We start from the raw sequence: 52,851 nt of genomic DNA on the forward strand, positions 1-52,851 counted from the left end.
GTGATGATCGGCTGGTCCTCGGTCTCTTTATAGGACTCTGTGATCAGCTTGGCTCTGTAAGACTCGATCTCTGGCATTTTCGCATAGAGATGATCTACCAGACGGGTAATTCTGGAAGATTTGGGAATCTCACTTGTATTGTATTTTTCCATGGTTCTCCTTTCTCATGGAAGTTAAATGTCCTCTGTTCCATGACATAGTTTTCTATGCTCATTATACTTCATCCGTTATGCTGTGTCAACATGATTCAACATGATTTTTGTTGCTTTTCTTGGAGTTTTAAGTTGATTTTTGTGGTTTTTCGTTGTTTTTTATGTGGATTCCACACAGTCAAACTGATTTTTCAAACACGCTCTCTATATAGAAAAACTGCCATGCCAGATTTCTCCGGCACAGCAGCTTCTTCACTTCTTATCACTTATGTATAAAATACGCCAGTCATATCTTAATGGCAGTGTCCACCGCAGCTTCCGCAATTCCCATTGCAGCCTTTCCCGCTTTTTTTATCTTTCACAATGCTTCGCACTGCAAGACCTGCTATTACCACTACGATTGCACCAACAACTACTGTTCCCATATGATACTCCTTTCAGATTACCTATAAGCTCCTTATGTTGTTAGTATATTCTAACATTCATTAGATGTCAATATCTTTTTTACTGTTTTTCCCAGTCATGTACACCAAATAAACCATAGCCTTTTATACATCCAGTTTCATCTGTCCGTCTTTGATATATCCCATATTCCGCATTCCACGGTAGATCACATAGGATAAAAGTCCCGGAAGCAGGAAATGGAATACTACGATTTTCAGAATTACCAGCACTGGGGATTCTGTCGCCACCATGGTCTGGTACGTCATGATCTGTCCAACCAGACCGGAAGTTCCCATTCCGGAACCTGTAGCATTGTTTGTCATATGAAAGGGTCCGATAATGGCAATCGGTCCTAAAATTGCAGAAGCCAGTGTAGGCGGCAGCCAGATCAGCGGGCGCTTCATAATATTAGGGATCTGCAGCATAGAGGTTCCGATTCCCTGAGCCAAAAGGCCGCCTACTCCGTTATCCTTAAAACTTGTTACCGCGAAACCGATCATCTGGCAGCAGCATCCGATGGTTGCCGCACCTGCTGCCACCCCATTCAGTCCCAGAATAATTCCAAGAGCTGCTGAACTGATAGGCAAAGTCAGTACCATTCCCATAATAACAGAAACTACGATTCCCATGAGAATCGGCTGCTGTTCCGTTCCCCAGTTTACCAGATTGCCAAGCCAAGTCATAAAGCCTGATACGCCAGGACCGACCAGGATTCCCACTGCACCACCGGAAAGAATGGTAACTGCAGGTGTAATGAGAAGATCCAGCTTTGTTTTTCCTGCAACCAGTCTTCCTACTGTAATTCCCACATATGCTGCCACAAATGCCCCAAGAGGTTCGCCAGGACCTGCCAGAACAAGTGCCCCGGTATCAGACAGCAAAGTTCCTGCGATCAGATTGGACGCATAGGCTCCGATCATTCCCGCAGCTGCTGCAGATAAAAGTACATATGTGGATTCCCGGAATTTATATGCCACTCCGATTCCAATTCCCGCACCGGTAAGTCTCTGGGCGATCACTGCAAAGGTACTTAAATAGGCACCATATGTACCGCCCATCAGATCACCGATCTGTTTCAGAATGGTTCCGATGATCAGCGTGGAAAATAAACCCAGAGCCATACCACTTAAACCGTCAATAAAAATATTGTTTAAAACCTTTTTTATCGCTTTCATACTCTCTCCTTGTCTCTCCCAGCTTAGAGGCTGTAATAAAAGATTCCTGCAATCAGCCAGTCACACTTTGTAGTATATTTGCAGAAAGTCTTTTCAAAACATGTTCTAGCGCATGCCCTATTTTATCCTAAATATGCTTTCAGAAGCTTCAGTGTATTCTTCGCTCCATCTCTGTGGGAACGCTCATAACCATGGGAAGCATAAACACCAGGTCCGATCAGACCGTGTTTCATATCATAACCAGCCTTCAATGCAGCATCTACATCAGAACCATAGTGTGGATATACATCCACTGCAAATGCGATCTCATTCTCCTGTGCTGCCTTGATCAGACTGGAAACCACCTGATAATCATATGGTCCCATGCTGTCCTTCGCACAAATAGATACCATGGTCTCGTCACATTCCAGACCTTTTCCAACACATCCCATATCTACAGAAATCATCTCCGTAACGCCTTCCGGAATAGCCGCACATCCACCATGTCCAACCTCCTCATAAGATGTGATCAGTACATAGATCGTACGTTCCGGCTGAACATTTTTCTCTTTCAGATATTTCGCATATCCAAGAAGAATGGCTGTGCTGAATTTATCATCCAGGAATCGGCTCTTGATATATCCGCTTTCTGTCACTACTGTTCTCGGATCAAAGCAGACGAAATCTCCAGTCATGATACCCAGTGCCTTTACATCATCCTTATTTTTTACCGGCTCATCCAGAATTGCTTCCATGGTTTCATACGTACGTTTGGTGTCACTGTATTCCCCATTCACATGGACGGATGCATTCTCCAGCTGGAAAGTTGCGTCGTACACTTTACCTGTTTTGGTGTAGACCTTGCAGTTCTCTGCTTCCGCATTGTTTGGATTCATGCCTCCGATGTTTGTCAGCTTCAGGCGTCCATTCTCCATAATCTGGCAGACCATACCGCCAAGGGTATCCATATGTGCAGCCAGAACTACTGCGTTCTTGTCATCCTTGCCTCCAAGCTTTACAAGCACAGCCCCTTTCTGCGTGATCTGTGGCTCATAGCCCAGCTTTTCAAATTCTTTTTTTACGAAATCTGCTGCCATGTGGGTAAAGCCGCTTGGACTTGGCACTGCAAGCAGATCCTGTGCTGTTTTCATAATGTAATCTGTATATTTTCCCATGATTTTATCTCCTGTCTTTTCAGCTGTCCAAAGCCAGGCATTTAAGAAGTTGGCTCTGGACAGTTTCCTCTATTTTTTTCTTTCTATATTCTGTTTAGTAAAAAATAGGCCCACAGCTTTAACAGTCCTATATTACATAAGCTTCCCGTATACCTCCTGTGGAACCCTTGCCTTCACCAGAATTCCATTATCCGTATACTCTTCTGAAAGCAGCTGCCCATACTCCCGGATCAGCTGAATTCTCCCGGCTTCCTGATAAGTAAAAAGCTTTTCCACATAAATCTGTTCTTCTGAAAGAATTTTCCCCAGAAGTGTCTTTAAATCCTCCAGGCCTTCCCCGGTTTTTGCAGATACTCTCAGGGTGTGATCTGCCATGCTGTCTCTCATGCGGATAGCTGCTCCTGCATCCACTTTATTAAATAGCGTGATTGTTTTCTTACCCTGGACTTCCAGTTCCTGCAAAGTATCATAAACCACTTCCATCTGCTGTACTGCCTGAGGGTTGGAACAATCCACTACATGAATGATATAATCCGCATACTTCGCTTCTTCCAGGGTACTCTTAAATGCTTCAACCAGATTATGGGGAAGTTTGCGGATAAATCCTACTGTATCCGTCAATAAGATCTGCTGTCCGTCATCCAGAGTCAACGCCCTTGTGGTGGGATCCAGTGTAGCAAAAAGCTTATCTTCTGAAAGCACGCCCGCTCCTGTCAACGTATTCAACAACGTGGATTTACCTGCATTGGTATATCCGACGATAGCTGCTGTTTTCATCTTGCCGCGGGTGCGGCCAGTGCGAAGCAGTTCCCTGTGTTTCTCCACCTGGGAAAGCTCTTCCTTCAGTGCCGTGATTCTCTTTCGGATCAGTCGTCGGTCACTCTCCAGTTTTTTCTCTCCAGGACCTCTGGTTCCGATTCCACCACCAAGTCTTGACAAAGATGCACCAAGGCCTACAAGTCTGGAAGCTCTGTATCGAAGCTGTGCCAGCTCCACCTGGATCTTACCTTCGCTTGTGGTTGCATGCTTCGCAAAAATATCAAGGATCAGAAGTGTTCTGTCCATTACCTTGCATTCCAGCTCATGCTCCAGATTGTTCATCTGTGCCGGAGAAAGCTCGTCATCACAGATGATTCCTGTAGCATCAGTAGCCATCATAAGCCCTCGGACTTCCTCTATTTTTCCTTTTCCAATATAGGTGCCCGGATGAACCGTCTCACGGTTCTGAATGATTTTCCCAACCGTCTGTGCCCCTGCAGTATCTGCCAGTTCTTCCAGCTCATCCAATGACTCTTTTACATTGTCATTTTCATCCAACTGGACTCCGACCAGGATTACACGCTCCTGTATTTCTTCAATATATTCCATAAACCCTCCTTCTGGATTTTCTAAAAAACGAATCAAAAATTCTCTGTTAGAGTATAACACAAACCTTTCTGTTTTGGGAGTAGTATCCCCAACCATTTCAAATAAAATATTACATCCAACCGATGACACAAAAATTCAATAACATACATAATGATAATTTTATTATACAAAAATCAATCTGCATCCGTTATAATATAATTATCAAAAAAGGTTTTTAAGCCTTATTGCTTTAAGGAGGATTTCCCATGAAGAAGAAAAATCTAAAAACAATTGCCACAAGCCTGTTATTATCCTGCGCACTTCTTGTAAGTCCGCTACCTGCACAGGCTGCTGCAACACAACCAGCCGCAAAGCCTGCCGCCTCCGTGACAGCTTCCGGCACCACCGCCACTGCCAAACCAGCCGCCTCAACTGGCAAATGGAAGACAGTAAAAGGATACCACTACTATTACAATGCCAAGGGCAAGAAGGTCACAGGCAAGGTCAAGATTGGCTCCCGCTATTACTTCTTCGACAAAAAAGGCATCCAGCGTTACGGCTGGAAGAAGATCGGCAGCAACTATTATTACTTTCGCATGAACAATTCAGCTAAGGGCGCATATATGATCACCTCCACGAAAGTGAATGGAATCGTCCTTGATTCCCAGGGACGCGCCAGAAAATCCGGTTCTAATGGCCGTAAGCTGAAAATCATGGTGGAAGCTAACCGGATCGTAGAGAAGATCACCAAGCCAAGTATGACCAAAACCCAGCGTCTCCGTACCTGTTTTAACTATGTGAAGAAACATTACAGCTACTATTGCTGGCGTGATTTCAAAAATACTGCTAACTGGGAAAAAGATTTCGCTGAAGATATGTTTTTCCGCGGAGGCCGCGGTGACTGTGTTTCCTATGCAGCAGCCTTTGCTTATCTGGCAAATGCAGTTGGCATGAAAAAGGTATATGTCATCTGCTCCGGTGGTCATGGCTGGGCAGAAATCGGCGGAAAAGTTTATGATCCGGACTGGGCTCTTGTAAGCAAAGTGGATTCCTACTTTGCAATGTCCTATAACTTAAGCGGCGTAAACGGTCGTCCAATGTATAAGGGCAATCGCCTCTATGCGAAAAAAATCTGATCAAACGGATAATCTCTGATTGAATTCAAAAAGGATCTGAAATTCACCATCATCTGATATGAATTTCAGATCCTTTAATCATTCTACAAAATATCCGTTTTTACTCAGCTGAACCAGTTCTGGATTTCAAAAAATCAAGTTCTTTCGCAGCTTCCTCATCCTCTGGATACATGCCCACATACTCCTGCGCCTTTGCCTGCGCTGTGGAAAAATCCAGTTTTTTCTCATAAACTACGATTTCATTAAACAGAAGACTCTGCATCTCATCATCTGCAGCTACAGCAATTCCACTGTTTATGTTCTCCAGTGCTGAATCATAATTCCCATCTGCTATATCGCATACTGCAAGACCATTATATCCGGATGCAGCAGTCTGTGTCTGATTCTTACTGGTATCCTCAAGCTTCTGATTTATAAACTGCTGATACACAGAACGGGCATTGGCATAATCCTGCTGTGCGCTGTAAACCATTCCCAGAATAAGAAGCGCTTCTGTACTTCCCTGATTGGAAGCATCTGTCAGCTCTTTCTGGGCATTGGTATAATCTTCCATATAATAATATATACGGCCTCTGTCACAAAGATCCGCTGTTCCTTTGGCTTCTGTGGACAAAACTGCCTCCAGGTATCTGGTACCGTCAGCCTCCATATCTTTCTCCAGATATGCTTCATATATCTGAATTGCCCTGTCATAGCTGGAATCCTCGCCATACGACTGTTCAAAATCAGATGACGCTTCCTCATAACCATCCATGGCCAATGCCACTTTACCGGTAAGGAACCAGGAATCTGCATCCATTTCATAATTTTGCGCCAGTATCTGGCAGTCCGCCATTGCATCCTCCAGATGTCCCGACTGCAGTCTGGCAGTTGCACGGTACAGATACAGATCACGGGACATGGTCTTGCTTACCTTTTCTGCACCAAGCGCATTGGTGAAAGCTGTAATCGCCTCTTCGTAGTTTCCAAGCCGAAGCTGGCAGATGCCAATTCCCCGGTAAGAGACGGCCAGACTGATACCATTATTTACAGAAGTTGTAAACTCCTCCAAGGCATAATCATAACTTCCCTGTTCCAGATCCTTTTTCGCTTCATTAAAAATCTGCTGTTCTTCACTATTACAGCCTGCAAGGAGACAACTCCCCATGCAGGCAGCAAATATTAATGCTATTTTTCTGATTTTCATTCTCAACCAACAATCAGCCCTTCGGCTTCCATTACTTTCACAACACTGTCTACATACTGATGGCAAAGCTCATCCGTCTCTGCCTCTACCATTACACGGATCAGCGGCTCAGTTCCACTCTCACGTACCAGAATGCGTCCGGAATCCCCAAGTGCATTAGCTGCTGCTTCCACAGCTTCGATCACCTTCGGATTCTCACGTGCCGTTTTCTTATCAGCTACACGTACATTGCGGAGAACCTGTGGATATACTTTCATCTCTTTGGCAAGATCACATAAGGTTGCTTTCTTGTCAACACATGCTTCCATCACCATAAGAGAAGTAAGGATTCCATCACCGGTAGCTGCATAACGGCTGAAAATAATATGACCGGACTGCTCTCCTCCAATGCTGTAGTTATTTGCCAGCATGTTTTCGGCAACATATTTATCACCAACTGCAGTCTGCTCATAGCGCATTCCCTCACGCTCCAGAGCTTTATAAAGTCCCATATTAGACATAACCGTGGTAACAACGGTATTTCCGTTTAACTTGCCCTGTTCCTTCAGATATTTACCGCATACATACATGATCTTATCACCGTCAATAACATTTCCACGGTGGTCAACTGCGATACAGCGGTCAGCATCTCCATCATAAGCAAATCCAATATCCAGACCATTATCTACCACATATTTCTGAAGAACTTCAATATGTGTGGAGCCACAGTTTGTATTGATGTTCGTTCCATCCGGCTGGTTATTGATCACATAAGTCTTTGCCTGAAGTGCCTCGAAAACACTCTTTGCGATTGCTGAAGAGCTTCCGTTTGCACAATCAAGGCCAACCTTTACGTTCTTAAAGTCACGGCTTGGAATAGAAATCAGATATCCAATGTAACGGTTACGGCCGGAAGCAAAATCAATGGTACGTCCAATGTCTTCTTTGCGTGCAAGCGGCAGTTCTTCAATCTCTCCATCAATATAAGCCTCAATGCGCTCCTCGATTTCAGCCTCGATTTTCTGTCCATTTCCATTCAGAAGCTTGATTCCGTTGTCATAGAATGGGTTATGGCTTGCAGAAATCATAATACCACAGTCAAAATCCTCTGTGCGGACTGCAAAAGAAACACTTGGAGTAGTCGTTACATGCAGAAGATACACATCTGCGCCAGAAGCTGTAAGACCTGCTACCAAAGCATACTCAAACATGTAACTGCTTCGTCTGGTATCTTTTCCGATTACGATCTTAGCTTTATGGTCACGTCCGTAGTACCAGCCTACATACCGTCCTACTTTAAATGCATTATCAACTGTCAGCTGGACATTCGCTTCACCACGAAATCCGTCTGTTCCAAAATATTTTCCCATATCTAATTATCCTCCTTGCTTAGAGCTCCCGAAAACATACATAAGCCCAACATCACTGCGTACTCAGTGCCTGGCGGCCGCTTCTCCATACACAGGAATCATTCATTCGCATAATTTACGCTACTATTTTTTTATATACACTATCTGACCAGCTTATTTGTAAAGTCCGTTTGGATATACGCCAGCCTCTGTAAGCTCTTTAAAGGCTTTGATCACAACCTCTTTATCCTCCTGATAAGTTACTCCAAACCAGGTATCCTTTGTTTCAAGGACATCTACCTGGGCAGCACCCTTCTGGATCAGCTCATCGATCATAACTGGAAGCAGATATTCGGCTTTAATGTCACCAGGCTTCACATTCTGAAGAAACTCTACAAATCCATTGTATAACGTATCCATAAATGCAGGAGTCAGTCCCCACATATTCATGGAAACAAGCTCATTCAGATCCAGTTTTTCTACAGGCTGGCCATCCTCACGGCTCTCTGCGCCATCCGTTGTCTTGAAAATATTATGTGTCTCTGTTACTCCTGTAAGCTTGCCATCTGTAATGTGGCAAAGACCTCTGGTAACGCTTCCATTATCGCTTAAGGTATTTCCAAGTCTAAAGCCTGCCATACAGATATGAAGGACGTCATCCTGTGGCTGCTCCTGAACCAGATAGTCATGTACTTTTACATACGCTTCCTTGCCGTAGTAATCATCCGCATTGATAACTGCAAATGGCTCTGTAAGGAACTCTCTTGCACAGATCACTGCATGTCCGGTTCCCCATGGTTTCGTTCTGTCAGCAGGCTTTACAAAACCTTCCGGAAGCTTATCGATTTCCTGGTATGCATATGCAACTTCTGCGATTTTCTCAACTCTTGCACCGATAGTGCTCTTAAATTCTTCTTCCAGATCCTTACGGATAATAAAGACAATTTTATTAAACCCTGCTTCCAGTGCATCCCGGATAGAATAATCCATAATGATCTCACCATTTGGTCCAACTGGTGCAAGCTGTTTAATTCCATTTCCAAAGCGGCTTCCAACGCCAGCTGCCATGATTACAAGAGCTGTTTTTTTCATAGGTAATTACCCCCCATTTTTACATGATTGTTTTTTAATACTACACTCTGAAAGCTCTAGTCCATTCTCTTCCAGTTTAAATCTATTCCAGTCATGTAGTTTCTCACACTATTTATTTACGAAGTCTTACACTTACTGATCCTGCAGATTGCTAAGCTTCGCAGCCTGATCTGCTGCGATCAGACTGTCAATGATCTCATCCAGATCACCATTTAAAATATTATCCAGTCTGTGAAGAGTAAGCTTAATACGGTGATCCGTTACACGTCCCTGCGGGAAGTTATAGGTTCTGATCTTCTCCGAACGGTCACCTGTACCGATCTGGCTTCTTCTTGCTTCTGCCTCTGCATCATGCTGCTTCGCCAGCTCCATCTCATACAGACGGGAACGAAGTACCTTTAACGCTTTATCCTTATTCTTCAGCTGGGATTTCTCATCCTGACAGGAAATAACGATTCCTGTGGGAATATGTGTCAGTCGTACTGCTGAATCTGTCGTATTGACACACTGTCCACCATTTCCGGAAGCACGGAATACATCGAATTTACAGTCATTCATATCCAGATGGAAATCAATTTCCTCAGCCTCTGGCATGATTGCAACTGTACATGTGGAAGTATGGATTCTTCCACCTGACTCAGTCTCCGGTACACGCTGTACGCGGTGTACACCACTTTCATATTTCAGTCTGGAATAAGCACCGGCACCATTGATCATAAAAGTAACCTCTTTAAATCCACCGATTCCATTCTCATTCAGACTCATCATCTCTGTTTTCCACCGTCTGGATTCTGCATATTTCACATACATTCTATAGATTTCAGCTGCGAAAAGAGCAGCCTCATCGCCGCCAGCACCGGCACGGATCTCCACAATAACATTTTTATTATCATTAGGATCCTTCGGCAAAAGAAGAATCTTCAGATCATGCTCCTGCTCTTCCACACGCTTCTTTGCGTCAGAAAGCTCTTCCTTGAGCATTTCTCTCATCTCTTCATCTTTTTCTTCTTCCAGCATAGAAAGACTGTCCTGAATTGTCTCTTTATTTTTCTTATATTCCTTATAAGTATCCACAATTGGCTGCAGGTCGCTCTGTTCCTTCATAAGCTTCTGAAAGCGCTCCGGGTTGGATGTCACATCCGGCTCACCCAGCTCATTCAGAACTTCCTCGAAACGTATGAGCAAATCGTCCAACTTGTCAAACATGGTTTTCCTCCTGTCATTTCTTCGTTACTGCCAGCAATCCTGACATAAATTTCGTTTTCCCAGAGGCATCAGCCCCTATCATCAGATCTGTTACCAATAATACCGGCAGATTCCTACGTTTATCTTCTGCCCAGTACTACTCTGTCAAGTCCAGTCAGGTCTTTTATCACCTTCACATCCTGAAACCCATTCTCCACCATCAGCTCTGATACGTCCTGTCCCTGATCGTATCCGATTTCAAACAACATCCAGCCATCCTTTTTCAGAAAGACTTTTCCTTCTGATACAATCTTCCTGTAAAAATACAGGCCATCCTCATGGCCATCCAGCGCAAGCCTCGGGTCGTGATCGCGCACTTCTTCCATAAGCTCTTCTATATCTGCGCTCCTGATATATGGTGGATTTGAGATAAGAATATCATACCATGCCTGGTCTTTACCAGTCTTTTCTTCAAAAAAAGGTGACGAAAACAAATCACTTTCCACCAACCTGGCTCTTTTATCCACTTCCAGATTTCTGGCATTCTTCTCTGCCACCAGAAGTGCCTGTGGGGAAATATCGGCTCCCACACCACAGGCATCCTGCATAAGTGCCAGAAGGCTTAAAAGAATACAGCCAGATCCGGTACACATATCAAGTATCTCTGGAGCTTTTTTTCCCTTCAGAAGCTCCAGTGCCTTTTCCACAAGTGTTTCTGTGTCCTGTCTTGGTACCAGCACATTCTCATTTACATAAAACTCAAAACCCATGAAATAGGCCTGATGGGTAATATGCTGTAACGGAATGTGTTCTGCTCTTTTTTGAATCAGATTTCTGTACTCTTCTGCCTTTTCTTCCTCTATCACGTCATCGGAATGAGCAAAGTAAAAGGCCCTGCTCACACCAGTCACATACTCCAGAAGAAGCCAGGCATCCAGCCCGGCTTCCTGGATCTTTTGCTGTTCCAGAACCTTGGTTCCTTCTTTTAATAATGTTTCCAGAGAGGTCATTTCGTCTCTCCTGCTATGGAATTTACCACATGATCTGTTGCTTTGGTTTCCTCATTTTTGGTTTCCTCATTTTTGGTTTCCTCTGCTTTGTTTTCCCCAGCTTCATTTTCATAGGGAATATCCAGATCAAATTCTTCCTTTAAGTAAGCCCGCCAGTCAAAAACTGCCTCTACTGCTTTAATGGCAACCTCTGCCATATCTGCAGTAGGCTCCTTGGTTGTAAATTTCTGCATTGCCATTCCTGGTTTACTCATCATCAGAGCGAATTTGCTGTCCGTTCTGCCTGCCCACTGGATGATCTCAAAGGAAATTCCTGATACAACAGGTACCATAAGCAAACGTCCAAAAAGGCGCAGCCAATAAGATGGTACCAATACGAATATAAAATGCAGGAAAATACTTACCAGCATAACCAGGAACAAAAAGCTGGTTCCGCAGCGTCTGTGAAATCTGGAGCTCTCCAGCACATTCTCAACCGTAAGCGGCTTGCCGTTCTCTACACAATTGATACATTTATGCTCAGCGCCATGATACATGAAGGTTCTCTGGATATCCTTCATTCTGGAAATAAGGAGCATATATCCCATAAACAGCCCCAGCTTCACAAAAGCCTCCACAATGGTAACTACCACTTCAGATGCCCCAACCTTACGGCAAAGACTTGCCAATACATAAGGAAGCAGCATAAATGCAGCTATGGAGATTACGATTGAAACAGCCACCGTTACATATAGCAGGGCTTTAAATGCCTTATCTTCTTTTTTCTTCTTGGCTTCCAGTTCTTCTGCAGAAAGGGCAGCATTTTTCTTAGCCTCTTCCTCATCCTCTTCGTCCCCTGCGATCTCAGCAGAATACATCAGGCATTTGGTTCCAGTTACCAGAGAATCAATGAAGCTTACCATTCCACGGATAATCGGTTTCTTCCATATTTTCGCATTGCCAAAAATGCATTTATAATCTTCAACTTTCAGTTCAATTTCTTTATCAGGACGGCGTACCGCAATGGAATACTTATCCTTATGACGCATCATAATGCCTTCCATTACAGCTTGTCCACCGATATTAGATGGTTTCATCTTATCCTCCGTCTCTTATTACAAAGAAAGGTTGAGATTTCCCAACCTCAACCTTCTCATTCTGTAATATTCAAATTATTTATTCAGGCCGTATTTCTCGTTGAACTTATTGATACGTCCGCGAGCCTGAGTAGCTTTCTGCTGTCCTGTATAGAACGGATGACATTTGGAGCAGATTTCTACGTGGATGTCCTGCTTGGTAGAACCTGTTACAAAAGTATTACCGCAGTTGCAGGTTACAGTTGCCTGATAGTAATTCGGATGGATTCCTTCTCTCATGATTTTCACCTCTCTATATTTATTCTATTTTATTTGCGTTGAATCTGACGAATTCACACTTTACACAGCCTACTGATTATAGCATGGCGTTATGAGAAATGCAAGTTATTTATAAAAATTTCTGTTTTTTTACAGTTTGCACAAATTCTGCGTTATTAGCAGTACGGGCAAACATATTCAGGATCTGCTCTACAGCCTCGTCGGATTTCATTCCATTAAGAGCTTTTCGCATAATATACACAGCTTCCTGCTCATCCCTGCTCAAAAGCAGATCCTCCCGTCTGGTACCGGATTTCTGGATATCAATGGCCGGGAACACTCTCTTCTCCTGAAGCTTACGGTCAAGAACAAGCTCCATATTACCAGTTCCTTTGAACTCCTCGTAAATTACATCATCCATCTTACTTCCGGTATCGACCAGTGCTGTCGCCAGAATGGTAAGGCTGCCTCCTTCGCGCATATTACGGGCAGCACCAAAGAAACGCTTCGGCATGTGCAGGGCTCCCGGATCAAGACCGCCGGACAGAGTTCTTCCGCTTGGCGGAACCACCAGGTTATAAGCCCTGGCAAGTCTGGTAATGGAATCCAGAAGGATCACTACATCCTGTTTATGTTCTACAAGGCGTCGTGCACGCTCTACAACCATCTCGGAAACACGCTTATGATGCTCTGGAAGCTCATCAAATGTAGAATAGATAACTTCCACATTTGGTCCCTGTATTGCTTCTTTAATATCCGTAACTTCCTCTGGACGTTCATCGATCAGAAGAATGATCAGATGCATATCACTGTTATTTTTGAGAATGGATTTCGCCACATCCTTCAGCAATGTCGTCTTACCAGCTTTGGGCGGGGAAACGATCATTCCACGCTGTCCCTTACCGATCGGGCTGATCAGATCCACGATACGCATAGCTGTGGTACCGCCAGGCCTTTCCATGATGAGACGCTCATTTGGAAAAATAGGGGTCATATTCTCAAAATTGTATCGTTTCTGTCCTTCGCTGGGATGAAACCCATTGATAGATGTCACATATAAAAGGGCACTGAATTTCTCTCCCTGGGTCTTAATACGGATATTTCCCTGGATAATGTCTCCGGTCTTCAGGTTAAACCTGCGGATCTGTGATGGGGAAACGTAAATATCATTCTCCCCTGGAAGGTAATTCTCACTTCGGATAAATCCAAAACCATCCGGCATGACCTCCAGGATACCGTTCGCCTTTTCTCCACTATCGAGCTGGACCGTCTCCGCAGAAACATGATAAGCATTGCTCACATTCTCTGCATGCTCATCATTTACAACACGTGGCTGCTCAGGCTCCGCATCCCTGATCTCAGCCGGTGGAACCACTTCTACAGTCTTTACTGAGGGCTCACGTTTCGCAAAATTATCTGTTCTGGTTTCATTATTATAGCTGTTCTGACGCACTGTATTCTCATTCCGGTTATAGCTATTACTGCGAAATTCCGGATTACGTCTTATGATCGTACGGGATTTCACAGGGGTTTCTCGCTTTTCAGATGCTGGAGCTGCCTCTGTTTTCTCGCTTTTTTCCTGTACAGATACGCTTTCTTCTGCCTTCTGGACAGGCTGTGCACTCTCAGACGCTTCTTTTCTATCTTCTTCTAACATACGCTCAATTAATTCAGGCTTTCTCATAGTAGAAATGCCCCTCAGTCCCCTGGCTTTCGCAATTGCTTTCAGCTCTGCCAAAGGCAACGATTCATATTTTTCTCTCATCAATCATCTACCTCTTTGACTTCAATTATTTATAAAACATTTCAATTTTGATTTCACGGGATACAAATGTCTGATTAGACAGAAGCAATATATACTGAATTTGTAAAATAACCTTCAAAAAAATCTAGCAAAATTTATTTTAACACATTTCGGATGCTATGTCTATATCAATTCCAAATATGTCGATCCCAGCCTGCACGTCCCATTTTTCCTGTTTGTCCGATTACAGAATAAAAGGTGACCTTTGTCTTGTATTATACACATTCCAGTTTTTTTATTGCAAGAATTATTTGTCGACACATATCCAGCACCTTCGACATGCGTTTAACCGAAAACACCCGGAGACAACTCTCCGGGTGGTGATCACTTTTTGAAATTAATCTGTTCTTTATTTCCAATATGGACCATAAATCTTCTGGATTTTCGCAATCTGCGCATCCGTGATCTGATTCAGTGCATTCTGAACTGCTGCATAAGTCTGAGGTCTTGCACTCTTCAGGGAAGCGTTGTTCAGGATATAATCCTTAACAGATTCAGCAAAATATTCTGAAGAATTCTGTGTTACATATGCTTTATTAAATGCTGTAACATTATTCTTCTCAGCTGCATAAATACTCTGGAAACTGGAAGTTCTGTCAGCGTTTCCTGCGATAAATGCAAGGAAATGTCCCAGTTCATGGTATACAGAATCATCAATCTGTCTCATGGTAATGGATCTTGATCTCGCTTCGAAGTATCCGGAATAGTTTACAGAAGGATCAACTACCAGCTTGAAGCCCAGTTTCTGGAATGCGGAAAGCACACGGCTGTCCATCTTTCCGGCAACAGAAGTTACATTGGCTTCGTATTTGCCCTGGTTCTTATTTGCAGTTGATGCTGTAGTCGTCTTAGCTGTTGTAGAGGTTGCAGTACTCTTCACACCAGAAGATGTGGTATTGGCTACTGCCTCATTGTTAATGGTTACCTGCTGGGTCGTAGTTGTCTGTACAGTTGTTGTAACCTTGGATGTAACCAGTTTCTTTTTGGATTTCTTGGTATATTTCTCAGTCGCATTTGTTACAACTGTGGTTTTGGTTGCTACGGTTGTATTTCCGGTGGTTTTCTTGGAATTGGAAACCTTGGTTTTTGTTTTCAGCTTCTTGGTATAGCTCTTCTTGGAAGCCTTTTTCAGCTTGACTGTCTTCTTAGTTGTCTTGGTCTTACTTGTAGTCTTAACAATGGTCTTCGGCTGGGATGCCAATGGAGTTTCTTCCTCGGCAATAGATGTCTCCATAACCGGATCTGTATAGCTTGGGAACTCTGGTGCTTCCCCTGCTCCTGAAAAAAATGAAACACCACCGATCACAGCTGCAAGTGCTATCGCTGCACAACTGGAAACAAGTTTCTTATTAGCGAACCACTCTGTTAATTTCTTTCCTTTCATATATATGCACACCTTTCTTGAACGATAATGGATTCTGACCTGCCGCTCTTTGGAAACCACATCCATTCATGGCAATAAAAAAACCGTTTATCAGATTAAATAAACGGTTGCCACAAACAGATGACCTCTGTCTCCTGTCATCATCACATCACATAATCAATATCAATGCGGCAACCGGCTGTCATAGTCTGTAGACCTTAGACCCGTGGCTTTGCGTCCCTGCCTTTCGACAGGTTTGCCTTTAATTACATTCTCATAATAAGCCTTTTTCCAACTATTGTCAACGAAAAAGGGCATGAAAAAATAACTAAATTTTCCACAAAAAGCTTCGAAACAGAGCGAAATTTCATAAATGAATTCTCTCTTTCTTTTTTGACATAATCTGCTATACTTATTTCATAAGACCAGGGTTAAAAGATCAAAAACCCTTTTACTTTTGACAGCATTATAAAAAGGAGCGGCACTATGTCAAACCGTACTTCTGCCCTTCCTCTTTGCTTATTTTTATTATACTTTACTTTATTTGCAATAACAGGCTGTGGCGGTAACAGCACCGTTGCTTCTGATGAGCCTCCTGTTTTTTCCCCATTACAGGTACTGGTTCCCGAAGCGCCTGGCACCAGCACTGTGGGACAGTCACCGCTGGTTCTTGATACCTCCAATATCAGTCAGGGGTATCTGACTGCGAAAAGCGACGCTAATGGCACTACCAAGAATATCCAGCTTTGTGCAGATGACGGCGTTGTCTATTCTTATTTTGTTTCATCCGGTGAAAGTGCCGTTATCCCTTTTACCAGTGGAAGTGGTACTTATCAGGTGACCTGTTATGAGCAGGTAAATGGCAGTCAGTATGCTGCACTTTATGCACAGGCGTTGGAAGTGACCCTGGAGAATGAATTTCTCCCGTTTCTCTACCCGAACCAGTATGTAAACTTTACCCCGGATTCAGAAGCCAGTAAGCTGGCTCTTTCCCTTCTGATAGACGATGCTGCTGAGCAGGAAAGCATTGACACCGTTTTCCAGTATGTAACACAGCACATCACCTATGATGAGGAAAAAGCTGCCACAGTTGAAACAGGCTACCTCCCTGATGTGGATGAGACCCTTTCGACAGGCAAGGGAATCTGCTTCGATTACGCTGCTTTGATGACAGCCATGTTAAGAAGCCGGGATATTCCCTGCAAGCTTCAGATTGGTTATGCAGGTGACATCAAGCATGCCTGGATTGATGTCTATATCCGCGGTAAAGGCTGGGTAGAGCACGCCATCACCTACGATGGGGAAAAATGGAACCGCATGGATCCCACTTTTACAGCCAATAGCGAAGATGAAGAGCTTATTAACTCCTACATAGGAGACAGTGATAACTATACCTTGCAATTCACCCGATAACATTTTGAGCGTGTCTTAGAAAGGATTTTTTATGATCACCAGATTAAACAACCGGGAACTATTCCAATTCTGTGAACAGTTTTCCATTATATTACGTTCCGGAATGTCCGCCATAGAAGGACTGACCGTATTAAATGATGACAGCCAGACAGAAAGAGGTAAAGAGATCTTATCTTTCCTTTATAAGGATATGGAGGAATCCGGTTCCCTTGCACATGCCATGGAAAAATCCGGTGCTTTCCCTGCTTCTGCCACAGCCTATGTCCGTACCGGTGAAGAAACCGGCTGTCTCGACGAAGTTATGAAGGGACTGGCAGATTTCTATCAGAAGGAAATCCAGATTTCAGACCAGATTCAGAGTGCAGTTACTTATCCTCTTGTCATGTTCGGGATGATGACTGCGGTCATTGTAATCCTCCTGGTAAAGGTCCTGCCGGTCTTCCGTCAGGTTTTTCGCCAGCTTGGACTGGAAATGAGCGGTGTTTCCGGTGCCCTTCTTGGAATGGGTGAAACACTAAGCCGCTATTCCATCGTATTTCTGATTCTTCTGGCTCTGATAATCGGTTTTATCTTTTTCCTTACTTTCCATCCAAAAGGACAACAGCTTGTCCGCAGAGCCATTTACCGCTTCCCGGGAATGAAAGAAATACCGGCAAATCTGGATTACAGCCGTCTCTGCCAGTGTATCTCCCTTGGAATCCGCAGTGGACTCTCCCCCGAGTTATGCGTGGAACTGGCTGGTGCAGTTGTCACTCAGTCCGAAATCAAGGATAAGCTGACCGCCGCACAGAAACAGCTTTCCGAGGGCTATGGTTTCACAGAAGCCATCACAGACTCCGGACTTTTTCAATCTATGGAGCTTCGCCTGATTTCACTTGGTTTTCAGGCAGGAGCATCCGATGAAGTAATGGGCAAACTTTCGGAACGCTATGAAGAGAAATCCGTTGGTTCTATTTCCCATATTGTTTCCATTCTGGAACCAACTATCGTCATCGTTCTGTCACTACTCGTAGGCCTGATTCTTCTTTCTGTTATGATGCCTCTCCTGGGATTACTTTCGGAAATGATTGCCTGATATCATTTTCGGCATTCCCGGATTCAGAGAGCAATTGGAGAATTTGAAATGAATTTTGAAACCAACATATTTGAAACCAGAAAAATGCATATAAAACGGATTTTGTTCCGTATTGCCCCCATCTTGTTTGCAGTAGTCCTCTGCATTCTCTTTTATATGGGAATCACACATACCCAGAAGGATTCCCTGGAAAAAGAACAGGTGACTTTAACCAGCGCCCTTGAGGGTGGCGCGGTGCGGACCTATGCCCTTACCGGCAGGTATCCGGAAAGTCTGGACGAGCTGCTTTCTGATTACCATATTACTTATGACACGGAGAAATTTGTGGTAGAATACATTCCGAACGGTTCAAATCTTCTGCCATCTATCAGTGTTCTTCCGCTGAATGCCAGGAAAGGAGATTCCAGATGAGCACCTTTTTTTCCAGAAAACACAGTGTGGATTCCCTGGCAACATTGCTGTTGTTTGCAATGTATGTGCTCTTCCTTCTGTTTTTGTTGCTTTTTGGAGCTGGAAATTACCAGGCTTCGGTAAAAAGCCTGGACACAAATAACAACCTTTACACAGCAGCCTCCTATATCACCACAAAATTCCGTCAGCATGACCAGGAAGGCTGCACCTCACTGACCCAGATACAGGACACCACAACGCTCTGCTTTCAGGAAAACATGAATGGGAAACCTTATTTTACCTACATTTATTTTGATGGCGGCCATCTGAAAGAACTGTTTACAGCCGCCAATTCCCAGGCTGATCTTTCTATGGGAACTGAATTGGCCCAGCTTCAGGACTTTCAGATTGAATCCATAGAAGATCAGTTTTACCGGATCACATTAACCGATATTGATGGACATAGTTCCAGTTTTCTGCTCCATCCAGGTGTGCCAGTCTAAAGGGTATTTAAAAAAATCCAAATAGAACACATGACCCAAAAGTATTTTGCCACAAACTCTGAAAGGAAGTTTCCCATGCAAAAAATTACTACCCATTCCAAATCCGGTCTTTTCCTCATGGAAATGATATTCGTCCTTCTTTTTCTGGGATTAACCTGTGGTGTCTGTGTACGGCTGTTCGCTGCTTCCTATATGGCACGGACCACAGCACGTGAAGATGCACACATCCAGGAGCTTATTACCAGTGCAGGGGAGATTCTGGAAGGAAGTGACGGCACTGTACAGAATTTTCTGAAACTTATGCCGGATGGAATTGCAGACCAAGACACCATTAGTTACTATTTTGATAAGCAATGGAAAAATGTTTCTGAAAAAGAGGCAGTCTATAAGATGACCATAACGCTCTCCGTTCTGGCTCCGGTCAAAGAAGCCGTTATCCGCTTTTCCAGAGCTGCTGTTTACACTGAGGATTCCAGCCTTTATGAACAGACCATCCGTTTTCCCTTTTTCAAGGCAGAGGAGGTGTCAGGCTCATGAGTGAAAAAAACAATCTTTTTTCTGCGACCGGAATTCCATCCCTGTTTCTGATTTTTGGAGTACTGATGCTGGTGATTCTTTCCCTCCTGGGATATGGAACTTCCAGACAGGATCTTCGCAGCAGTACCCTTTCGCTTAATCAGACTACTGCCTATTACAATGCCTGTACAGAAGCAACTGATTTCTATGCAGATATGGTTCAGACGCTAGAAGGATTCACTAATCAGGTTCTGGATAAGCAGGAATACTACAAACTTGTTTCTGATTATTTCAGTCAAAATCAAAACGCACAATGGGATCCTGATAAGTATATAGTTTCCTATGTGAAAGCTTTTTCTGACACCCAGAGTCTTGAAGTGCAGTTTCTAATTTTATGGAAGGACCCACAAGCAGTGCTTTCTGGTTCCTCTGATAACGCCATTGCCCGGATTCTCACCTGGAACACCATCGTAACCGCAGACTGGAACCCGGACACAAGGCAGTCCGTTTTTAAAGGAGAATAATTTTATGGAAGAAAAAGTTCAGGCTTTTCTGGAACTTGCCACCCAGAAAAAAGCCTCTGACATTTTTGTGATCGCAGGCCGCCCCCTTTCCGTAAAGATTGATGGGAAGCTCTGTACCCTGGAAGGATTTGAAGAACGTCTCATGCCTCCTGAAACAGATGAATTTATCCGTATCATCTATAAACTGGCACATAACCGAAACATCCAGCCTATGCTGGAATCCGGAGACGATGACTTTTCCATGGCTATCCCCGGGCTTTCCAGATTCCGTGTAAATACATACCGGCAGAGAGGTTCCCTCGCTGCTGTTATCCGTATCATTGCTTTTAATCTCCCAGATCCCCAGGATCTGCATATTCCGCCTGCAGTCATGGAGGCCGCCCAGCTTACCAAAGGTATGGTTCTGATCACTGGTCCTGCAGGAAGCGGTAAATCCACAACTATGGCTTGTATCATTGACCAGATCAACCACACCCGCGAAGGTCATATTATTACTCTTGAGGATCCCCTGGAATATCTTCACCGGCATGATAAATGTATTGTCAGCCAGCGTGAGATCTGTACGGATACCGCGAATTATCTTGTTTCCCTGCGCGCAACCCTGCGCCAGAGTCCGGATGTCATCCTTCTTGGAGAAATGCGTGACCATGAAACCATCCAGACTGCTATGACAGCTGCAGAGACCGGGCATCTGATTCTTTCCAGTCTGCATACTACAGGAGCAGCCAATACCATCAGCCGTATTATGGACGTCTTTGATCCCAGCCAGCAGCACCAGATTGCCATTCAGCTTTCCATGGTGCTGCAGACGGTTATCTCCCAGCAGCTGGTACCGGATGTTAACGGTCACAATATTCCTGTTTTTGAGATCATGAAGCTTACACCAGCCATCCGGAATATGATTCGTGACAATAAGGTCTACCAGATCGACGGTGTGATTGCCTCCTCTTCCCAGGCAGATATGCGTTCCATGGACACCAGCCTTCTGGAGCTTTACCGCAGCCATCAGATTACCAGGGAAACAGCCCTGAAATATTCTTCCAATCCGGAAATGTTAAAAAGGAAGCTCATGTAAAGAGCTTCCTTTCAGATTGTAGACAAAGCCCTGCTTTTGCAGGGTTTTGCTATTGTTGGAACCGCTTTTCTGATATAATAAATATCAGAAGGGCGGTGTTTTTTATGATGACGAAAAATGCAGATAAAAAAAGAGAACAAATGATGATGTTTTCCATGGATGACATGGTACCTCAAAACCATATGCTGCGATTGATTGATAAAGCAATCAATTGGAACTTTATTTATGATCTGGTTGAAGAAAAATACTGTCCGGATAACGGCCGTCCCAGTATGGATCCCGTCATGCTGATAAAGATACCATTCATTCAGTATCTCTATGGAATAAAAAGCATGCGTCAGACCATGAAAGAGATCGAGGTAAACGTTGCATACCGCTGGTTTCTTGGACTGGACATGCTAGATCCGATACCTCATTTTTCTACATTTGGAAAGAATTATACCCGCCGTTTCAAAGACACAGACCTTTTTGAGCAGATCTTTTCAAAGATATTGGAAGACTGTATGAAATATAATCTTGTAAATACAGGACAGATCTTCGTGGATGCAACACATGTAAAAGCCTGTGCAAACAGTAAAAAAATGCGTAAGCGGGTTGCACACGAACAGGCTCTCTGGTATGAAGAGGAATTAAATAAAGAGATTGAAAAAGACCGTCTGGCACATGGAAAAAAGCCATTAAAGAAAAAAGATGATAACCAGCCACCTGCATCCGGTGGAACCGGAAATGATAAGGATTCTATATCTGAAGAACTTCCTGAAGATGTGAAAACCCAAAAATGCAGCATCAGCGATCCGGAAAGTGGATGGTTTCGAAAGGGTGAACATAAACACGTTTTTGCATATGCAGTAGAAACTGCTTGTGATAAACATGGCTGGATCCTTGGATATACAGTACATCCTGGTAATGAGCATGACAGTCGTACTTTTAAAGCATTATACGATAAGATATCTAAACTGAATCCGCAGATGGTAGTTGCAGATGCAGGATATAAAACTCCGGCAATCGCCCATCGGCTGTTGGAAGATGGAATTCAACCACTTTTTCCGTATACCCGTCCCAAGACCAAAGAAGGCTTTTTCGGAAAACACGAATTCGCATATGATGAATACTATGATTGTTATATATGTCCGGGAGCACATATATTGACATACAGTACAACAAACAGAAGTGGATATAAAGAGTATAAAAGCTGCGGTGAACATTGTGCTGAATGCCAATGTCTTTCAAAATGCACAGAAAGTAAGGATCATGTAAAACTGATCACACGTCATGTATGGGAAGAATATATGGAAGTGGTAGAAGACATTCGGCACACGATCGGAAACAGACAGATCTACCAGTTAAGAAAAGAAACCATAGAGCGGATCTTCGGTACAGCGAAAGAACAGCATGGATTTCGATATACGCAATATGTAGGAAAGGCACGGATGGAGATGAAAGCCGGGCTTACCTTTGCATGCATGAATCTGAAAAAACTGGCAAAGATCCTGGAAAAACGAGGTTGGAACACAGCCAGATTTTTGTTGATTTTGAAAAAAATAAAAAGAAAAGAAGTTTTAAAAGAAAAATGGTGCTGGGCATAACACCCAACACCAAGTTTGTCTACAGTCTGAAAGGAAGCTCATGTAAAGAGCTTCCTTTCAGATTGTAGACAAAGCCCTGCTTTTGCAGGGTTTTGCTATTGTTGGAACCGCTTTTCTGATATAATAAATATCAGAAGGGCGGTGTTTTTTATGATGACGAAAAATGCAGATAAAAAAAGAGAACAAATGATGATGTTTTCCATGGATGACATGGTACCTCAAAACCATATGCTGCGATTGATTGATAAAGCAATCAATTGGAACTTTATTTATGATCTGGTTGAAGAAAAATACTGTCCGGATAACGGCCGTCCCAGTATGGATCCCGTCATGCTGATAAAGATACCATTCATTCAGTATCTCTATGGAATAAAAAGCATGCGTCAGACCATGAAAGAGATCGAGGTAAACGTTGCATACCGCTGGTTTCTTGGACTGGACATGCTAGATCCGATACCTCATTTTTCTACATTTGGAAAGAATTATACCCGCCGTTTCAAAGACACAGACCTTTTTGAGCAGATCTTTTCAAAGATATTGGAAGACTGTATGAAATATAATCTTGTAAATACAGGACAGATCTTCGTGGATGCAACACATGTAAAAGCCTGTGCAAACAGTAAAAAAATGCGTAAGCGGGTTGCACACGAACAGGCTCTCTGGTATGAAGAGGAATTAAATAAAGAGATTGAAAAAGACCGTCTGGCACATGGAAAAAAGCCATTAAAGAAAAAAGATGATAACCAGCCACCTGCATCCGGTGGAACCGGAAATGATAAGGATTCTATATCTGAAGAACTTCCTGAAGATGTGAAAACCCAAAAATGCAGCATCAGCGATCCGGAAAGTGGATGGTTTCGAAAGGGTGAACATAAACACGTTTTTGCATATGCAGTAGAAACTGCTTGTGATAAACATGGCTGGATCCTTGGATATACAGTACATCCTGGTAATGAGCATGACAGTCGTACTTTTAAAGCATTATACGATAAGATATCTAAACTGAATCCGCAGATGGTAGTTGCAGATGCAGGATATAAAACTCCGGCAATCGCCCATCGGCTGTTGGAAGATGGAATTCAACCACTTTTTCCGTATACCCGTCCCAAGACCAAAGAAGGCTTTTTCGGAAAACACGAATTCGCATATGATGAATACTATGATTGTTATATATGTCCGGGAGCACATATATTGACATACAGTACAACAAACAGAAGTGGATATAAAGAGTATAAAAGCTGCGGTGAACATTGTGCTGAATGCCAATGTCTTTCAAAATGCACAGAAAGTAAGGATCATGTAAAACTGATCACACGTCATGTATGGGAAGAATATATGGAAGTGGTAGAAGACATTCGGCACACGATCGGAAACAGACAGATCTACCAGTTAAGAAAAGAAACCATAGAGCGGATCTTCGGTACAGCGAAAGAACAGCATGGATTTCGATATACGCAATATGTAGGAAAGGCACGGATGGAGATGAAAGCCGGGCTTACCTTTGCATGCATGAATCTGAAAAAACTGGCAAAGATCCTGGAAAAACGAGGTTGGAACACAGCCAGATTTTTGTTGATTTTGAAAAAAATAAAAAGAAAAGAAGTTTTAAAAGAAAAATGGTGCTGGGCATAACACCCAACACCAAGTTTGTCTACAGTCTGAAAGGAAGCTCATGTAAAGAGCTTCCTTTTTATTGCATATTGCAGGTATGATTTTTCAAACAGGCCCAGGAACGAGCCTGTATCTTTTTTTCTTGTATCTTTTTTGTTTCTTGTGTCTATCTCTTCGTCACAGCTTTCGATGCCTGGTATTTACTTTTCACTATTCCTGACGGCTCTTTTACAAAAGCACTTACATAATAAGTATATTTCTTTCCTTTTTTCACTTTTGTATCTGTCCAGGAAGAAGTACTTCCTTTCTTAACTGTCGCTGCCAGTGAAAACTTACCGTTTCCAGTTTTTCTGTAGATATAATAGCCATCGCATTTTTTCTGTGCTTTCCACTTCAGCTTCAAGCCTTTTTTCACATTGGAAACAGAATTTATCTTCTGCAAAGAGGGGGATGACTTATATTTTCCACTGGACTTATAACTGCTCGCCACCGTTTTATTATTCACTGTGCAATAAGCTCTGACAGTGTATTCATAAACCGTGGCTGCTTTTATTTTTTTATCCTTATAGGATGTGGTTGATGCTTTTTTTACAGTAGCAAGCTTCGTCCATTTTCCAGAAGATTTTTTCCGATAAACCGCATATCCGGCAGCCCCTGAAACTTTACTCCAGGACACCGTATTATACATTCCCGAAGAAACCTTTACGGAAACAGATGGTGTGGAAAGTGTCGTCTTAACAGCTTTCTCCCCTGTAAAATCAGAATATTTCGCAGTACCATTTACCATACTGTAAGCATGTATCTTATAAGTATAAGTAATTCCAGGTTTTACCGTTGTATCCGTCCAGGAACCCACATTCCAGGCCACAGTCGTCATCTTCTTGTAATCACTGCCAGTTTCTTTTCTATATATCTGATACCCCGAAACACCGGAAACCTTATTCCATGTCAGATTGATTCTATTATAAGCCCCTGCCTGCCCCTGAAGAGAGGATGGCTTTGACACAGAAACAGCACTGCCAAGTGTCCTTGTGTGTGCCTTGATCCTTGCACATGCATTTGGACTTGTTTTTGAAAAATCATTCCATCCGCTTTGCTCATGATAACAAAAACTCTGGTTCTCTTTCAGATCTGCCTGAAATTCCACCCAGTCATACGCACTATTTGTTTCACAAAGATAATCTACCGCACCAGAACCAATATTCGTAATGACTACGGAATACAGCGTTCCATTCATCAGATTCACTTCTGGTACCGAAACTGTGGAAATGCCGGCATGCTCCTGATAAAATTTAACTGGTGTACTGTATGCCGGTGTTCCACTTACCGGATTGCTTTTATCCGTCAGGTTCGTATAAACCTGAATACTGTAAGAACCTCCATCCGTATATGTGGCAAGGACAACTTCTCCTAACGCTTCTCCTTTTCCATTTCCCGCCTTTGCCTGAAAAACATTGGAAACAGCTGAAATACCGCCACTTCCAGACGGATACAGCTTCAGTTTACTCAATGCACTGGAACCGTCATAGAAGTAATTGTTTTTGTATTTGGGATTCGTGGTCGCTTCTGCTGCTACAATATTATAATTGCACTTATTCTGGTAAGAAATGTAAAAATATCCACCATCTCCCCAGTCATCTCCCCAGCTGTTTCTCGCAATCCATGCGCCATCCGAGGTCACCTTGCAGTCATCATTGAAGTTTTCCCTGGAAAAATTGTCATCCCATCCAACCAGGGTTACGGCATGGTTCACCCCGGCACTTCCAGGATAACTGTATGCATACATATGCGGATTATAGTAATTGTCATACATTCCAAAAGACATGGAAACAGAACCATATTCAGAAATCAGGTTTTTAATATTATTTACAGAATAAGAAGAAAACGCTGCATTTTCCAGATAGGCAGTCGTTTTATATGCCATGCCGGAATCCGGCACTTTGTCTGAATCCAGGGTATGATCCGAATTCGTCTCATAGGGCACCTGGGATTCCAGTGCCATGCCGCTCCAGGTACTCAGGAAAATAGCAGCTAAAGTCTGGTTGCCTCCTTCTCTGTAGGAATGCTGGACAATATTCCTGTCATTTGGTGTATTTCCCAGCGGATCATTCCTGCGGTTTGCAAAGAAATATGCCAGATGCTCCTCTGACAGATCAAAGAGCCCTGTTCCTGCTCTTCTAAACGAGATTTCCAGATTGGCTGCCAACGTATAAGCCCAGCACATATTCGACGGCTTCTGGTTACGGACTGGAAGGGAAAGACTGCTTCTTGGATCGTATCTGGCAGGATAAGAAGCTGCCCGTGCGGCTCCTACACTTCCTGTCTCTTCATTTCCACTTCCAGAAGGGGGATCTACATAGCTTAACGGTGAAAGCTCCCTGATTGGTTCCAGCTGGGCTTCTATTTCCGCTTCCGTAAGCGTATCCTCCTGCCCGTCTGCTACAGGTGACGGATCATCTGGATCCATGCTTCCAAAGCCTGATTCCGCTTCTTTTATTCCGCCATCAACAAAGCCATCTACTGTATCTTCTGACTGAAATCCCCCTTCGGTTGTCATTCCATCCGAGTTATCTAAAACTCCTGTTTCTTCCTGCCCGTCTGCCGCAAATCCCTGAGTCTGGCTTTCACTTGGCATCTGCTCCGCATTTTCCTGGTCAGCTGTCACATCATTTATTCCAGAATCCACTGTGGAACTGTCATTTTCCCCGTACTCCCAGGCTGTATCTGCATTCATGGAGTCTTCTGCAATAACAGGTACTCCTGTTACAACCAGTGTTCCTGCCAGCAGGACGCTCAAAACTCCTTTTTTGAATAACTTTTTATATTGCATTTTTACTCCTGTAAGCTTTCTATCATTTTTCACTTTTTTCCAGGTATTTCTGCAAAAACCGGATCAGCTTTTCCATTTCCTCCTGCGTTCCTACTGTGATGCGCAAATGGTTGTCAATCCTGGGCTTCGGGAAATATCTTACATATATATGCTCCTGACGAAGAGACGCAAAAAGTTCGCTTGCCGGACATCTTTTATGTGAAGCAAAAATAAAGTTTGTTTTGGAATCCGGGAAGGTAAATCCAAGAGCAGACAGCTCCTTCTTCGTCCATTCCCTTGTCTCCATGATCTTCGCACAGGTTTCCTGAAAATATGCCTTATCCTGGATTGCTGCCACGCCAATTGCAAGAGTGGTTCGGTCCATTGTATAAGAGTTAAAGGAATATTTCACATCATTCAGGAATTTGATCAGCTGTGGGTTTCCACATGCAAAACCGATTCGCATTCCCGCCATGGAACGTGATTTGGAAAATGTCTGTACCACCAGAAGATTGTCATATTTATCAATAAGCTCCAACGCAGATTTCGCCCCGAAGTCCACATATGCTTCGTCCACGATCACGATCACATCCTGGTTATGCTGCAGAATCTCTTCTATATCAGCGAGGGGAAGCTCCACGCCTGTGGGCGCATTTGGATTTGGGAAAATGATTCCACCGTTTTCTTTAAAGTAGTCTTCTTTGCGGATGCAGAAGTTCTCATCAAGAGCCTTGCACTCGTATGGAATCCGGAAAAGATCTGCCCATACGTCATAGAAGGAATAAGTAATATCCGGGAAAAATACAGGTTTACCAGAATTAAAGAAGGTAAGAAAGCTCATGGCCAGAACGTCATCTGAACCAACACCTACAAATACCTGCTCATCTTTCAACCCATAATTCTGTGCAATAGCATGTACCAGATCACCTGCTGTAGGATCCGGATAAAGACGGAGTGTGTCTGTATCAATTTCCTGAAGTGCTTTCGTTACACCTGGTGCTGGCGGATATGGGTTTTCATTGGTATTCAGCTTGATCATGTCTGGCTGGTTTGGCTGCTCACCAGGGGTGTAGGGTACTACTTTGCGAATGTTTGCTTCCCATTTATTCATTTCGGTCCATCCTCGCTTCTTCGTGTTTTCTTCCTGATAGTTTCTATTATAGATTTCTTCTATATAATTCTGTATCATGTATGTTTCCACATAATGTTTTCATTGTACTTTTTTCCGTGTGGTTTGTCAAATTGCTATTTTGTGTGTTAAAAGTCCTTCAGGAGGAACGCATTCGGACAATGGAGATTGCTCACTCGCTGGCGCAACGCTACAATGAACTAATCGCTAACTACGACTAATGCGTTCGGGAGAGCCCTCACGCATAAGTCTTCGTAAGCGCTGGATTTCATCTACGCTAAGAACGCGCCTGAAATGGCTCGCTAGAGCAATCTCCATTGCCCGAACGCTGTGTACTGGCTAAAACTGGTATATAGGAACTTTTATCTGGAGGGGGGCTTCGTGTGTTGGTTTCCCTATAATTTGTTGGCAACGATAGTTTTTGAAATTTCCCCTTGCCTGTATCCAGCGGTTTGGCAATATATATTCACGTAGCCGTGCATTTCAGGAGCGGTTTTAATGTAGCTGAAATCCGATGCTTACGTAGACTTGGCGCGAGGGCTCTCCCGAGCGTCTTAGTCGAAGTTAGCAGCTAGTTCAGCGGAACGTTGCTCCGCACGGCGGTGAATATACATTGTCAGACCGCGTACGGGTAACGACATCCAGCACATTAAATAGCAAAAAAGCTCTCCAGGACACTGAATCCCAAAGAGCTCTTTCCTATAATTTATTTTGCACAAACACGTATTTTTAACCAGCCAGATGCAGAACTCCGATCAGGAAGATCCAGCCAAGTCCGTAATAGGTCACTACTGCAACAAGGTCATTGACAGTGGTGATCAGGGGACCAGACGCAACTGCAGGGTCAACTCCCACCTTCTTGAAGAACAGTGGGATACAGGTTCCAACTGCACTGGAAATCAGCATTGCCAGAAGCAGGGCTACTCCGATACAACCGGATACTGCATATGCGAATACCAGTGTTTTTCCCTTGAACAGATAAATATATAATCCGATAAGTACAAAGGATAAAATACCAAGCAATGCACCATTGCACAGACCAATCCGCATTTCCTTAAATACCAGCTCCAGCTTCTGTTTCCCGGTAAGGGATTCATCCATAAGCACACGGATGGTAACAGCCAGGGACTGTGTACCAACATTACCAGCCATGTCCAATATAAGGGACTGGAATGCCATGATGATAGGAAGCTGTGTTACTACATTTTCAAACACACCTACTACAGAAGATACCACCATGCCAAGACCAAGAAGAACGATCAGCCATGGCATACGTTTCTTCATACTCTCCTTTAACGGTTCCTTCAGATCCTCCTCTGCAGTAAGACCAGCCAGCATGGCGTAATCTTCTCCCATCTCATCATCAACCAGGTCGATGATATTGGAAGATGTGATAACACCTAAAAGGCGGTTGTCATTATCCAGAACGGGAATGGAATCTTCTGAATACGCCTTCAGTTCTTCGATACAATCGTCAATATCCTCTTCCGCATATACATATGGATAAGAGGTTGCTACCAGATCATCCAGGGATTTATCCTGTCTTGCAATGATCAGGTCTTTCAGATCAATGGCTCCGTAAAACTTCTGAGATTCCGTCACCACAAAAATTGTGGAAATATTATCATTCTTGGCAGCCTGCTCCACAAGACTGTTCATAGCCTGCTTCACAGTAAGATTTTCACGGATGATAATGCAGTTGGTTGTCATACGGCTACCGATCTCGTCCTCATCAAAGGAAGCGATCATCTCGATGTCGTGACGGACATCATCATCCATTAACTCTACCAGAATCTTTTTCTTGGCTTTATCTATTTTCTGGAGAACCTCCACAAGGGCGTCCGTCTCCATGCGTGAAAGAATGGCGGCACCTTTTTTCACATCCATCTCTTTCACATATTCCGCTGCATTGTCTGAGTCGGTATACTCAAAAATATCAGACAGCATATTCAAGTCCAGAATACGGTACAGCTTGTAACGTTCCTGAACGGTCAGCCTCGGCATTGCATCTGCAAGGTCGTTGGCATGAAAGTCCTCCAGCTTGTTGCTCATGGCTGCCGGAGAAGTATTACTTCTGATTACATCCAGAATGTCCTGGGTGTAATCCTGCACTCTTTTCTCCATCCTATTTTCTCCAATCTGACAATAAGACAGTGCACCCGGTTCCTGGTCGCAGGTAACATTCTGTGGGTTTCTATCTTATGTATTTTTATGGGCTTTTATAAGTCCATTTTAACGGACACCAGTGTGTGTTAAAAACTCTGGAATCCGTTTTCAGGGAATATTCGATCCCACACAGGGCATGTGAAGTAATCCAGGCAATATCATTTTCACCTGAACCTTATACAAATATTCATACAGAAAGGGCGCACAAAAAGCCCGGGATCTGCTGCAAAGCTTTTAGTCAATAATGCAAAAGTCCCTTTATCCGTACAATCATAATTTTGTGGATTACATAGGATTGAAAAAAGAAATGAGGTCAGAACACCAGCTCGCACTGTATCTGTTTATACAAAAAGGAGAACAGAACAGGTCGCGGTTCCATTTGCTATTTCGTTCTTCCATCCTATGCAACTACTTCGCCCATGAGAATCGCAACTATCCATTCTGTTCACCTGCCTTTGTTTTAGAATTTTATATAGAAATTATTTTATTCCAAAGGTCATTCTAACTGCTTTTCCATAAAAAATCAATTCCTAATTTGCTATTTATATAATTTTTCACTTGCTTTTTTCATTTTTCTTTTCTTTTTTTTACAATATATGCAAAAGCACTATTCTCAACCTTCCTAATTATCTTCTTATCATATGCGTTCTTTATAATTTATCTTCCCTTCTATAATAATTGCCTAAGCGGTCTTATCAGGATTCTAAGCACACCATAAAATATTTTTTTCTTCCAATCCAGCACTTTTTCTTTATATTGCGTACCTTCTGTCTCCTGGCCATTTGATAACACTTCTTTACTTTTCTCATAGTAAATATCCTCTGTGTCCTGGATCTGCTGGTTCAGCTCTCTGCTATCGATGACCAGCATCAATTCCGTGTCCAGATAAGTGCTTCTTATATCCAGATTATAAGACCCGACTACAGATAACCGATCGTCGATCAGTACCGCTTTTGTGTGTACTGCATGCTCATTCATCAACTCGTACACGTCTGCACCAGTGCTTAGAATTTTCTTTTTCTGATTGAGATAATCGGTGCAGCCCCATGGATTGGACCCTTTTTCAACTGCATTTAAAACAATTCTTAGCTTTGCATGGGATGAGATTTCATCAAGCACCTCATACATATAGCGATTGCAGATCACATAAGGTGTCTGGATTGTTATCTGTCTGGCATCCTTGGACAGATAGTGGATTGCCTGGAGAACCTGCGGTGTTTTTGGGGCAGCCTGCGTTCCATTATGAATCAGCGTAATCTTATTGACAGCCATCGTATCTTTTTCCCAGGAATTATAAGTATCCATGTCTGGATATTTCTTTTGCAGAGAATTATAGCGTTCTTTCAGAGACTGATATTCTTTTTCGTATTTTCCAGAAAGCTTCTCGTCCCGCTCACTCTCACTGGCTTTGTCCGTACCAGTCAATATCTGCATATCTGAATTCTCTTCAGAATCTTCCGGTTTTTCTTTATTTTTTCCAGCTACGCACTCTTCATCCCAGATCTGCTGAAAATACGTTTCCAATTCCTGTAAAGATTTACCTTGCCCTTTAGAAGTATCATACACCAAAATGTCCCGGTCTACGTTAATCCCTGTGGTTTTATCTCCGAGAAAAATATCGTTACTGTTTCGCCCTCCAAGCAGATACATTTCCCCGTCAATGATCAGGTATTTGTCATGCATACGGTAATTCAGCCGAAGCAGATTCCCAGGTGTTACCGGATTATAAACTCCTACCTGTACATTTTCCAGAGCTGCCAGTGCCTGAAACTCCCGGCTCCCATTCAGGAAAAGCTGCTGATAAATCCCATCGATCAACAACTGGATCTTCACACCTTTTTGGGCTGCGTGGTTCAGTGCAGCAAGCAGATCGGTTCCACTGTCATCCGCCCTCAGATCAAAAGTGGAAAGCACAATGCTCTTTTTTGCAGTTCCGATCATCCGCAGCCGCCATAAAAGTGCCTCTTCATTGTCGTCAATACAGCGGATTCGTTCTTCTCCCGGTATCTCCTGGGTAAATGTTATCTGCTTTAATTTTTCTTCATAGCCTTTATCTGGTTTTCTGCAAAAAAGAGGAGCCAGAATATTAACCAAAACCACGATAAGCAACAGACTAATTAATATTTTTCTGGTATATTTTAGACATTTTTTTATTTTCATATAAGAATCCTCATGTTTTCAAATTACGAAACAAACCTTTCATCTTTCGTCATAATATCGTATTGTAGCATGGTTCTTTTTGCGTAACAAGCACAGTCATATGAATATTCCTGTTCATAGAAATTTTCGTAAAATATGTCCTTTGAAATTCCTGCATTTATCTGTCATAATCCAGATATCAAACCCAAACGGAGGATTTTACTATGAACGAATATGAAATCTTTATTGAAACCATCAATCCTTGTGGTGGAAGTGCACATGCCCAGAAAGAAATTATTGAAGCAGAGGCCAAAAGTCCAAGGGCATATGTGGAAGAACATGGGAAATTCCCGATCATGGACATAGCAACAAACGCTGCCGGGGACGTGATCATTACCACTGGTGATTCCAATGGGTATATCATCCGTTATACCTTTACCAAATAGTGCAAACCACGATTTATCAAAATACTTTTCCAGATATACTCCCTATTTTTATAAGAATAACCCCAAAGACAATATTTTAAATCATATTCCTATATTTTTTTGCTTGACAAAATGATTCCTCCCTCTTATAATTATCAGCGGTAATTATCTTTGATAATTACTTTAAATAAATCATTTTAATAGTTATATGGAGCATACAAATTGCAGAAATGATTTTAAGTTTTCGAAAGGATAATGAGTATGAACATCGAACTGATCAAACGGATGCTTGATGCCTGTTACCAGGGCAAGCGGATCCGGGATATGCTTCCTCCCTTACCAGAGGGTGTTGCCTCATCTTATATCCAGTACCTGGATGTGATTGAAGCACTGGATGCGAAAGGTATTCAGGTAAAGGTATCAGACGTAAGTGATGCTCTGGCACTGCCAAGACCCGGTGTAACCCGTACCATCAAAGATATGGAAGCAAAGGGATATGTAGAAAAACAATCCTCTTCTTCTGATGGTCGTGTCACCTATCTCACAGTTACAGAAGCAGGCAAGGCGTTGTCTGAAAAGTACAATAAACAGTACTTTAAAGAGTTGTCGTCTCATATGGACAGTATTTCTGATGAGGAGGCAATCTGTATGATTCAGACCATAGAAAAATTCTATAAGATTATGAGTGAAAGGAGAATCAACCTTGACAAGTGAAAAAAATGATTTTACCCAGGGCAGTATTCTGAAAAAGCTTGCCCTGTTTATGCTTCCGATTCTGGGAGCTCTGGTGCTGCAGGCAGCTTACGGCGCAGTTGACCTTCTGGTAGTTGGACGATTCGGTTCCACCTCCGGACTTTCCGCCGTTTCCACAGGAAGCCAGGTACTCAATCTGGTAACCTTCGTGGTAACCCAGTTTGCAATGGGTATTACCGTTCTCATTGCCCGTTATCTCGGGGAAAAGAAACCGGAACAGATTGGTTCTGTCATCGGAGGCGCAGTTGTAGTATTTGCAGTAATTTCTGCGGCACTTTTTGTGATTATGGTGGTGTTTGCCAACCCGATTTCTACACTGATGCAGGCGCCTGCAGAAGCACTTGACCTGACTACCAGCTATGTACGCATTTGCGGAAGCGGTATTTTCTTTATCGTGGCTTATAACCTTCTGGCTGCTATTTTCCGTGGATTAGGAGACAGCAAATCTCCATTGTTGTTCGTTCTGGTTGCCTGCATCGTCAATATTTTTGGTGACCTGCTGCTGGTTGCAGGATTTCATATGGACGCTGCCGGTGCTGCTCTTGCCACTGTTTTTGCACAGGCAGTCAGCGTGGTATGTGCCATTGTGATATTGGTAAAAAAGAATCTTCCATTTTCCATCAGTAAATCAGATTTCCGCTTCAATCCGCAGTGTAAAAAATTCCTTGGAATCGGACTTCCGCTGGCACTCCAGGAATTCCTTACCCAAGTTTCCTTCCTGGCACTTTGTGCTTTCGTCAACCGACTTGGACTGGAAGCTTCTTCCGGCTACGGTGTTGCCTGCAAGATTGTAAACTTCGCTATGCTTGTTCCAGGTGCCCTGATGCAGTCCATGGCCTCCTTTGTTTCCCAGAATGTGGGAGCAGGAAAAATAAAGCGTGCGAAACAATCCATGTTTACCGGAATCGGTGTCGGACTTGTTTTCGGATGTATTGTATTTGCACTTGTAATGCTAAAAGGTGATGTATTAGCCGGTCTGTTTTCCACAGATACAGCGGTCATCCAGAAAGGTTTCGATTATCTGAAGGGCTTTGCTCCTGAGACCATCGTAACAGCTATTATGTTCAGCATGGTTGGTTATTTCAATGGAAACAATAAGACCCTCTGGGTTATGTTCCAGGGCCTGTTCCAGACACTGCTTGTCCGTCTGCCAATGTCCTATTACATGAGTATCCAGCCAAATGCCAGCCTGACCAAAATTGGTCTGGCAGCACCGACCTCTACACTGGTAGGAATTATTTTAAATGTGATGTTTTTTATTTATCTGAATAAGAAAGAAAAAGCGCAAAAACAGGTAAACGCTTAAAGCAACAGTGGGACTGGCGCACTAATAAAATTTAGTGCGCCAGTCCCTTTTTAGGATTATTTTTTATACTATACAATTATTTTTTTACTTGTAATTCTTCTTACTTTTTTCTTCGAATCTCCGATTGAAATTCTTCAATATCTTTCGCAATCTCCCCACTAAGCAGCAGCATACAGATCAGATTCGGAATTGCCATCAGTGCATTGGCAATGTCTGAGAAGTTCCATACCAGACTAAGTGTCTGGGTGCAGCCTACATACACCACTATGGAAAATACAACACGGTAAATCATATTATATTTATGAGTTCCAAGCAAATACTCAAATGCCTTTTCCCCATGATATTCCCAGCCAAGAATAGTAGAAAATGCAAATAATGTGATTCCAATTGTCACCAGCCATCCGCCAGAACTGCCAAGAACAGTTTCAAAAGCTGCAATTGTCACATCTGAACCTGTAAGTATATTTCCTGCTGCGTCTGTAGTTCCCAGTACTCCAGAAGAAGCAATGGCAAGTCCGGTAATCGTACAAACCACAATAGTATCCCAGAATGTTCCGGTCATATTTATGTAACCTTGCCGAACCGGATTATCTGTCGTCGCTGCAGCCGCCGTAATAGCAGCGGAACCCATACCTGCCTCATTTGAAAAAACACCTCGTGCCACACCATAACGCATAGCACTCATCATAGAAGCAACAATCGTACCGCAAAGACCGCCGCCAACTGCCTTTGTGGAAAATGCCATCCGAAAGATCATGGCAAGACCTGCAGGCAAATTGGAAATATTTCCAAAGATTACAACAATTCCGCAGATTACATAGAAAATAGCCATAACCGGAACAACAACGGAAGATACTTTGGATATCGATTTAATTCCACCGACAACAATCAATAATGTTAATATTGTTATAATTATGCCTGATGCCTGCATGGGAACATGAAAGGTAGAATGGAGTGCACTTGCAATTGAATTTCCCTGCGTCATGTTTCCAATTCCAAAGGAAGCAATCACAGCGAAAAAAGCAAACAGCCAGGCCAGGATCACACCAAATGTCTTATTTTTCAGCCCCTTTTTCATGGTATACATAGGACCGCCGCTCATTTCCCCTTTGGCATTTACTTCACGGTATTTTATTGCCAGCATACATTCACTAAATTTTGAAGTGAGTCCAAAAGCTGCGGAAATCCACATCCACACCAGGGCGCCCGGACCTCCGGAAACCATAGCCGTTGCTACGCCTACGATATTTCCGGTTCCAATAGTCGCTGCCAGGGCTGTAGTCAGTGCGGAAAACGGAGAAACATCTCCCTCTCCACGGCTTTTGGTACGCGCTTCTTTACTGAGAGTACTTTTCAGTGCATATCCCAGATTTCTCCAGGTTAAGAATCTGGTCCGAACAGTGAGAAATACTCCGGTTCCCACAAGCAAAAGCAACATAACTGGTCCCCACACAAAATCATCCACTTTTGTTACAATCTCGTTCAATCTCTCCATAAAGCATCCTCCCTTCAAGAATCATAAGAAATGTAAATGCAAAAAGAGCGATGTGATTGAACAACATCGCTCTTTTTGGTGTGCGTATTAAATTGTATGTAGTATAACCTTATATATGCCTGATTGTCAAGGGGAAATATCTGTAGTTAGCCCCTACTATACCCAAAACAGTTTCTGTTCACTTCGTTCACAGCAACACGCTTCGCGGAATGTTACCAGTGAACAGTACCCCCAAACAAGACTGTTCAAAGTTATTCAACAAAATGAATTCTTGTTTCATCAAAGCGATTCTGCTGTTCTCGTGTTTCTGCCGGATACCCCATTGCAAACAGAGAAAATACTTCCAGATTTTCCGGAAGATTCAGTATTTCATGAACCAGGTTCATTCTGTCCTGCATCGGCGCAATCCCGATCCACACACCGCCAAGTCCCAGTGCATCCGTTTCCAGCCAGATATTTTCCTGGGCAATAGCCATATCAATCTGAGCCATATCCTGTACAACCAGACCTTTCGTGCGATACACCGGTACAATGACAACCGGGGCTCCTGCCGCACATCCGGAATATGGAGTTGCCTTTGACAATTCCTGTATTTTCTCTTTGTCTGTCACTACATAAAATTCCCATGGTTGCTGATTACATGCACTCGGTGCCTGCATTCCCGCTTTCAGTATCTGTATGATTTTTTCTTTCTCTACTGCCTTATCCTCATATTTTCTGATACTCACCCTGTGAAAAACATTCTCCATATTATTTTGCTCCTTCTGTATACATTTTTTGAACTTGTAACTGTATCATACGATATATTTTTTATAAAAACAATCCAGAAATTTATACAGTTAATAGACGCTTTATGTTTCCACGCAATTTTGCGTTGATACTTTCCTTCCAATAACATATAATTCGGAGACAGCAGGAAAAGCAACCAGCTATTATATTATCAAAACATACGATTGGAGGGCATTGATATATGGAAGAAAACAAAACTCTAAACAGACCATAATAAAACTGCATTGTATAAAGATTTCCTTCGTAAAACGAAACTTCTTTATACAATGCAGCCTTTCCTTTAACTTTGAATCGTATGTAATTTTTCAAACAGGCCCCAACATTATTATTTAACCGGAACCAGGAATTCTTTCAACAATGCATAATCCTCTGCATCATAGCATACGATCTCATAGGATTCTATGTCCGGGTTGCTGAATACTCTGGTAAGCCCGATATACTGTGTCAGCTTGGAGGCAAGATTTAACACATCTTTCTCATCTGTGATCAGTTCCACTCTTCCATGGCATTTCTCAAGTGCTCTGAAAAAGCCGTCAATGTTCTGTATTGATTTTACACGCATGATTTTCACTCCTTTGAATTTTTTCTTCGGCATCAGAGCATATATAACAAACGTTTTGCTGCTCCTTTTTATGCCTCTTGACGATATTATTTTAACACCATTCAAATTATTTTTGCAATTCCATTTTCGCCATGATCGTTTCTATTTTAGAAACTATAACTTCCAAATCTTTTTCATTAAGAAAACCTGCGCTGTTTCTAACCATTTCACTTACACATTTACTTCGCCTGAACCAGAGCCTTTTTCTCCCACTTCCTGCTATGAAGACGGAAATACATCCAGATACACCTTATGCACTCGTCGCATGCCATTCCGGTCCATGCGCCATAAATTCCCCATCCAAGGCGAAGACCTAATACATAGCTTCCCAGAAAAGCACAGGCTGGCATGGATATGATACCCATAATAACTGTAATTGTGGCATCTCCGGAGGATTTCAGTGCAGTTCCAATGATATAATTTCCAGCGCGTCCTAATTCCTTCAGAACATTAATAAGCATAACCGGCACTACGCAGGCCAGTATAAGTTGATTATCCGTCAGTATCCCCAACACCGGTCTGGTAATAAACACACACACAAAGGCCACTGTTCCTGAGATCAATGTACCGTATTTCACCGCTTTCATCGTTTCACGGTAACTGTCTTCAAACCGGTGCTCCCCTACGCGCCAGCCAACTATATGTGTTTGCTGTTCCAACTCCTGCCACAGCCTGGTCACTGACCAAAGAAAGCATAACCGTATCAGCTACCCCTACCAGCATCAGCAATGCATACTCTATAAAAATAGGCCAGAACAACTGCTTTAAAGTTTTTTCTGTTGTTTTCATCATGTATTACTCCTTCCGTGCGTTATATATTATGGAAGAAGTATACTGCCACAATTTATATTTTGGAAGAAGTAACACGACTGTTTTTATAACAATCCTGCCATATTTTGATAATCGTATTATTCTATTAACTTTTTTTTCTGTTAATTTACGTTTTCTTCCATCCACTTTTCTGAAAAGAACGAAATTCCAACGGTGTCATGTTGGTCAGACGCTTAAATATCTTACTGAAATAACTAATGCTTTCAAAACCGGTTGCACATGAAATTTCAGTAACGGGCATTCCTGTAGTGCTAAGCAGATTTTTCGCTCTCTGGATCCGATAGGACTGCACAACCAGATTCGGACTTTGTCCCAGATATTGTTTAAACAGACGGTAGCATTCCCGCTCACTGATATTGGCAGCTCCCGCCAGTTCCCTGACAGAAATTCTACTCTGATAATGTTCCATGATATAAAGCAGCATCTGTTTTACACGAATATCATTTGCCTCCATCTGCGCCATGCCCTGACCGGGCTCTGCTTCCTGCACACGTTGCTATATGTATATCCATATCTTAGAAAGAATACTCCGCAGCGTTAACGCAAAAAAAGGCGGTTCACCCCGGCATAAAGCAATTGTCTGCCTTATCAGGTTCAAAACTGCCTTTTCTTCTTCCGAATCATGATAAATCGGGACTGCTTCCACTGCTTTCTGGTGAAAGACCGGAGCCACATAATGCAGATCAAAGTAGCTTCCGTCAGTCCCTGTCAGAAACGTCCTGTCAAACAGATTCGCATAGGAGACAGTATTTTTTTCAATAGGCTTCAAAGCATGAAGTACCCCTGGATTCAGATAAATGGCATTGCCAGCCTGCAGCCTGTACTCTTTGCGGTTTGTGCGATAAATACAGGCTCCGCTTGCAATATAGATCAGTTCCAGTTCATTATGCCAATGCCAGGGAATCAGTTCCCGCATATAGTTATCATACTCTACAATATACAGGCTATGCTTCTGAAGGGGATCGTCATAAAAGATGGTCTTCTGCATTTCACGATCAATGCAAATATCTGTTATCAGCATGATTTCTCTTCTTAATAACTTTTTTAGTAATTCTCAGCATGTACTTCAAAATAGCTCTGCGGATGTGCACATACCGGACAAACCTCAGGAGCCTTTGTTCCAACTACGATATGACCGCAGTTACGGCATTCCCATACCTTCACTTCGCTTTTCTCAAATACCTGGGCAGTCTCGATATTTTTAAGTAATGCACGATATCTTTCTTCGTGATGCTTCTCGATTTCTCCTACTGCTCTGAATTTCGCAGCCAGTTCCGGGAAGCCTTCTTCCTCTGCGGTCTTGGCAAAGCCTTCATACATATCTGTCCACTCGTAATTCTCGCCCTCTGCAGCTGCTGCAAGATTCTCTTTCGTATTACCGATTCCTGCTAATTCCTTAAACCACATTTTTGCATGCTCTTTTTCATTATCTGCGGTTTTCAGGAATAAAGCTGACATCTGCTCGTAGCCTTCCTTCTTCGCTACAGATGCGAAATAAGTGTATTTATTTCTCGCCTGTGACTCTCCTGCGAATGCCTCCTGTAAGTTCTTCTCAGTCTGTGTTCCTGCGTACTTGTTTGCTGCCATTATGATTTCCTCCATTTCCATTTTTTCGAAGCAGTTCTTCTTAATTAGGATTATGGATTATATACTAATACTTGTCAAGCACTCTGAAAAATTTCGCGTCAACGATTAACCCAGGATAAATACTGAAATGGCCTCCGCTGTCTGCTGTACCTGTTCCTCATTGGTAATAGACGGGATTCCGTCTCCCTTTTGCATTCCGTAGCTGCCAAAATATCCATGGCATCCACCTTCCAGAACCTTTTCTGTAAAATTCTTCGGAAGATGCTCTTTGTTTTTTTCATAAGATTCTCTCTTCAATACGCCATCCTCAGAGCCGTAGATGCTGAGCACTTTCAGCGGTGTCTTGCTTAGATCACTTGTAGAATAAGCGGCCAGAAGAATCAGTCCTTTGTATTCTTCTGCATGCTTGCTTACATAGTTCGCAGCCATTGCACCTCCTAAGGAATGTCCACCCATATACCAGTTTTTAATCTGTGGATATTTTTCTTGAATTCCATCTGCTGCATTTGGTTTCAATACAGCCAGATTACCAGGCATTCTTACCAGTACGCAAAGCACTCCTTTTTTCGCACATACAAGCATCAATGGTGCATAAGCTTCGCATTGCACTTTGCCTCCCGGGTAAAAAATCATACCGGATACCGCATTCTTTGGAACAAAAGAAATAAGCGTTTTGTTTTGTTCGATTTCTACATCATCGTCCTGATATGTCATCGCTGCCTCTGCTGCATTATCGGCTCTGTAATAATCAGCCAGGTAACTGCCACATCCAATTCCAAGGACTAAAATTACGGTAAGACATATTGCGATAATTATTTTTCGTTTTTTCTTCATGTTATACCCCACATATTTCTCCGTATAGATTGTTTAAATTACAACTCATGATACGATATATTTGAGGTAAAATCAATTGCTGTTCAATCGCAATGTCCTTATATGCATATGTGCCACCATATTTTCCACACTTTACATATAATCCAATGGCATTTGTTTTATTTACCCCTTCCGAAACTTTTCTCCTAAGTTTCCAAAAATTTCAATGTATTTCTGTTTCTTAACCAGTTTTTCACAATATCTGCACAATGAGAATCTCCTGACTTTGCCTTAGCAATATCTGTAATACAAATATAATCATCTAACTCTTGTTTTGAAATAGAAATCTGCACATTTTGTATTTCAATCACTTTACTTTGGTATGCTTTCTGAAACACACAAGCTCCCCCATCCCGTTAATTCATTAGTATAATTTTCCACCCCCGGCAGTGCCTTTGCACCACGCCGCAAATATGCCTTCACTTTCTCTCCGTATGCTGCTGTCAAGTAAGGACTAATAAATTTTTATTTTTTATTTACTCCATAAAGGCTAAACCGCTGCGAATTCCATCCTGCTAAGGACGAAATTGCAGCGGTCTTATGTACCTGTTAAATGTAATCTTTTTCTATTGACAAAAGTATCTGTTTCCCATAGAATAATTTACAGAAGAAATGGGTTCTCACCGTACAGTATTTTACTCAAGCGGGCTGCTCGTTTCTTTTTTATTGCCAATTACCATTTTCATCGCCACTGGCAATGATATTCGTACCTTGTGGCAATGAAAACGGAAACTCCCTGTTTATTCTTCTTATTTAATCATTTATTTCAATGATAACTCTGTTTATCCACAACAACCCATTTCCCCTTCTGGGAAGACCCTATCCTTTCAATCTGACCTGTCTTCTTCAACTTTCTGATATAGTATTTTACGGTGTTCAGATTTAAATTCAAACGTTTTGCAATCTGACTTTGAGACAAAGTTGTATCCAATGCAATCAGATCAAGAATTACCGATTCTATACTTTCTCCAATAAGTTCACCATTCTTCACCGCAGCTTGGGTGGCTTGGGTAGTTTGGGTGGCTTGGGTAGTAAGCTTATTGTCTAAATATTCATCATCAAGGGGAACAATAATTCTAAACACATCCCCTTCTATAAATTCAGGCTCTTTCCCAGAATAATATTTACTGTATTTGTAAAGATTTCTCACACCTGATCCCAGTTGATCCGCATACCCTATATTTCTGAAAAACGATGCAATAATCGGATTCTTTGGATTAGGTTCCAGATTATCCGGTGTTATAATAGCATACTGAGAAGCCCTATTTGCGTTCTCAACATACATTCTTTCCCTTTCAATTACAAATTTTGCCTGATAAGAACTTGTATATTCTCTATGGATCAACGTATTGGCAATCATTTCACGGCTAATAATATTACGTAGACTCTTTCTCTGATCTCCTTCCAGAAAAAATTTATCCAACAGATGTTTTCGGCCAAACTCCATCAACTGCTCATAGCTTTCGATTAGATTTGTTTTGATAATCTCCCGATCGTCATAACGATCCGAATTGATTTTCCTAAGCAATGCATCCGTCACATAGGCTGGTGCAACATCCAAGATAACATCATCTTTACCAAGAAGCATCACTGCTGCAAGATTATATCCTTTTGCTCCGGTAATACGATCTGTCCCATAAAGATGAGCACTCCTTAACAGTTCCTCATCTGACATAGTATTCCACGGATGTCCCTGACCATTACTGTTATTTGCTGCCATAATTCGAAGCTTTGGTAATAAATCCAATCGCAAATCTTCCATTTTCACATATGGGTAGATTTTTCTTTCTGTAAAAATATCCTGCTTCCGTATATACATCTGCGCAATTTGTGCTGTAGCTGTAACCTTCACATCCGCATCATCTACCCGGTCATATATTACTTTTTTATAACTATGAACCTCTGCACTTGGTGGGACATGCACATGGATAATAATCTTATCTTCATAATTTACTATCTTTGGAGACAGATATATTGTAGGCGAAAACAGAGACGGGTTACTAATGCAACTGATAAAATTCTTAACCATATCCGCAGCTGCTTTTTCTGAGACACCTGATACAGTACCATCATCTAATACACCCATAAAAAGATCTCCACCAAAACGGTTCAGAAATGAACAGACAGTTTCATAAACATCATTCTCAATTCCATTTCCACAGCGTTTGAATTCTACTGCAATCGTTTCACCAATCTCAAATATAGATTTCATAGTCACCGAGTCCATATATCCCACCTCCATCATCCAGCTGCACTTCCCAGTTTTCTGAAGCTTTGCCATTTTCTTTTTGTTCATATAATATATCTATTTATTTTTCATTATATGGCATTTCATATGTTATTTCAATTATATTTAACCGACACATCCATTTCATTACACAAACATGTATTCATCCAAAATCAGGCAAAACATCAATTCGGCAGACTGTCCCTCACACACAACACCCCCGAGGATGTCAATTCATTGCTACAAAAAATATGCGGCTTTTTTGCCACGAAAATGGCTTAAAACCGCATATTTCTGTATAGAGGACGTTATATAATTGTCACAAAGTAGGTGGAAAGGATGTTACGTCATTGTCACACTCTGTATCATTATTATTTTTAGGTTTTAATGTAACTAAAATATCCAAATCCATCGCTGTTGCTAATTTTACCAACATCTCTAATGTTGGATTATATTCCCCACTTTCGAATCTTGATATATTTGTTCTCGAAATTCCTGCTCTCTCTGCCACCTCTGCTTGAGTTAATCCTTTTAACTTTCTTAAATATGTATATTCTCTAACCAATGATTTTCTGACGTTATTTTGTATATATTCTATATTGATTCCACTTTTATAAAACTGGCTATCTTCTTTTTTCTTAACACACAATTTTAGTCAAACCTTCTACATATTCGTAATTATCATCAACCTCAAAAGATATATAATCATTGGGGTCCAAATAAATCTTGCAATCAGGATAAAAATTATTAAATATCAGTTTTATAAATGAATTAAAGCACATTGGTTTTTCAATAAATATTCTACATTCCATATTCCGTGTAGTTATTGGGCTTCAATTTGAGCTGCAATCTTACCCTCATGCATGACCTCATATGAGATTTCTGTTCGTCAGACCAGAGATTTGCCCGTGAGTTAGTATGTTCCTCACATCCAGCTTCCTTCAGATTCCATCTCACGATGGACACCCTTGCCTTCGGCTATATCCTTCCCACTACCGGGCGGATTCGGGACTTTAACCCGTTAGAAACGTGCGCCGCTATGGCACACATAAAAATAGCGGCAACACTGCCGCTATTTTTGATTGAACACATCTGATAAATCTACTGTTCTTTTTCCATCTTTGGACTTGCCGAAAAACAGTCATCCGGTATTTTCGTCAGACTTTCCGGCATATCTACCTGCTCCAGATTATCACAGAAGGAAGCAAATGTTGACGGTAATTCCGTTATCCCTTCACCCAATGTGATCTTTTTGATTTTTGATCCGGAAAAAGTTCCGAATCCTTCGAAAATACATTCCTTTCCAAAGACAGCTTCCTCAAATCCAGTGTCCATGAAGCAACAGCCTTTTACTGTTGAACCATCTCCTATATGTATGTATCCCCCGGCTCCTGCTCCACTGAAAGCGGAATCCCAAAGATAATTTTCACTGGCAGGCAGTTCCACATCTCTCAAGGCTACACAATCTCTGAATGCAGATCCTTCAATTTCTACTGCCTGATTACCGAAAACCACAGTTTCCAGACTGGTACAGCCTGAGAAAGCATAGCCTCCAATCCAGGTCAGAGAATCCGGAAGTATTATTTTTTTCAGACTGGTGCAGCCCTCAAATGCTGAAACATCAATATAACGCATTCCCTCCGGAACTTCAACAGAAGTAATTTTTGTATTATCCTTAAATGCCAGTGTAGCAACACCATTCATTACCGTGTCTTCAATGCTGGAAGGCAGAACAAGCTCCGTTCCTTCTCCTGTATAACCACTCAGCTCCTCATAGCCATTTTTCTCATAGCCACCATTATCCTGCTGTTCCTTCTCAAGCTGTTCCAGGTCAATCTCCAGACTTTCCAGCAATGTTTTCATCTCTTCCCTGTCCAGGAATTTCCAAAGTTCTTCTTCCGGACAATCTGGAATACTCACCAGTATGCTTAAAATATACTGATCTGTCAGATCCCTGTAAAGGGTAATGTCTCCTTCCTTCCTGCGGCATGCCACATAGTAATGGCTTTCCCCCACATCTGTTTCTTTTATTTCTCCGTCTGCCTTTCTTTCTGCATTTTTCTTTGCATCCGGGAAGTGGATGATCTGAATATTCAGGTTGCCCTCATAAGCACACTGGATCTTTCCATTCACAAAGAACTCTGCATATTCTCTGCCCTGCCACCGGGTTGGCAGTTTCACAGAAATTCCTTTGGCAGTCACCTCTTCATACTCAATTCCTTCCTGGAATTTTATTCCTTTCATCACCGTCTGTATCAGCTTATCTTCCATCACAGTATAGATATCATCAAAACGCTCTGTTGTTTTTACTTCAATCTTCAGACCATCCCAGTTTCCCACATAATGATCCTCATATTTCAGAATTGCAGCATATTCTCCGCTTCCCAGATATACTGCAGTCTGATCCGGTCCGTTTTTAGCTTCATCCAGATTAGAGCTGAATACAATTGCATTCATACCACTGATAATGGTTTCTTCTGTTTTTACCTGTTTTGCTCCTCCTTCACGGGCATTCTGTGCATATTCAAGCTCCGTAATGCGATTAGAAAGCTGTCCCGCTGTTATAGGAGCAAGTGTCATTGTCCATTTCCCGTCTGGATCTGTAAATTCCAGATACCCTTCTTTTTCTGTCGGTTCTTCTGCTTCATAGGGAAGAGTAACCGTAAATTTCCCCTGCCCATAATCATATTCTTTATACTCCGGCAGTGGTGTGGGTGTTGCCGTAGGTGCAGGAGTTGCTGTGGGCGCTGCTTTTTCAGATTTTTTCGCACCACATGCACACAAAAGACAAACACACAAAAATACAATCGGAAGCATCACTCTTTTTAAACTTTTCATAGATTTCTCCTTTCTGACTCCTTCCTTTCGTTACATAACCTTTTTCCTTCTCTAATTCATAGAGCTTTTATCATGAGTTAAGACGCTGTCCGCAATATTCACAATTGCTCAGACGTCCTTTTATTACCTGATTCTTTGCACCGCAGCTGGTACAGGTAACTGTAATATAAATCTTTTCATTTACACGTCTGTTTGGTGCAGTAATCATAATATAATTTCCTTCTCTGTCTATCTGGATATTCCGGATATATCCCCCGGCAATAAATTTTTCCAGTTTTTTTACTGCGCCTTTTCCCAGCTCCTGTTCAAGTTTTTCAAATGAAACCGTATTCTGGGCATAAGATTCAAACCAGCAGGCAATTTCCCTGACTTTTTTCTTCCGTAATGCTTTCTGGACTTCCCTGAAAGTCGGATATAAAAATAACAGGCAAAGCAGAATCTCTGTTACTGCCATTCCCCAGCGTCCTTCACCAATATACTTCCCCGATGCACCAATGGCTCCCAGGGATAAAAGTATGCAGAAGCCACAAAGAACCCACTTCAGTTTTCCCAACACCCCTGCTTTTTTATTTTTTTCTGTCAAAAAATCATTCATGTCTGTTTCCTCTTTCTCAGATTAATCAAAATTCTATGATATATTGGTGAAGCTTCTGTCAGCCTGCACCTAGCAGAAGCCATGCGTCACCTGACGGATCATAATAATAAACCACATTATCTCCTACTGCATAATAATGTTCTTTTGTAAAATAATCCTCATGATCTGTTCCCAGAACAAATACCGGACAATTTCTTCCTTCAATGTACTCCTCGGTACCTGTATACCACAGAGACATACCAAGACCAAGGTAATAGCTGACTTCATCTGTTACTGAGAGCTGTTCTCTGGCAATCCTGATATCCAGTTCTGAATCATACCCCGGGTCATACTCATCCCAATTATAATATATGGAGAAATCATAGCAGTGGGTTTCTGCTGCAAGATGTCCATCCTTTAACGACACCATAGGATGATATTGCACACTCATATCCTGCTTCTGTACAGAAACCATCACATTGGAATGAATCTCACTCACATTGCAGCGCAGGATAATGATTTCATTCTCCTGTCCCCTATAGTATGGAGAGTTCAGATCATCCAGATATTCCCCTTCTTCCGTAGGCTGAGCCGGATAAACGCTGACCCTGCAATCATCCCCCGGGACAATGGCATAAATTTCATATCCCCCTGCATCAACCACTGTTCCATCCTGTAAAAAAGGATACGCAGCTGCCACTTCTCCCTGTCTGGTATATTCAAGTATCTCTGCTGCCTCTGCACCTTCATAGGTATATCCCAGAAATGCCATTCCGGCCTGACATTCATTTTCCCTGATAATGTCCTGCAGAATTGCCAGATTCTCATCTGCCCCAGGTGCTCTGGCAAATACTTCTCTCATACCTCCACCATGGATACCAAAAGACAACAGTACCGCACAAACACATACAGCAACAGAATATTTTTTCATACTCTCATCCCCTTTCTGCTCCTACCAGAATCACTTTACATTTTATCAAATCTCTATTTCAACGTAGTTACAATCAGCTTACTTTCCAGTGCAGCCGCTATCAGATCTTCTTTACAACTGTATCCTGCTCTGGCGATCATTTCCTGAAAATTCCATCTCACCCCGGAGGTAGAACATTTCATTTCCCGCGCAATCTCTGAATATGACATTCCACGGATATACAGGCGGAGCATCTCCAGCTGTCTCGGACTGATATCGCCGCTTGTGATCCAGTTAAGCTCCACCTTCGGTGTCACATCCGGAAATACACGCTCACCATTTAGCGTTCTGTGGATCACACTCCGTATTTCCTCTTCCCCGTGATCCTTATACCAGAGACTGTCTGCGCATCCACTCTTTGCCCTCTCCAGCACCTTGGGATCGATCAAAGAAGTAACAATTAATACCTTGGTATATGGATACTTTTCCCTGATCTCTTTTCCGGCACTGAGCCCATCATGATTATGAAACGTCTGCACATCCATGATCACAAGATCAATTGCCGAATAATCACAGATTTTTACAGCTTCACGTGCATCTGAAACCGTCTGAACATGTCGGAATTCCGGCTCCTGCATAATAATATATTCAAAATACTTCTGCATGATCTTCTGATCTTCTACTATCAGTATCCGTACCATCGAATCCCATCCTTTCTGCCAGAGGCATTTTCAATATCAGACAAAACTCAGGGGAAAAAGAAACCTGCATCCTGCATTTCCCTGATTCAGCCGCCTTTCTCAGCGCAGATAAACCACCGCCTTCTTCTGCATTTTTGTCAGGCACCTCTCCATCATTGGTAATCTGAACAGTATATTCATCTGCATTTTTGTCTATCTTCACCCAAACAGTGCTACCATGGGCATGTCTGGCACAGTTTGTCACACATTCACGGATTGCCCTGTCTGTCAGAAGCCTGTAAGATGGATGCATGGGAAAGTTCCCACTGATCTGAACTGAAATTCCAAGCTCTTCTGCATGTCTGATCGTATCCTCATATACTTCCTCCATACTCTCAACAGCAGAACCGGTAAGAATATAAACCAGATGTTTCAATACAGACAACTGTTTATCCATTTTATCCGGATCTTCTTTTCTTTCCAGTATTCTGCGTATTGACAGAAGACTTCGTCCAAAATTGTCATGAACCTGCATTTTCATGACAAGCGTCTCCTGCTCTCTGATTTTATCTCCGATTTTTTCGTACATTTCCTCCAGCTTATGATTCAGAATTTCCAGCTTTTCATTGTTTGCCCTGATCTTTTCACCATTGTAATAAATTTCTGATACATTAACTGCCACTGTCTGCAGATATCCTGCACAATCCGGTTCCTGCAAACCATACTCCTGAAACATCCAGACGGAACCATCAGGAAAATAAAACACATTACTGTCTTTGCTCAATCTGCAAAGACCTTCCGATTCAGGTTCCCCACTCATTGCTTTTCTTAATGCCTCATAATCCTGCAGATAAGAACCTGTCATGATTCTGCTCAGCTCCTGAATCTTGGTATTACACAAAACAATCCTTCCAAGAGGATCCGAAAAACAGACCCCACAGGGAACATCATTCACAGCCTCATTCACGGACCAGTAAGACAGAGAATGATGATATCTGTGTCTCTCGCTCCGGATTGCCCTGCAAAGATAAAGCACCAATCCCATAACTACTACCATTAAAACACTGACCGGATAACCCTGAAGCATTGGCTGATAGGAACTTTCTCCCAGACAATATCTGTGATCATTCATCAGAGCGCCCATGAACATAAAAGAAACAGCAAAGACAGCCACTGCCGTTACGATTTTCTTTTTCCCGGAAAAGCAGGTGATTCTTACCAACAGGAGGATTAATTCCAGAATCATACAGATTTCAAGAAGAATCATTAGAAAATCCTGCATTGCCATACTGCATTCCACAAAACTGATCATCTTCCGCCTCTCTTTCTGAAGACGATACATCTGATAAACCATTCGTTTTCATCTTCCTGCTGCACTTTTAATTCCGGTCTTTCTGACATGAATCCACGCAGATCCGCCTCTGATACAATATGAACTGAAATCCGCAGAGCATCATCAATCTGCGACACACGGTAAAAAACAGACTGCATGATATCAACCAATCGTTCCACAAGCCATTCAAAGGTGTCATAGCATTTTAGTATATCATCTGCATTCAGCTGCACATCCACATTTTCCACGTAGTAGGCAGCCCGGATCCTGCATAATTTTAAGCTGTCACAGGATTCCGCCAGGCTTTGTCTGAGATCTTCCATTGTAAGCAGATTTCCCTCTGATGCATATTGTGTAAGTACCAGATTCTTCCTCCGCTTCAAATACGTACCAACAACTACAATTTTACCGAGAATCCGATCATATTGTTCCCTCGACTCTGTCCGCTCCAGCTCATTCATAAACTGTGACAGCAATTCCAGCTGACCGGCGGTCTGATTCTGTATCATATTTAACAGACGGTTCTGTTCTTCTGTCTTTCTACGCTCAGCCTCTTTCTGATAAGCTTTCTGTAACAGACGGTTTCTGGCCGTCAGTTCCTCCTGCTGTTCCCGAATATCCTGATACTGATCCAGCAGTACCGAAATATCCTCTGACCAAAACAAATGTCCTCCCCTTATAGGAATATGGTTGATCCGGATTCCCTGTTCCTGTACTGATGATCTGTCTATTATGATTTTACGTAGTTCAGGTGACAGCTCAGGAAAATCGCCGGAATGATAATAGCGCTGAAAAGAATAATCTGTAATCTCTGCATCCAGTCCTCCCGAAGTCTGGAATAATTCAAAATATCGATTATTGGTCTGTATCAATCCACATAATATGCACCCCTGAAAAATTGCCGCCATTAAAAGGCAGCACACTGCCGTCATATCCCCTGCAACGATTTTAATGAAAGGCAGGCGGAGTATATTTCCGATATTCCACCCCAGAAGCAATATTCCCGGAATCATCGGCAGCCAGAACTGTTTCTTTCCCGGAATTCTGCTTTTTCTGATCAGTATGATTTCCATCCCTGTCAGACAGATCAAGATCCATCCCTGGATCACCATAAAAACAATGCCATAGCTGTAATCTTTATCCGAAAACGGAGGCTGTTTGGAAAAACGAAATACCAGCTGATGCAAATCATTTGTAAAAACACTTACGATCAATACCGCCGCCACAGTCAGCAAAATTATGATCTTTCTGACCGTTTTCTCTTCCTCCTTTTCACCCAAAAACATTGCCGCTGCCAAACCCAGAACCGGAATCAGAATCATGGGAATATAATATAGGTACCAGCAGATATGTTCTCCAAGAGGATCATGAAAAATATGAAATTTTACTGTCCGCACAAAGAACCAGAATACCATCAGACAGCCAATTGCAGTCAGGCATCTGCGCGTTTTTCTATGTACTACATGCTTCTCCAGATAAATCACCCAGGCACAGTACATTCCCAGATAAATACAGTTACGGCACTGATCTGCCAGATTTCTCATGAAAACATTTTCCGGTCTCGCCTGCCTGCAGAAATAAGCCAGCAACACACTTATCAAAATCACTCCATATGACAGAGTCCTCTTTTTATTATATGTCATGAAAATTCCTCTCTTGCCAATATATTTTTATAATAATTATACCATAAGGCACAATTTTATCATATAGTTTTCAGAGAAATCTTCTATTTTCAGAGTTTTTATCACAAACAGAGTGAACAATTATGTCCACTCTGTTTAATCATTGCTTAAAACGGTCTTGGCTGACCACAGTATTCACAAAACCTTCCGGTATTCTCTGCACCACACTGACATTTCCACGAACTGCTATTCTGCTGCATTCCTCCGTTCATATTCATTCCCTGCATTCCGGACTGCATTCCTCCGTTCATGTTCATTCCCGGCATCCCGAGTTGCATTCCTCCGTTCATGTTCATTCCCGACATCCCGGGCTGCATTCCTCCATTCATGTTCATTCCCGGCATTCCGGACTGCATTCCTCCGTTCATGTTCATTCCCGGCATCCCGGGCTGCATTCCTCCATTCATGTTCATTCCCGGCATTCCGGACTGCATTCCTCCGTTCATGTTCATTCCCGGCATCCCGGGTTGCATTCCTCCGTTCATGTTCATTCCCGGCATCCCGGGCTGCATTCCTCCATTCATGTTCATTCCCGGCATTCCGGACTGCATTCCGGCTGCGTTTGGTGTCAGTGCTGCAATAATCTGATAAGCGGTCTGCTCCACTTCCATCAGTTCTCTTCTTTTATCACTGCTTATGGAAAAAGTATTCAGGCGAAAATCCATATCATCAAACCACTGAGTTCTCACTTTAATACGCATGGTATAATCAAATTCATATTTATATACCGGTGGCTGATAACTTACATTTTCTCCATCCTTTGTATATGTTTCCTCATGCTGCTGTTGATCTACATCAACTCTGCACTGTACAATGGCTGATAAAGGAACTATGTCCGGGTTTTCATTGACATCCAGTTTCCGCGCGACAGTAAAATTTCCTTTATTATCATCAATAAAAACATTGTAATTTCTGGTATTGATCTGGCGGGTTATGCAAAAATCCATTACCGCTTTTTTGTTTTTTTCACGATATTCCAGCTGACGTTTGATATCCTCTACCGTACTATGCCGCCGCTCCTCAAACCATGGTGACAATTTTTTCGCACAATCCTTGCACAGATTTCCGTCATCCAGTTTTCGATTTCCCAATAAACCAATTTTCTCTCCGCAGATGTCACAGATTTTCTTATCAAATAATCCCATACCCTATCCTCCTCATATAATCAAGTGTTTTTATTGAAAATTCAAGGTTTTTCAACCTTTCATATCTCAGTGAATAAGCCACAGCTATGAGCATTTCAATGTATCAGGTACTGAAATAGTGGTTAAAGGGTATACGAAATAAAACGTCATTGATTT

At 42.4% G+C, this 52,851-nt stretch carries 48 protein-coding genes, 2 pseudogenes and 1 riboswitch (1 of these 51 running past the window's edge); of the genes and pseudogenes, 13 read left to right on the plus strand and 37 right to left on the minus strand.

What is annotated here, in order from left to right:
- The 5 genes from ACTQWB_RS10860 to hflX form a co-directional block, all read right to left on the minus strand.
- A protein-coding gene (locus ACTQWB_RS10860) for a glycyl radical protein (RefSeq protein WP_441501601.1) crosses the window boundary here: on the minus strand, positions 1 to 152 show its 5' portion. The gene continues 2,374 nt to the left of window position 1, outside the view; only the first 152 of its 2,526 coding nucleotides appear in the window; its start codon is at positions 150 to 152; the stop codon falls past the left edge of the window.
- A gap of 293 nt (positions 153 to 445) precedes the next feature.
- Positions 446 to 577, minus strand: a complete 132-nt coding sequence (locus ACTQWB_RS10865) for a FeoB-associated Cys-rich membrane protein (protein WP_148461082.1) — start codon at positions 575 to 577, stop codon at positions 446 to 448.
- A 123-nt stretch (positions 578 to 700) separates the two neighbouring features.
- A complete protein-coding gene (locus ACTQWB_RS10870) occupies positions 701 to 1,771 on the minus strand; it encodes a PTS transporter subunit IIC (RefSeq protein WP_441501600.1) in 1,071 nt (356 codons plus the stop codon).
- A gap of 122 nt (positions 1,772 to 1,893) precedes the next feature.
- Positions 1,894 to 2,925: a M42 family metallopeptidase gene (locus ACTQWB_RS10875; RefSeq protein ID WP_441501599.1), complete on the minus strand. Its 1,032-nt coding sequence runs from the start codon at positions 2,923 to 2,925 to the stop codon at positions 1,894 to 1,896.
- Between the two features lie 132 nt (positions 2,926 to 3,057).
- On the minus strand, positions 3,058 to 4,293 hold the full coding sequence (gene hflX, locus ACTQWB_RS10880; RefSeq protein WP_441501598.1) for a GTPase HflX: 1,236 nt from the start codon (positions 4,291 to 4,293) through the stop codon (positions 3,058 to 3,060).
- Positions 4,294 to 4,538: 245 nt separating this feature from the next.
- Here hflX and ACTQWB_RS10885 point away from each other — a divergent pair, with 245 nt between their 5' ends.
- A complete protein-coding gene (locus ACTQWB_RS10885) occupies positions 4,539 to 5,408 on the plus strand; it encodes a transglutaminase domain-containing protein (RefSeq protein WP_441501597.1) in 870 nt (289 codons plus the stop codon).
- 100 nt (positions 5,409 to 5,508) lie between these two features.
- On the opposite strand, the gene ACTQWB_RS10890 is transcribed toward ACTQWB_RS10885, so the two are convergent.
- The 9 genes from ACTQWB_RS10890 to ACTQWB_RS10930 all read right to left on the minus strand — a co-directional run bounded on the left by ACTQWB_RS10890 (position 5,509) and on the right by ACTQWB_RS10930 (position 15,731).
- Positions 5,509 to 6,594, minus strand: coding sequence for a tetratricopeptide repeat protein (locus tag ACTQWB_RS10890; RefSeq protein ID WP_441501596.1), 1,086 nt, complete (start codon positions 6,592 to 6,594; stop codon positions 5,509 to 5,511).
- Positions 6,595 to 6,596: 2 nt separating this feature from the next.
- Positions 6,597 to 7,943, minus strand: coding sequence for a phosphoglucosamine mutase (gene glmM / locus ACTQWB_RS10895; protein ID WP_441501595.1), 1,347 nt, complete (start codon positions 7,941 to 7,943; stop codon positions 6,597 to 6,599).
- A gap of 153 nt (positions 7,944 to 8,096) precedes the next feature.
- A complete protein-coding gene (locus tag ACTQWB_RS10900) occupies positions 8,097 to 9,014 on the minus strand; it encodes a sugar phosphate nucleotidyltransferase (protein ID WP_441501594.1) in 918 nt (305 codons plus the stop codon).
- A gap of 132 nt (positions 9,015 to 9,146) precedes the next feature.
- On the minus strand, positions 9,147 to 10,220 hold the full coding sequence (gene prfA, locus ACTQWB_RS10905) for a peptide chain release factor 1 (protein ID WP_441501593.1): 1,074 nt from the start codon (positions 10,218 to 10,220) through the stop codon (positions 9,147 to 9,149).
- 119 nt (positions 10,221 to 10,339) lie between these two features.
- On the minus strand, positions 10,340 to 11,209 hold the full coding sequence (gene prmC / locus ACTQWB_RS10910; protein WP_441501592.1) for a peptide chain release factor N(5)-glutamine methyltransferase: 870 nt from the start codon (positions 11,207 to 11,209) through the stop codon (positions 10,340 to 10,342).
- Positions 11,206 to 12,285 (minus strand): DUF1385 domain-containing protein, encoded by a 1,080-nt coding sequence (locus ACTQWB_RS10915; protein WP_441501591.1) that lies wholly within the window; start codon positions 12,283 to 12,285, stop codon positions 11,206 to 11,208. The genes prmC and ACTQWB_RS10915 overlap by 4 nt, the downstream gene beginning before the upstream one ends.
- A 75-nt stretch (positions 12,286 to 12,360) precedes the next feature.
- Positions 12,361 to 12,564: a 50S ribosomal protein L31 gene (rpmE, locus tag ACTQWB_RS10920; protein WP_117851138.1), complete on the minus strand. Its 204-nt coding sequence runs from the start codon at positions 12,562 to 12,564 to the stop codon at positions 12,361 to 12,363.
- 109 nt (positions 12,565 to 12,673) lie between these two features.
- Positions 12,674 to 14,308 (minus strand): transcription termination factor Rho, encoded by a 1,635-nt coding sequence (gene rho / locus ACTQWB_RS10925; protein WP_441501590.1) that lies wholly within the window; start codon positions 14,306 to 14,308, stop codon positions 12,674 to 12,676.
- Between the two features lie 388 nt (positions 14,309 to 14,696).
- Positions 14,697 to 15,731, minus strand: coding sequence for an anthrax toxin lethal factor-related metalloendopeptidase (locus tag ACTQWB_RS10930; RefSeq protein ID WP_441501589.1), 1,035 nt, complete (start codon positions 15,729 to 15,731; stop codon positions 14,697 to 14,699).
- A 166-nt stretch (positions 15,732 to 15,897) separates the two neighbouring features.
- Positions 15,898 to 15,981, minus strand: a riboswitch (cyclic di-GMP riboswitch).
- 215 nt (positions 15,982 to 16,196) lie between these two features.
- On the opposite strand from ACTQWB_RS10930, the gene ACTQWB_RS10935 reads away from it, so the two are divergent.
- The 9 genes and pseudogenes from ACTQWB_RS10935 to ACTQWB_RS10975 all read left to right on the plus strand — a co-directional run bounded on the left by ACTQWB_RS10935 (position 16,197) and on the right by ACTQWB_RS10975 (position 24,470).
- Entirely contained in the window at positions 16,197 to 17,123 is a 927-nt protein-coding gene (locus tag ACTQWB_RS10935; protein ID WP_441501588.1) for a transglutaminase-like domain-containing protein, read from the plus strand.
- A gap of 31 nt (positions 17,124 to 17,154) precedes the next feature.
- A complete protein-coding gene (locus ACTQWB_RS10940) occupies positions 17,155 to 18,198 on the plus strand; it encodes a type II secretion system F family protein (RefSeq protein WP_441501587.1) in 1,044 nt (347 codons plus the stop codon).
- A 48-nt stretch (positions 18,199 to 18,246) separates the two neighbouring features.
- On the plus strand, positions 18,247 to 18,609 hold the full coding sequence (locus ACTQWB_RS10945) for a hypothetical protein (RefSeq protein WP_441501586.1): 363 nt from the start codon (positions 18,247 to 18,249) through the stop codon (positions 18,607 to 18,609).
- Positions 18,606 to 19,091 carry a DUF4860 domain-containing protein gene (locus tag ACTQWB_RS10950; protein WP_441501585.1) on the plus strand — a complete coding sequence of 162 codons (486 nt, stop codon included), beginning with the start codon at positions 18,606 to 18,608 and terminating at the stop codon, positions 19,089 to 19,091. Before ACTQWB_RS10945 ends, ACTQWB_RS10950 begins: the two co-directional genes overlap by 4 nt.
- Before the next feature lie 75 nt (positions 19,092 to 19,166).
- The gene (locus tag ACTQWB_RS10955) at positions 19,167 to 19,628 is read left to right on the plus strand and encodes a hypothetical protein (protein WP_441501584.1); all 462 of its coding nucleotides are present in this window, start codon (positions 19,167 to 19,169) and stop codon (positions 19,626 to 19,628) included.
- Positions 19,625 to 20,131 (plus strand): hypothetical protein, encoded by a 507-nt coding sequence (locus ACTQWB_RS10960; RefSeq protein WP_441501583.1) that lies wholly within the window; start codon positions 19,625 to 19,627, stop codon positions 20,129 to 20,131. The genes ACTQWB_RS10955 and ACTQWB_RS10960 overlap by 4 nt, the downstream gene beginning before the upstream one ends.
- A 4-nt stretch (positions 20,132 to 20,135) precedes the next feature.
- The gene (locus ACTQWB_RS10965; RefSeq protein ID WP_441501582.1) at positions 20,136 to 21,206 is read left to right on the plus strand and encodes a type IV pilus twitching motility protein PilT; all 1,071 of its coding nucleotides are present in this window, start codon (positions 20,136 to 20,138) and stop codon (positions 21,204 to 21,206) included.
- A gap of 104 nt (positions 21,207 to 21,310) precedes the next feature.
- Positions 21,311 to 22,838, plus strand: a pseudogene (locus ACTQWB_RS10970) (IS1182 family transposase).
- A 104-nt stretch (positions 22,839 to 22,942) separates the two neighbouring features.
- Positions 22,943 to 24,470: pseudogene (locus tag ACTQWB_RS10975) on the plus strand (IS1182 family transposase).
- Between the two features lie 99 nt (positions 24,471 to 24,569).
- On the opposite strand, the gene ACTQWB_RS10980 reads toward ACTQWB_RS10975, so the two are convergent.
- The 4 genes from ACTQWB_RS10980 to ACTQWB_RS10995 all read right to left on the minus strand — a co-directional run bounded on the left by ACTQWB_RS10980 (position 24,570) and on the right by ACTQWB_RS10995 (position 32,667).
- Positions 24,570 to 27,233, minus strand: coding sequence for a C1 family peptidase (locus tag ACTQWB_RS10980; protein ID WP_441501581.1), 2,664 nt, complete (start codon positions 27,231 to 27,233; stop codon positions 24,570 to 24,572).
- Between the two features lie 22 nt (positions 27,234 to 27,255).
- Positions 27,256 to 28,323 carry a histidinol-phosphate transaminase gene (gene hisC, locus ACTQWB_RS10985; RefSeq protein ID WP_441501580.1) on the minus strand — a complete coding sequence of 356 codons (1,068 nt, stop codon included), beginning with the start codon at positions 28,321 to 28,323 and terminating at the stop codon, positions 27,256 to 27,258.
- 747 nt (positions 28,324 to 29,070) lie between these two features.
- The gene (gene mgtE / locus ACTQWB_RS10990; RefSeq protein WP_441501579.1) at positions 29,071 to 30,465 is read right to left on the minus strand and encodes a magnesium transporter; all 1,395 of its coding nucleotides are present in this window, start codon (positions 30,463 to 30,465) and stop codon (positions 29,071 to 29,073) included.
- A 711-nt stretch (positions 30,466 to 31,176) separates the two neighbouring features.
- The gene (locus tag ACTQWB_RS10995; protein WP_441501578.1) at positions 31,177 to 32,667 is read right to left on the minus strand and encodes a phospholipase D-like domain-containing protein; all 1,491 of its coding nucleotides are present in this window, start codon (positions 32,665 to 32,667) and stop codon (positions 31,177 to 31,179) included.
- A 203-nt stretch (positions 32,668 to 32,870) separates the two neighbouring features.
- Here ACTQWB_RS10995 and ACTQWB_RS11000 point away from each other — a divergent pair, with 203 nt between their 5' ends.
- From ACTQWB_RS11000 to ACTQWB_RS11010, 3 genes are all read left to right on the plus strand, one after another.
- Entirely contained in the window at positions 32,871 to 33,092 is a 222-nt protein-coding gene (locus tag ACTQWB_RS11000) for a hypothetical protein (protein WP_441501577.1), read from the plus strand.
- Positions 33,093 to 33,332: 240 nt separating this feature from the next.
- Positions 33,333 to 33,785: a MarR family winged helix-turn-helix transcriptional regulator gene (locus ACTQWB_RS11005; protein ID WP_441501576.1), complete on the plus strand. Its 453-nt coding sequence runs from the start codon at positions 33,333 to 33,335 to the stop codon at positions 33,783 to 33,785.
- Entirely contained in the window at positions 33,775 to 35,130 is a 1,356-nt protein-coding gene (locus tag ACTQWB_RS11010; RefSeq protein WP_441501575.1) for an MATE family efflux transporter, read from the plus strand. Before ACTQWB_RS11005 ends, ACTQWB_RS11010 begins: the two co-directional genes overlap by 11 nt.
- Positions 35,131 to 35,230: 100 nt before the next feature.
- Here ACTQWB_RS11010 and ACTQWB_RS11015 read toward each other — a convergent pair whose 3' ends face one another.
- The 19 genes from ACTQWB_RS11015 to ACTQWB_RS11105 all read right to left on the minus strand — a co-directional run bounded on the left by ACTQWB_RS11015 (position 35,231) and on the right by ACTQWB_RS11105 (position 52,695).
- Positions 35,231 to 36,625 carry an alanine/glycine:cation symporter family protein gene (locus tag ACTQWB_RS11015; RefSeq protein WP_441501574.1) on the minus strand — a complete coding sequence of 465 codons (1,395 nt, stop codon included), beginning with the start codon at positions 36,623 to 36,625 and terminating at the stop codon, positions 35,231 to 35,233.
- A gap of 251 nt (positions 36,626 to 36,876) precedes the next feature.
- Positions 36,877 to 37,374, minus strand: a complete 498-nt coding sequence (locus ACTQWB_RS11020) for a nitroreductase family protein (RefSeq protein ID WP_441501573.1) — start codon at positions 37,372 to 37,374, stop codon at positions 36,877 to 36,879.
- 365 nt (positions 37,375 to 37,739) lie between these two features.
- Complete coding sequence (locus tag ACTQWB_RS11025; RefSeq protein WP_441501572.1) at positions 37,740 to 37,976, minus strand: polya polymerase; 237 nt, start codon at positions 37,974 to 37,976, stop codon at positions 37,740 to 37,742.
- A gap of 218 nt (positions 37,977 to 38,194) precedes the next feature.
- Entirely contained in the window at positions 38,195 to 38,674 is a 480-nt protein-coding gene (locus ACTQWB_RS11030) for an MATE family efflux transporter (RefSeq protein WP_441501571.1), read from the minus strand.
- Entirely contained in the window at positions 38,622 to 38,807 is a 186-nt protein-coding gene (locus ACTQWB_RS11035) for a hypothetical protein (protein ID WP_441501570.1), read from the minus strand. The genes ACTQWB_RS11030 and ACTQWB_RS11035 overlap by 53 nt, the downstream gene beginning before the upstream one ends.
- Before the next feature lie 145 nt (positions 38,808 to 38,952).
- Positions 38,953 to 39,309, minus strand: coding sequence for a helix-turn-helix domain-containing protein (locus ACTQWB_RS11040; protein WP_441501569.1), 357 nt, complete (start codon positions 39,307 to 39,309; stop codon positions 38,953 to 38,955).
- Between the two features lie 33 nt (positions 39,310 to 39,342).
- A complete protein-coding gene (locus tag ACTQWB_RS11045) occupies positions 39,343 to 39,867 on the minus strand; it encodes an AraC family ligand binding domain-containing protein (protein ID WP_441501568.1) in 525 nt (174 codons plus the stop codon).
- 23 nt (positions 39,868 to 39,890) lie between these two features.
- The gene (gene rbr / locus ACTQWB_RS11050; RefSeq protein ID WP_441501567.1) at positions 39,891 to 40,433 is read right to left on the minus strand and encodes a rubrerythrin; all 543 of its coding nucleotides are present in this window, start codon (positions 40,431 to 40,433) and stop codon (positions 39,891 to 39,893) included.
- 105 nt (positions 40,434 to 40,538) lie between these two features.
- Positions 40,539 to 41,267 carry an alpha/beta hydrolase gene (locus ACTQWB_RS11055; RefSeq protein WP_441501566.1) on the minus strand — a complete coding sequence of 243 codons (729 nt, stop codon included), beginning with the start codon at positions 41,265 to 41,267 and terminating at the stop codon, positions 40,539 to 40,541.
- Positions 41,268 to 41,452: 185 nt separating this feature from the next.
- Positions 41,453 to 41,644, minus strand: coding sequence for a KilA-N domain-containing protein (locus tag ACTQWB_RS11060; protein ID WP_441501565.1), 192 nt, complete (start codon positions 41,642 to 41,644; stop codon positions 41,453 to 41,455).
- 428 nt (positions 41,645 to 42,072) lie between these two features.
- Complete coding sequence (locus ACTQWB_RS11065) at positions 42,073 to 43,602, minus strand: RNA-binding domain-containing protein (RefSeq protein ID WP_441501564.1); 1,530 nt, start codon at positions 43,600 to 43,602, stop codon at positions 42,073 to 42,075.
- A gap of 250 nt (positions 43,603 to 43,852) precedes the next feature.
- Positions 43,853 to 44,182, minus strand: a complete 330-nt coding sequence (locus ACTQWB_RS11070; RefSeq protein WP_441501563.1) for a helix-turn-helix domain-containing protein — start codon at positions 44,180 to 44,182, stop codon at positions 43,853 to 43,855.
- A 452-nt stretch (positions 44,183 to 44,634) separates the two neighbouring features.
- Positions 44,635 to 46,371 (minus strand): leucine-rich repeat domain-containing protein, encoded by a 1,737-nt coding sequence (locus tag ACTQWB_RS11075; protein WP_441501562.1) that lies wholly within the window; start codon positions 46,369 to 46,371, stop codon positions 44,635 to 44,637.
- Positions 46,372 to 46,441: 70 nt separating this feature from the next.
- A complete protein-coding gene (locus tag ACTQWB_RS11080; protein WP_441501561.1) occupies positions 46,442 to 46,966 on the minus strand; it encodes a hypothetical protein in 525 nt (174 codons plus the stop codon).
- A gap of 58 nt (positions 46,967 to 47,024) precedes the next feature.
- Positions 47,025 to 47,876 (minus strand): hypothetical protein, encoded by an 852-nt coding sequence (locus ACTQWB_RS11085; protein WP_441501560.1) that lies wholly within the window; start codon positions 47,874 to 47,876, stop codon positions 47,025 to 47,027.
- Positions 47,877 to 47,929: 53 nt separating this feature from the next.
- Complete coding sequence (locus ACTQWB_RS11090; protein ID WP_019160599.1) at positions 47,930 to 48,556, minus strand: response regulator transcription factor; 627 nt, start codon at positions 48,554 to 48,556, stop codon at positions 47,930 to 47,932.
- A complete protein-coding gene (locus ACTQWB_RS11095; RefSeq protein ID WP_441501559.1) occupies positions 48,504 to 49,889 on the minus strand; it encodes a sensor histidine kinase in 1,386 nt (461 codons plus the stop codon). Before ACTQWB_RS11095 ends, ACTQWB_RS11090 begins: the two co-directional genes overlap by 53 nt.
- The gene (locus ACTQWB_RS11100) at positions 49,844 to 51,511 is read right to left on the minus strand and encodes a histidine kinase N-terminal 7TM domain-containing protein (RefSeq protein ID WP_441501558.1); all 1,668 of its coding nucleotides are present in this window, start codon (positions 51,509 to 51,511) and stop codon (positions 49,844 to 49,846) included. Before ACTQWB_RS11100 ends, ACTQWB_RS11095 begins: the two co-directional genes overlap by 46 nt.
- A gap of 146 nt (positions 51,512 to 51,657) precedes the next feature.
- Positions 51,658 to 52,695 carry a DUF4428 domain-containing protein gene (locus ACTQWB_RS11105; protein ID WP_441501557.1) on the minus strand — a complete coding sequence of 346 codons (1,038 nt, stop codon included), beginning with the start codon at positions 52,693 to 52,695 and terminating at the stop codon, positions 51,658 to 51,660.
- Between the last annotated feature and the right edge of the window lie 156 nt (positions 52,696 to 52,851).

Origin of the sequence: Blautia sp. HCP3S3_H10_2, assembly GCF_052122375.1 — a bacterium.
GTDB lineage: Bacteria > Bacillota > Clostridia > Lachnospirales > Lachnospiraceae > Blautia_A.

What these genes read in the sequence shown, in the direction of transcription:
- ACTQWB_RS10870 (WP_441501600.1), bottom strand. Translation starts at nt 1,771, where the DNA reads ATGAAAGCGATAAAAAAGGTTTTAAACAATATTTTTATTGACGGTTTA.
- ACTQWB_RS11020 (WP_441501573.1), bottom strand. Translation starts at nt 37,374, where the DNA reads ATGGAGAATGTTTTTCACAGGGTGAGTATCAGAAAATATGAGGATAAG.
- ACTQWB_RS10935 (WP_441501588.1), top strand. Translation starts at nt 16,197, where the DNA reads ATGTCAAACCGTACTTCTGCCCTTCCTCTTTGCTTATTTTTATTATAC.
- ACTQWB_RS10940 (WP_441501587.1), top strand. Translation starts at nt 17,155, where the DNA reads ATGATCACCAGATTAAACAACCGGGAACTATTCCAATTCTGTGAACAG.
- ACTQWB_RS10955 (WP_441501584.1), top strand. Translation starts at nt 19,167, where the DNA reads ATGCAAAAAATTACTACCCATTCCAAATCCGGTCTTTTCCTCATGGAA.
- ACTQWB_RS10885 (WP_441501597.1), top strand. Translation starts at nt 4,539, where the DNA reads ATGAAGAAGAAAAATCTAAAAACAATTGCCACAAGCCTGTTATTATCC.
- ACTQWB_RS10950 (WP_441501585.1), top strand. Translation starts at nt 18,606, where the DNA reads ATGAGCACCTTTTTTTCCAGAAAACACAGTGTGGATTCCCTGGCAACA.
- ACTQWB_RS10890 (WP_441501596.1), bottom strand. Translation starts at nt 6,594, where the DNA reads ATGAAAATCAGAAAAATAGCATTAATATTTGCTGCCTGCATGGGGAGT.
- ACTQWB_RS10980 (WP_441501581.1), bottom strand. Translation starts at nt 27,233, where the DNA reads ATGCAATATAAAAAGTTATTCAAAAAAGGAGTTTTGAGCGTCCTGCTG.
- ACTQWB_RS11025 (WP_441501572.1), bottom strand. Translation starts at nt 37,976, where the DNA reads ATGCGTGTAAAATCAATACAGAACATTGACGGCTTTTTCAGAGCACTT.
- ACTQWB_RS11100 (WP_441501558.1), bottom strand. Translation starts at nt 51,511, where the DNA reads ATGACATATAATAAAAAGAGGACTCTGTCATATGGAGTGATTTTGATA.
- rpmE (WP_117851138.1), bottom strand. Translation starts at nt 12,564, where the DNA reads ATGAGAGAAGGAATCCATCCGAATTACTATCAGGCAACTGTAACCTGC.
- ACTQWB_RS11085 (WP_441501560.1), bottom strand. Translation starts at nt 47,876, where the DNA reads ATGAAAAAATATTCTGTTGCTGTATGTGTTTGTGCGGTACTGTTGTCT.
- ACTQWB_RS10960 (WP_441501583.1), top strand. Translation starts at nt 19,625, where the DNA reads ATGAGTGAAAAAAACAATCTTTTTTCTGCGACCGGAATTCCATCCCTG.
- ACTQWB_RS11065 (WP_441501564.1), bottom strand. Translation starts at nt 43,602, where the DNA reads ATGAACAAAAAGAAAATGGCAAAGCTTCAGAAAACTGGGAAGTGCAGC.
- ACTQWB_RS11045 (WP_441501568.1), bottom strand. Translation starts at nt 39,867, where the DNA reads ATGCTGATAACAGATATTTGCATTGATCGTGAAATGCAGAAGACCATC.
- ACTQWB_RS11105 (WP_441501557.1), bottom strand. Translation starts at nt 52,695, where the DNA reads ATGGGATTATTTGATAAGAAAATCTGTGACATCTGCGGAGAGAAAATT.
- ACTQWB_RS11005 (WP_441501576.1), top strand. Translation starts at nt 33,333, where the DNA reads ATGAACATCGAACTGATCAAACGGATGCTTGATGCCTGTTACCAGGGC.
- ACTQWB_RS11040 (WP_441501569.1), bottom strand. Translation starts at nt 39,309, where the DNA reads ATGGCGCAGATGGAGGCAAATGATATTCGTGTAAAACAGATGCTGCTT.
- ACTQWB_RS10930 (WP_441501589.1), bottom strand. Translation starts at nt 15,731, where the DNA reads ATGAAAGGAAAGAAATTAACAGAGTGGTTCGCTAATAAGAAACTTGTT.
- ACTQWB_RS11095 (WP_441501559.1), bottom strand. Translation starts at nt 49,889, where the DNA reads ATGGTTTATCAGATGTATCGTCTTCAGAAAGAGAGGCGGAAGATGATC.
- ACTQWB_RS11035 (WP_441501570.1), bottom strand. Translation starts at nt 38,807, where the DNA reads ATGATGAAAACAACAGAAAAAACTTTAAAGCAGTTGTTCTGGCCTATT.
- mgtE (WP_441501579.1), bottom strand. Translation starts at nt 30,465, where the DNA reads ATGGAGAAAAGAGTGCAGGATTACACCCAGGACATTCTGGATGTAATC.
- ACTQWB_RS10915 (WP_441501591.1), bottom strand. Translation starts at nt 12,285, where the DNA reads ATGAAACCATCTAATATCGGTGGACAAGCTGTAATGGAAGGCATTATG.
- ACTQWB_RS11080 (WP_441501561.1), bottom strand. Translation starts at nt 46,966, where the DNA reads ATGAATGATTTTTTGACAGAAAAAAATAAAAAAGCAGGGGTGTTGGGA.
- ACTQWB_RS10865 (WP_148461082.1), bottom strand. Translation starts at nt 577, where the DNA reads ATGGGAACAGTAGTTGTTGGTGCAATCGTAGTGGTAATAGCAGGTCTT.
- rbr (WP_441501567.1), bottom strand. Translation starts at nt 40,433, where the DNA reads ATGGCAGCAAACAAGTACGCAGGAACACAGACTGAGAAGAACTTACAG.
- ACTQWB_RS11055 (WP_441501566.1), bottom strand. Translation starts at nt 41,267, where the DNA reads ATGAAGAAAAAACGAAAAATAATTATCGCAATATGTCTTACCGTAATT.
- glmM (WP_441501595.1), bottom strand. Translation starts at nt 7,943, where the DNA reads ATGGGAAAATATTTTGGAACAGACGGATTTCGTGGTGAAGCGAATGTC.
- ACTQWB_RS11075 (WP_441501562.1), bottom strand. Translation starts at nt 46,371, where the DNA reads ATGAAAAGTTTAAAAAGAGTGATGCTTCCGATTGTATTTTTGTGTGTT.
- prfA (WP_441501593.1), bottom strand. Translation starts at nt 10,220, where the DNA reads ATGTTTGACAAGTTGGACGATTTGCTCATACGTTTCGAGGAAGTTCTG.
- ACTQWB_RS11000 (WP_441501577.1), top strand. Translation starts at nt 32,871, where the DNA reads ATGAACGAATATGAAATCTTTATTGAAACCATCAATCCTTGTGGTGGA.
- ACTQWB_RS10875 (WP_441501599.1), bottom strand. Translation starts at nt 2,925, where the DNA reads ATGGGAAAATATACAGATTACATTATGAAAACAGCACAGGATCTGCTT.
- ACTQWB_RS11090 (WP_019160599.1), bottom strand. Translation starts at nt 48,556, where the DNA reads ATGGTACGGATACTGATAGTAGAAGATCAGAAGATCATGCAGAAGTAT.
- ACTQWB_RS10965 (WP_441501582.1), top strand. Translation starts at nt 20,136, where the DNA reads ATGGAAGAAAAAGTTCAGGCTTTTCTGGAACTTGCCACCCAGAAAAAA.
- hisC (WP_441501580.1), bottom strand. Translation starts at nt 28,323, where the DNA reads ATGAATAAATGGGAAGCAAACATTCGCAAAGTAGTACCCTACACCCCT.
- ACTQWB_RS11015 (WP_441501574.1), bottom strand. Translation starts at nt 36,625, where the DNA reads ATGGAGAGATTGAACGAGATTGTAACAAAAGTGGATGATTTTGTGTGG.
- hflX (WP_441501598.1), bottom strand. Translation starts at nt 4,293, where the DNA reads ATGGAATATATTGAAGAAATACAGGAGCGTGTAATCCTGGTCGGAGTC.
- prmC (WP_441501592.1), bottom strand. Translation starts at nt 11,209, where the DNA reads ATGACCTCTCTGGAAACATTATTAAAAGAAGGAACCAAGGTTCTGGAA.
- ACTQWB_RS10900 (WP_441501594.1), bottom strand. Translation starts at nt 9,014, where the DNA reads ATGAAAAAAACAGCTCTTGTAATCATGGCAGCTGGCGTTGGAAGCCGC.
- ACTQWB_RS10995 (WP_441501578.1), bottom strand. Translation starts at nt 32,667, where the DNA reads ATGAAAATAAAAAAATGTCTAAAATATACCAGAAAAATATTAATTAGT.
- rho (WP_441501590.1), bottom strand. Translation starts at nt 14,308, where the DNA reads ATGAGAGAAAAATATGAATCGTTGCCTTTGGCAGAGCTGAAAGCAATT.
- ACTQWB_RS10945 (WP_441501586.1), top strand. Translation starts at nt 18,247, where the DNA reads ATGAATTTTGAAACCAACATATTTGAAACCAGAAAAATGCATATAAAA.